The sequence below is a fragment of the Halopenitus persicus genome (assembly GCF_900107205.1).
In the GTDB taxonomy this organism is placed as follows: domain Archaea; phylum Halobacteriota; class Halobacteria; order Halobacteriales; family Haloferacaceae; genus Halopenitus; species Halopenitus persicus.
Genome location: NZ_FNPC01000005.1, coordinates 56,465 through 112,383, shown reverse-complemented (window position 1 = coordinate 112,383; position 55,919 = coordinate 56,465). Strand labels below are relative to the sequence as shown.

At 68.4% G+C, this 55,919-nt stretch carries 57 protein-coding genes (2 of these 57 running past the window's edge); 30 read left to right on the top strand and 27 right to left on the bottom strand.

Annotated elements, in window-relative coordinates:
- The 4 genes from BLV25_RS09800 to BLV25_RS09785 form a co-directional block, all read right to left on the bottom strand.
- Nucleotides 1–2,095, bottom strand: partial view of a DEAD/DEAH box helicase gene (locus tag BLV25_RS09800; RefSeq protein WP_256335701.1) — the 5' portion only. The gene continues 791 nt to the left of window position 1, outside the view; the window shows 2,095 of its 2,886 coding nt (coding positions 1–2,095); the start codon lies at nt 2,093–2,095; the stop codon falls past the left edge of the window.
- Nucleotides 2,096–2,309: 214 nt separating this feature from the next.
- A complete protein-coding gene (locus tag BLV25_RS09795; protein ID WP_092732723.1) occupies nt 2,310–3,098 on the bottom strand; it encodes a metallophosphoesterase in 789 nt (262 codons plus the stop codon).
- Nucleotides 3,099–3,101: 3 nt separating this feature from the next.
- A complete protein-coding gene (locus tag BLV25_RS09790) occupies nt 3,102–4,880 on the bottom strand; it encodes a hypothetical protein (protein WP_092732720.1) in 1,779 nt (592 codons plus the stop codon).
- Nucleotides 4,877–6,247 carry a Single-stranded DNA binding protein gene (locus BLV25_RS09785; RefSeq protein ID WP_081758131.1) on the bottom strand — a complete coding sequence of 457 codons (1,371 nt, stop codon included), beginning with the start codon at nt 6,245–6,247 and terminating at the stop codon, nt 4,877–4,879. The genes BLV25_RS09790 and BLV25_RS09785 overlap by 4 nt, the downstream gene beginning before the upstream one ends.
- A 185-nt stretch (nt 6,248–6,432) precedes the next feature.
- On the opposite strand from BLV25_RS09785, the gene BLV25_RS09780 reads away from it, so the two are divergent.
- Complete coding sequence (locus BLV25_RS09780; protein ID WP_021073334.1) at nt 6,433–7,218, top strand: 2,5-diamino-6-(ribosylamino)-4(3H)-pyrimidinone 5'-phosphate reductase; 786 nt, start codon at nt 6,433–6,435, stop codon at nt 7,216–7,218.
- Between the two features lie 20 nt (nt 7,219–7,238).
- On the opposite strand, the gene BLV25_RS09775 is transcribed toward BLV25_RS09780, so the two are convergent.
- Together BLV25_RS09775 and BLV25_RS09770 are read right to left on the bottom strand one after the other, a co-directional pair.
- Nucleotides 7,239–9,587, bottom strand: coding sequence for an ATP-dependent DNA helicase (locus tag BLV25_RS09775; RefSeq protein ID WP_039401525.1), 2,349 nt, complete (start codon nt 9,585–9,587; stop codon nt 7,239–7,241).
- Between the two features lie 207 nt (nt 9,588–9,794).
- The gene (locus BLV25_RS09770; protein WP_021073331.1) at nt 9,795–10,178 is read right to left on the bottom strand and encodes a DUF5658 family protein; all 384 of its coding nucleotides are present in this window, start codon (nt 10,176–10,178) and stop codon (nt 9,795–9,797) included.
- A gap of 165 nt (nt 10,179–10,343) precedes the next feature.
- Between BLV25_RS09770 and trxA the strand changes: the two genes are divergently transcribed.
- The 3 genes from trxA (at nt 10,344) to moaC (ending at nt 13,006) form a co-directional block, all read left to right on the top strand.
- On the top strand, nt 10,344–10,817 hold the full coding sequence (gene trxA, locus BLV25_RS09765; RefSeq protein WP_092732717.1) for a thioredoxin: 474 nt from the start codon (nt 10,344–10,346) through the stop codon (nt 10,815–10,817).
- An 88-nt stretch (nt 10,818–10,905) separates the two neighbouring features.
- The gene (locus BLV25_RS09760) at nt 10,906–12,393 is read left to right on the top strand and encodes an NAD(P)H-hydrate dehydratase (protein WP_092732714.1); all 1,488 of its coding nucleotides are present in this window, start codon (nt 10,906–10,908) and stop codon (nt 12,391–12,393) included.
- On the top strand, nt 12,386–13,006 hold the full coding sequence (moaC, locus tag BLV25_RS09755; RefSeq protein ID WP_092732711.1) for a cyclic pyranopterin monophosphate synthase MoaC: 621 nt from the start codon (nt 12,386–12,388) through the stop codon (nt 13,004–13,006). The genes BLV25_RS09760 and moaC overlap by 8 nt, the downstream gene beginning before the upstream one ends.
- A gap of 50 nt (nt 13,007–13,056) precedes the next feature.
- On the opposite strand, the gene fdhF is transcribed toward moaC, so the two are convergent.
- The gene (gene fdhF, locus BLV25_RS09750) at nt 13,057–15,177 is read right to left on the bottom strand and encodes a formate dehydrogenase subunit alpha (protein WP_092732708.1); all 2,121 of its coding nucleotides are present in this window, start codon (nt 15,175–15,177) and stop codon (nt 13,057–13,059) included.
- Between the two features lie 228 nt (nt 15,178–15,405).
- Between fdhF and BLV25_RS09745 the strand changes: the two genes are divergently transcribed.
- Nucleotides 15,406–16,128: a hypothetical protein gene (locus BLV25_RS09745; protein ID WP_092732705.1), complete on the top strand. Its 723-nt coding sequence runs from the start codon at nt 15,406–15,408 to the stop codon at nt 16,126–16,128.
- Between the two features lie 76 nt (nt 16,129–16,204).
- Here the strand turns inward: BLV25_RS09745 and BLV25_RS09740 are convergent, their stop codons facing one another.
- Together BLV25_RS09740 and BLV25_RS09735 are read right to left on the bottom strand one after the other, a co-directional pair.
- Nucleotides 16,205–17,380: an inorganic phosphate transporter gene (locus BLV25_RS09740; protein WP_039401533.1), complete on the bottom strand. Its 1,176-nt coding sequence runs from the start codon at nt 17,378–17,380 to the stop codon at nt 16,205–16,207.
- Nucleotides 17,381–17,477: 97 nt separating this feature from the next.
- On the bottom strand, nt 17,478–18,233 hold the full coding sequence (locus tag BLV25_RS09735; protein ID WP_092732703.1) for a hypothetical protein: 756 nt from the start codon (nt 18,231–18,233) through the stop codon (nt 17,478–17,480).
- Between the two features lie 172 nt (nt 18,234–18,405).
- Here BLV25_RS09735 and BLV25_RS16780 point away from each other — a divergent pair, with 172 nt between their 5' ends.
- Nucleotides 18,406–18,621, top strand: a complete 216-nt coding sequence (locus BLV25_RS16780; protein WP_021073620.1) for a hypothetical protein — start codon at nt 18,406–18,408, stop codon at nt 18,619–18,621.
- A gap of 178 nt (nt 18,622–18,799) precedes the next feature.
- Complete coding sequence (hflX, locus tag BLV25_RS09725; RefSeq protein WP_021073621.1) at nt 18,800–20,128, top strand: GTPase HflX; 1,329 nt, start codon at nt 18,800–18,802, stop codon at nt 20,126–20,128.
- Between the two features lie 67 nt (nt 20,129–20,195).
- Here the strand turns inward: hflX and BLV25_RS17405 are convergent, their stop codons facing one another.
- Nucleotides 20,196–20,780 (bottom strand): hypothetical protein, encoded by a 585-nt coding sequence (locus BLV25_RS17405; protein WP_092732700.1) that lies wholly within the window; start codon nt 20,778–20,780, stop codon nt 20,196–20,198.
- 7 nt (nt 20,781–20,787) lie between these two features.
- Nucleotides 20,788–22,410, bottom strand: a complete 1,623-nt coding sequence (locus BLV25_RS09715; RefSeq protein ID WP_092732697.1) for a uracil-xanthine permease family protein — start codon at nt 22,408–22,410, stop codon at nt 20,788–20,790.
- Between the two features lie 204 nt (nt 22,411–22,614).
- Between BLV25_RS09715 and BLV25_RS09710 the strand changes: the two genes are divergently transcribed.
- Together BLV25_RS09710 and BLV25_RS09705 are read left to right on the top strand one after the other, a co-directional pair.
- Nucleotides 22,615–23,181 (top strand): thioredoxin family protein, encoded by a 567-nt coding sequence (locus BLV25_RS09710; RefSeq protein WP_092732694.1) that lies wholly within the window; start codon nt 22,615–22,617, stop codon nt 23,179–23,181.
- Between the two features lie 112 nt (nt 23,182–23,293).
- The gene (locus BLV25_RS09705) at nt 23,294–23,950 is read left to right on the top strand and encodes a lactate utilization protein (protein ID WP_021073625.1); all 657 of its coding nucleotides are present in this window, start codon (nt 23,294–23,296) and stop codon (nt 23,948–23,950) included.
- A gap of 55 nt (nt 23,951–24,005) precedes the next feature.
- Here the strand turns inward: BLV25_RS09705 and BLV25_RS09700 are convergent, their stop codons facing one another.
- Entirely contained in the window at nt 24,006–24,707 is a 702-nt protein-coding gene (locus BLV25_RS09700; protein WP_092732691.1) for a helix-turn-helix domain-containing protein, read from the bottom strand.
- A gap of 90 nt (nt 24,708–24,797) precedes the next feature.
- On the opposite strand from BLV25_RS09700, the gene BLV25_RS09695 reads away from it, so the two are divergent.
- Nucleotides 24,798–25,415, top strand: a complete 618-nt coding sequence (locus BLV25_RS09695; protein WP_092732688.1) for a methyltransferase family protein — start codon at nt 24,798–24,800, stop codon at nt 25,413–25,415.
- A 103-nt stretch (nt 25,416–25,518) separates the two neighbouring features.
- Here the strand turns inward: BLV25_RS09695 and BLV25_RS09690 are convergent, their stop codons facing one another.
- Nucleotides 25,519–25,959, bottom strand: a complete 441-nt coding sequence (locus BLV25_RS09690) for an RNA-binding protein (protein ID WP_092732685.1) — start codon at nt 25,957–25,959, stop codon at nt 25,519–25,521.
- Nucleotides 25,960–25,971: 12 nt separating this feature from the next.
- Complete coding sequence (locus tag BLV25_RS09685; protein ID WP_092732682.1) at nt 25,972–26,199, bottom strand: DUF1918 domain-containing protein; 228 nt, start codon at nt 26,197–26,199, stop codon at nt 25,972–25,974.
- Between the two features lie 189 nt (nt 26,200–26,388).
- Here BLV25_RS09685 and BLV25_RS09680 point away from each other — a divergent pair, with 189 nt between their 5' ends.
- Nucleotides 26,389–26,625, top strand: coding sequence for a DUF7543 family protein (locus tag BLV25_RS09680; protein ID WP_021073630.1), 237 nt, complete (start codon nt 26,389–26,391; stop codon nt 26,623–26,625).
- Nucleotides 26,626–26,659: 34 nt separating this feature from the next.
- Here BLV25_RS09680 and BLV25_RS09675 read toward each other — a convergent pair whose 3' ends face one another.
- A complete protein-coding gene (locus tag BLV25_RS09675) occupies nt 26,660–27,442 on the bottom strand; it encodes a CBS pair associated ParBc domain-containing protein (RefSeq protein WP_021073631.1) in 783 nt (260 codons plus the stop codon).
- 131 nt (nt 27,443–27,573) lie between these two features.
- Between BLV25_RS09675 and BLV25_RS09670 the strand changes: the two genes are divergently transcribed.
- The 8 genes from BLV25_RS09670 to BLV25_RS09640 all read left to right on the top strand — a co-directional run bounded on the left by BLV25_RS09670 (nt 27,574) and on the right by BLV25_RS09640 (nt 34,294).
- Nucleotides 27,574–28,284, top strand: a complete 711-nt coding sequence (locus tag BLV25_RS09670) for a metallophosphoesterase family protein (RefSeq protein WP_021073632.1) — start codon at nt 27,574–27,576, stop codon at nt 28,282–28,284.
- Between the two features lie 79 nt (nt 28,285–28,363).
- On the top strand, nt 28,364–28,822 hold the full coding sequence (locus BLV25_RS09665) for a hypothetical protein (protein ID WP_021073633.1): 459 nt from the start codon (nt 28,364–28,366) through the stop codon (nt 28,820–28,822).
- Nucleotides 28,823–28,949: 127 nt separating this feature from the next.
- Nucleotides 28,950–30,116: an ATP-NAD kinase family protein gene (locus BLV25_RS09660; RefSeq protein WP_092732679.1), complete on the top strand. Its 1,167-nt coding sequence runs from the start codon at nt 28,950–28,952 to the stop codon at nt 30,114–30,116.
- Nucleotides 30,117–30,441: 325 nt separating this feature from the next.
- A complete protein-coding gene (locus BLV25_RS09655) occupies nt 30,442–31,470 on the top strand; it encodes a phosphate signaling complex PhoU family protein (RefSeq protein WP_021073635.1) in 1,029 nt (342 codons plus the stop codon).
- Nucleotides 31,471–31,522: 52 nt separating this feature from the next.
- Complete coding sequence (locus BLV25_RS17400; protein ID WP_021073636.1) at nt 31,523–31,690, top strand: hypothetical protein; 168 nt, start codon at nt 31,523–31,525, stop codon at nt 31,688–31,690.
- A 102-nt stretch (nt 31,691–31,792) separates the two neighbouring features.
- Nucleotides 31,793–32,704, top strand: a complete 912-nt coding sequence (locus BLV25_RS09650) for a 1,4-dihydroxy-2-naphthoyl-CoA synthase (protein ID WP_021073637.1) — start codon at nt 31,793–31,795, stop codon at nt 32,702–32,704.
- A gap of 55 nt (nt 32,705–32,759) precedes the next feature.
- On the top strand, nt 32,760–33,287 hold the full coding sequence (locus BLV25_RS09645; RefSeq protein WP_092732676.1) for a hypothetical protein: 528 nt from the start codon (nt 32,760–32,762) through the stop codon (nt 33,285–33,287).
- Entirely contained in the window at nt 33,287–34,294 is a 1,008-nt protein-coding gene (locus tag BLV25_RS09640) for a tyrosine-type recombinase/integrase (RefSeq protein ID WP_092732673.1), read from the top strand. Before BLV25_RS09645 ends, BLV25_RS09640 begins: the two co-directional genes overlap by 1 nt.
- Nucleotides 34,295–34,525: 231 nt before the next feature.
- On the opposite strand, the gene BLV25_RS16765 is transcribed toward BLV25_RS09640, so the two are convergent.
- A complete protein-coding gene (locus tag BLV25_RS16765; protein ID WP_143114421.1) occupies nt 34,526–35,098 on the bottom strand; it encodes a hypothetical protein in 573 nt (190 codons plus the stop codon).
- A gap of 453 nt (nt 35,099–35,551) precedes the next feature.
- Between BLV25_RS16765 and BLV25_RS16760 the strand changes: the two genes are divergently transcribed.
- From BLV25_RS16760 to BLV25_RS09620, 5 genes are all read left to right on the top strand, one after another.
- Nucleotides 35,552–35,800 carry a hypothetical protein gene (locus BLV25_RS16760; RefSeq protein WP_176819471.1) on the top strand — a complete coding sequence of 83 codons (249 nt, stop codon included), beginning with the start codon at nt 35,552–35,554 and terminating at the stop codon, nt 35,798–35,800.
- A gap of 757 nt (nt 35,801–36,557) precedes the next feature.
- Nucleotides 36,558–37,496, top strand: a complete 939-nt coding sequence (locus BLV25_RS09630) for a 1,4-dihydroxy-2-naphthoate polyprenyltransferase (RefSeq protein WP_092732667.1) — start codon at nt 36,558–36,560, stop codon at nt 37,494–37,496.
- Nucleotides 37,497–37,511: 15 nt separating this feature from the next.
- Nucleotides 37,512–38,669 carry a mandelate racemase/muconate lactonizing enzyme family protein gene (locus BLV25_RS09625; RefSeq protein WP_092732664.1) on the top strand — a complete coding sequence of 386 codons (1,158 nt, stop codon included), beginning with the start codon at nt 37,512–37,514 and terminating at the stop codon, nt 38,667–38,669.
- A 50-nt stretch (nt 38,670–38,719) separates the two neighbouring features.
- Nucleotides 38,720–38,854, top strand: a complete 135-nt coding sequence (locus BLV25_RS17875; protein WP_021073640.1) for a DUF7128 family protein — start codon at nt 38,720–38,722, stop codon at nt 38,852–38,854.
- 172 nt (nt 38,855–39,026) lie between these two features.
- A complete protein-coding gene (locus tag BLV25_RS09620; protein ID WP_092732661.1) occupies nt 39,027–40,538 on the top strand; it encodes an amidase in 1,512 nt (503 codons plus the stop codon).
- Nucleotides 40,539–40,617: 79 nt separating this feature from the next.
- Here the strand turns inward: BLV25_RS09620 and BLV25_RS09615 are convergent, their stop codons facing one another.
- Nucleotides 40,618–41,013, bottom strand: a complete 396-nt coding sequence (locus BLV25_RS09615) for a cyclophilin-like family protein (RefSeq protein ID WP_021073642.1) — start codon at nt 41,011–41,013, stop codon at nt 40,618–40,620.
- Nucleotides 41,014–41,243: 230 nt separating this feature from the next.
- On the opposite strand from BLV25_RS09615, the gene BLV25_RS09610 reads away from it, so the two are divergent.
- A complete protein-coding gene (locus tag BLV25_RS09610; protein ID WP_092732659.1) occupies nt 41,244–42,404 on the top strand; it encodes an MFS transporter in 1,161 nt (386 codons plus the stop codon).
- A 97-nt stretch (nt 42,405–42,501) separates the two neighbouring features.
- Here the strand turns inward: BLV25_RS09610 and BLV25_RS09605 are convergent, their stop codons facing one another.
- The 3 genes from BLV25_RS09605 to BLV25_RS17395 form a co-directional block, all read right to left on the bottom strand.
- On the bottom strand, nt 42,502–43,620 hold the full coding sequence (locus tag BLV25_RS09605; RefSeq protein ID WP_092732656.1) for an AI-2E family transporter: 1,119 nt from the start codon (nt 43,618–43,620) through the stop codon (nt 42,502–42,504).
- A 122-nt stretch (nt 43,621–43,742) separates the two neighbouring features.
- Complete coding sequence (locus tag BLV25_RS09600; protein WP_092733009.1) at nt 43,743–44,174, bottom strand: universal stress protein; 432 nt, start codon at nt 44,172–44,174, stop codon at nt 43,743–43,745.
- A gap of 198 nt (nt 44,175–44,372) precedes the next feature.
- The gene (locus BLV25_RS17395; RefSeq protein WP_021075321.1) at nt 44,373–44,513 is read right to left on the bottom strand and encodes a hypothetical protein; all 141 of its coding nucleotides are present in this window, start codon (nt 44,511–44,513) and stop codon (nt 44,373–44,375) included.
- A gap of 323 nt (nt 44,514–44,836) precedes the next feature.
- Here BLV25_RS17395 and BLV25_RS09595 point away from each other — a divergent pair, with 323 nt between their 5' ends.
- The 3 genes from BLV25_RS09595 to BLV25_RS09585 all read left to right on the top strand — a co-directional run bounded on the left by BLV25_RS09595 (nt 44,837) and on the right by BLV25_RS09585 (nt 47,395).
- Nucleotides 44,837–45,151 carry a hypothetical protein gene (locus BLV25_RS09595; RefSeq protein ID WP_092733006.1) on the top strand — a complete coding sequence of 105 codons (315 nt, stop codon included), beginning with the start codon at nt 44,837–44,839 and terminating at the stop codon, nt 45,149–45,151.
- 117 nt (nt 45,152–45,268) lie between these two features.
- A complete protein-coding gene (locus BLV25_RS09590; protein ID WP_092732653.1) occupies nt 45,269–47,110 on the top strand; it encodes a nitrite/sulfite reductase in 1,842 nt (613 codons plus the stop codon).
- 9 nt (nt 47,111–47,119) lie between these two features.
- Nucleotides 47,120–47,395, top strand: a complete 276-nt coding sequence (locus tag BLV25_RS09585) for a DUF6360 family protein (RefSeq protein WP_021075325.1) — start codon at nt 47,120–47,122, stop codon at nt 47,393–47,395.
- A 96-nt stretch (nt 47,396–47,491) separates the two neighbouring features.
- On the opposite strand, the gene BLV25_RS09580 is transcribed toward BLV25_RS09585, so the two are convergent.
- Nucleotides 47,492–48,685 (bottom strand): MFS transporter, encoded by a 1,194-nt coding sequence (locus BLV25_RS09580; RefSeq protein ID WP_218128624.1) that lies wholly within the window; start codon nt 48,683–48,685, stop codon nt 47,492–47,494.
- Nucleotides 48,686–48,799: 114 nt separating this feature from the next.
- A complete protein-coding gene (locus tag BLV25_RS09575) occupies nt 48,800–49,297 on the bottom strand; it encodes a hypothetical protein (protein ID WP_021075327.1) in 498 nt (165 codons plus the stop codon).
- A gap of 209 nt (nt 49,298–49,506) precedes the next feature.
- Here BLV25_RS09575 and cysS point away from each other — a divergent pair, with 209 nt between their 5' ends.
- Entirely contained in the window at nt 49,507–51,015 is a 1,509-nt protein-coding gene (cysS, locus tag BLV25_RS09570; protein ID WP_092732650.1) for a cysteine--tRNA ligase, read from the top strand.
- 123 nt (nt 51,016–51,138) lie between these two features.
- Complete coding sequence (locus BLV25_RS09565; RefSeq protein WP_021075329.1) at nt 51,139–51,660, top strand: DUF2062 domain-containing protein; 522 nt, start codon at nt 51,139–51,141, stop codon at nt 51,658–51,660.
- A gap of 36 nt (nt 51,661–51,696) precedes the next feature.
- Here BLV25_RS09565 and BLV25_RS09560 read toward each other — a convergent pair whose 3' ends face one another.
- The 5 genes from BLV25_RS09560 to BLV25_RS09540 all read right to left on the bottom strand — a co-directional run.
- Nucleotides 51,697–51,981 (bottom strand): DUF357 domain-containing protein, encoded by a 285-nt coding sequence (locus BLV25_RS09560; protein WP_021075330.1) that lies wholly within the window; start codon nt 51,979–51,981, stop codon nt 51,697–51,699.
- 134 nt (nt 51,982–52,115) lie between these two features.
- Nucleotides 52,116–52,844 carry a hypothetical protein gene (locus BLV25_RS09555; protein WP_143114419.1) on the bottom strand — a complete coding sequence of 243 codons (729 nt, stop codon included), beginning with the start codon at nt 52,842–52,844 and terminating at the stop codon, nt 52,116–52,118.
- A 17-nt stretch (nt 52,845–52,861) separates the two neighbouring features.
- Complete coding sequence (locus tag BLV25_RS09550) at nt 52,862–54,481, bottom strand: hypothetical protein (RefSeq protein WP_092732644.1); 1,620 nt, start codon at nt 54,479–54,481, stop codon at nt 52,862–52,864.
- Nucleotides 54,482–54,594: 113 nt separating this feature from the next.
- Nucleotides 54,595–55,251 carry a ferritin family protein gene (locus BLV25_RS09545; protein ID WP_092732641.1) on the bottom strand — a complete coding sequence of 219 codons (657 nt, stop codon included), beginning with the start codon at nt 55,249–55,251 and terminating at the stop codon, nt 54,595–54,597.
- A gap of 73 nt (nt 55,252–55,324) precedes the next feature.
- A protein-coding gene (locus BLV25_RS09540; protein ID WP_021075334.1) for a sulfurtransferase crosses the window boundary here: on the bottom strand, nt 55,325–55,919 show its 3' portion. Its footprint extends 272 nt past the window's final position; the window shows 595 of its 867 coding nt (coding positions 273–867); the start codon falls outside the window, past its right edge — the gene reads right to left on this strand; its stop codon occupies nt 55,325–55,327.

The following is a 55,919-nucleotide window of genomic DNA, read 5'->3' as shown; positions in this document are numbered from 1 at the left end:
TCACCGTCCCGGGGTCGACCGACGAGGGAACCTCCAGCTCGATCCGGTAGGGGTCGACGTCCATCCCGACCGAGGAGCCGGTCCGCTGGCCGATCAGCGCCGAGAGGAGCCGCGCGAGCGTCTCGTTTATCCGGTGGCCGAACGCCGCGTTGACGACGACCGAGCGACCGAGCCCCTCGACGACGATCCGGTCGTCGGTCGGGACCGGGTGCCCGGCCTCGACGTGGTCGACGATCGGCTCGAGCGCGTCCAGGATCGTCGACTCGTCGGCCGGATACCGTTCCGAGAAGCCCCGGGCGACGGCCGCCGGGGGAGCGCCGTCGGCGAGCCGGTCCGCGGCCTCGGCGCGGATCCGGCCGACCTCGCCCGCCACTGGCTTCGGGACGGGGATCTCCGAGCCCACCCAGGCGGGCACTTCCCCGCCGGGGTCCTCGATCGGCGAGACGTTGACGCGCTCCTCCTCCTCGTCGACGTCGGTGATCCGCCACATCTCGCCGCGCTGGATGAACGTCTCGCCCGGCCCGGCGAAATCAAGCACGAACCGCTCGTCGAGGGTCCCGATCTGCCGCCGCGAGGAGAGGTCGTACACCTCGAAGGTCGCCTCGTCGGGGATCATCGAGAGGTTCGCGTAGAAGTACTGCCAGGAGCCGCCCGACTTCTCGATCGTGTCCGTCCCCTCCTCGAGCCACACGACGCGGTTCCCGTCGAGCTCGCGGACCACCTCCTGGAACGTTTCCTCGTCCAGATCCCGGAACGGATACGCGTTCGTGACGATCCGGTAGGCCCGCCGGGCGTGAACCTCGCCGAGATCCATCACGATCCCGACGATCTGGTTGGCGACCGTGTCGAGGCTCCCGTACTGGATGTTCGCGGGCTCGACCGCGCCGACGGAGCCGCGGTGGGCGATCGCCAGCGCTTCGAGGGCGTCGTCGGCGTCGCTCGTCACGACCGTCCCGCGGGAGACCCGGTCGCTCCGGTGGCCGGCGCGCCCGACGCGCTGGAGCAGCCGGGCCACCTCGCGGGGACTCCCGTACTGGACCACGTGGTCGACGCGCCCGACGTCGATCCCGAGCTCCATCGAGGAGGTACAGATCAGCGCGTCGATGTCGCCCGCCTTGAACCGGTCCTCGACGTCGACCCGGACGTCGCTCGAGAGCGACCCGTGGTGGACCTCGACCGAGACGTCGGTCTCCGACAGCGTCTTGAACCGGGACCCGAGCGCCTCCGCGGTTTGTCGAGTGTTGACGAACACCAACGTCGACCGGTTCGCCGCCACGACGTCGCGGATCGCCCGAACGTGGCTCGCGATCTCCTCGGTCGTCGCCAGCGCGCCGGCGAGGCGTTCGTCCTCCGCGGTGATCGCCGGGCTGACGACCTCGAAATCCACGCGCGTGCCGGCCTCGACCTCGACGACCGCGAACTCCCGATCGCCGGTCCTGCTCGGATCGCGTTTTCCGCAGCCGACGAGGAACCGGCCCACCTCCTCGGGGGACCCAACCGTCGCGGAGAGACCGATCCGCTGGACCGGCCCGGCGAGCTCCCGGAGGCGTTCGAGCCCGATCGTGAGCTGGGCGCCGCGCTTGGCCGAGGCGAGCTCGTGAACCTCGTCGACGACCACGTGTGCCACGTCCGCGAGCGCCTGCCGCATCTTCGAGCCGGTCAGGATCGCTTGGAGGCTTTCCGGCGTCGTGATGAGCACGTCCGGCGGATCGTCGGCCTGTTTCGACCGTTCGTATTGGGTCGTGTCGCCGTGTCGAACGGCGATCTCCAGATCGAGCGCCTCGCCCCACCACTCCAGCCGGTCCATCATATCCCGGTTGAGCGCCCGCAGCGGCGTGATGTACAGCGCCGCGATCCCCTCGATCCCGTGTTCGGATGCTCCGTCGTCGCTCTCCGCGCGCTCGCGAACGATCCGGTCGAAGACCGGCAACATCGCCGTCTCGGTCTTTCCGGTCCCGGTCGGCGCGAGCACGAGCGCGTTCCGTCCCGCCGCGATCGGCGGAATCGCCTTCCGCTGCGGTTCGGTGGGCCTGGTGAATCCCCGCTCCGAGAGCGCCTCCCGGACCGCGGGGCCGAGCCGAGCGAACGCGTCCAGCCCCTCGGCGTCGCCGCCTCGATCCGAATCGCCACCTCGATCCGCATTGCCGTCTCGATCCACATTGCCGTCTCGATCCACATTGCCGTCCCGATCCGCGTCGCTGTCGGCACCGGAGTCGGCGTCAGCACCCTGCTCGTCGCCGGACAACGAGGGATCGGACATCGACCGAGTTACGGGATCGATCCGATTAAACGCGTCGCACGGTCCCCGACTAGACGTCCCGGTACGGACCGAGCCGCGTTCCGTCGAGGAGGTACGCCTCCGCCGATCCGATCGCGTCCGGGAGGAACGGCGAGAGGAACTCGTTCCCCGCGACGTTCACCCAGGTTCCGCCCGAGCGGTCGTTGAACGCGGGGAAGACGACGACGTCGGGGACGGTCCCGGCAGCGTCGACCGCGGTCACTCCAAGCTCCTCGGCGAACGCATCCGTGTGAAGCGATCCGCGGAGCCAGACGCGCTCGACCCGGCTTCCGCCGACCGCGTCCGAGAGCCGAACCTGCGGATGCTCGTGGCCCAGACACACGACGTCCGCAGCGAGCACGTCGGGGTCGGGCCAGGTGTGGCCGTGGACGACCCCGACCGAGTCGCCCACCGGTCCGTCCTCGGACCCGATCCGACCGCCCGCCGGCGGGATCACGTCCAGGCGGTCCGCGAACGCCTCCGCGACCCCGGCGTCGTGGTTGCCGGCCACGAGCGTCATCGGCACGCGGTCGGTCACGGCCGCGACCAGGTCGGCGATCTCCTCGCGTTCGGGTCCCTCGGGTTCGGGGATCCGGTGGGCGAGGTCGCCGAGGACGACCAGCCGGTCGGCGCTCGTCCGGTCGAGCAGCGACAGGACGTGCTCGCGGCGCGCGTCCGCGGCGCTGTCCAGCTCGACGCCGCGCTCGTACCGGAGCCCGGCCTCGATCCCGGCGTGATAGTCGGCGATCACCAGCGCGCGTTCGTCGGGGAGGTCGGCGATCGCCGCGGGCTCGTCCGCGACCGGCTCGACGACGGCCACGGGTCAGATGGCCTTCAGCCGGTCGTCGCTCGGCTCGTAGCACTTGCCGCTCATCAGCGCGTCGTCGATCGCGTCGGCCACCGCGTCGGGGTCCGCGCCGAGCTCCTCGACGACCGCCTCGATGACCGCCTCGCGCGCGGCCCCGTCGCCGTCGTCGAGATCGTCCATCGCCTCGATCGCCGCGCCGGTGAGATCCAGGGCGGCGTCGCCCTCCGACGTGGCCGCCTCCGCATCGTCGGCCGTGCCGTCGCTTTCGACGGTGTCGCCGCCACCCGCCTCGCTAGCCGCGTCGTCATCCGACCCGCCGTCGCCGGTCGATCCGACCGGCTCACCGAGGTCGACGTCGGGCGTCGTCTCCGGCTCGGAGTCATCGTCCGTCGCCGCGGCGGATCCGGGCTCGCCCGACGCGGACAGGTCGTCGGCGCTCGGGACGTCGATGTCCGCCGATCCCGGGTCGTCGACCTCCGTCCCGGTGGAGAAGTCGGTGCCGAACTCGTCCTCGATCTCGGCGCGCTCCTCCTCGTCGAGCTCGTACATCTCGTCGGTCGCCGTCGACTCGGCTGTGGACTCCTCGCCCGCGTCCGCCGCTCCGGCCGCGTCGTCACCGGCGATCGCGGCGTCGACGTCGGCGTCGGCTTCCACGTCTGCGGTCGCGTCCACGTCGCCTGTCGTTCCCGTATCGTCGTCGGCGTCCGCATCGTCGTCGGCGTCCGTATCGTCGGCGTCCGTCCCCTCGACGGCGGCTTCGTCCGCATCGAACTCCCCGAGTCGGCCGGCGGCCTCGTCCGCTTCCGCTGCGGGCGTGGCGTCCGCGTCGTCCGTCGACTCCGCCGTGGCGGTCGCGGGCTCGTCGGGTTCGGCGGCGGTCTCGTCGGGTTCGGCGGCGGTCCCGTCGGATTCGACATCGGATGCCTCTGCCGCCGGTTCGGACGCGGAGTCCGCGGTCGTCTCCGTGGCGTCGTCAGCCACGTTCTCGGCGACCGCGGCGTCGTTCCCGTCGTCCCCCGCGTCGCTCGCGGCGGCCTCGCGGACGGCGGCCGCGTCGATCGAGACGTCGGTTTCGGGGAGCGGTCCCACGTCCGCCGGACCGCCCTCGTCCGGCGCGATCTCGGGGACGCGAACGTCGTCGCGCTCGCCGGCGATCAGCTCGAGCGCGTCGACCGCCATCCGGCGGGTCGCCTCGAGGTACGCCAGGGAGGTGTCGTAGTGGTCGATCGCCCGCGGGACCCCCTCCGCCAGGGCGGCAGGGGCGCCGCCGGCCTCAAGGGCCGTTCGCAGGTCCTCGCCGCGGAGGTCGGACGCGAGCGCCGCCTCGAAGGCCGCCAGACGGTCGAGCGTGGTTTCGGCCGCCCGGACGACCCAGCGGTCGCGGGTGTCGGCGTCGACCTCGTTGAGGCTCTCGGGGCGGACGGAGGTGAACACGCGGTCGGAGTCCTCCGGCTGGAAGGTCCGTGCCTTCCCGGTCAACGCGACGAACGTCGGCGGGTCGGCGCGCTCCAGGAACGCCTGCTCGTCCGGCTGGTACTGGCCGGCGTAGGTGACGAACGCGCCGGAGGGGTCGACGACCCGTCCGCGGCGCGTCTCCTCGTTGACGCGCTCGACCTCGGTCAGGACGCCGACGGCGAACAGGCGGTTGACCCGAGCGCCAAGCGGCGTGAGAACGTAGTTCGGGGCGCGCTCCTCGTCGCTCTCGGAGTACGACAGCGTCGCGTCGTCGAACTCGTTCGCGAAGAGCCGGTACGCGACCTCGCGCGTGCCCGGGCCCGAGTCCGATCCGCTCATCGGCCCACCCCCGGGCTTCCGTCGTGATCCGGTCCAGCGGTGTCCTCCCGAGCCGCCTCCGTGACGCCTTCAGCGCCCCCATCGGTCGCGGCCCGCGACCGGACCGTCGAGAGCACGCTGCGGGCCGTCTCGGCCGGATCGTCGTCCGCGGCCGCGAACTCCTCGGCGTCGAGGTTCGCGCCGTAGTCGTCAACGGAGAGGTTCCCGCGCACGCGGAAGGCGCGGCCGACGAGCTCGTCGGCGATCGACTCCGCGACGACCGACTTGTCCATCGCCTCGCGGGCCGCCTCGCGGGCGTCCTCCAGCCCGCCGCCGTAGACGGCCGCGGTCAGCTCGGTGTCGAGAACGACCGTGGTCGTGGCGGTGCCGTCGTCGAGGATCGCCTTCACCCGGAGGTCGTCCTCGCCCTCGACGTCGCCGTGGCTCCGGCACTGGCCGCTCTGGAGCACGCGGCCGCAGTCGGGACAGCGCTCGATGAACCCCGAGCCGTCGCGCAGGTCGAGCACGGTGCCGACGACCTCGACGTCGAACATCCCGCCGGTGTCGATTGCGTCGGCGATCGACAGCCGCGGGGCGTCCTCGTTGACCGACACGGGGTCGGGCAGCGGCGTGACCGTCGAGAACTCGGTGAGGTTGATCGAGGGGACTCCGCGGAACTCGCGGACGTACACGTCCTCGATCCGGAGATCGGCGCCGGCCTCGACCGCCGATCGGGGATCCCAGTCGGTGAACGGGAGCCGCGCGGTGTCGTCGCCGACGACCCCCTCGAGGATCGGCGTCTCGCCGTCGCGTCCCGAGATGGTCTTCGAGTCGACCTCGAGAACGCGGACCTCGATGTTCCGGCCGCGGTCGCCGGGCTCGAGGTCGATCAGGTTCCGGTCCCCGCCGATCGTGGCGTCGACCGCGACCTCCTCGTCGGCGATCGCGACCGTCGTCGCGTCGCCGAGGTTGAGCTCCGGCTCGCCCTCCCACTCGCGGACGCCGGCGTTGCCGATCGTCACCGAGTCGCCGGGCTCGAACCCGAAGTCCTGCCAGGCGGTGTAGGAGATCGTCCCGGTCCCGTCGGCGATCTCGCCCTCCCGGATCGTGATGTCGTCGCCCTGGTACCGGATCGTTCGCGTCCCCACGGTGAGCACGCGCACGGTGACCGTGACGTTGCCGTGATCGGTCGTGATCTCCGCGAGGTCGACGGTCGACGGGGACGGCGAGGAGCCGCCGCTTCCCCCGCCGTGTTTCCGGCGAACGCTCTGTTTGGCCTCGTCGATCGGCACGCTGTACTCCAGCAGGTTCTCCAGGTCCGCTTTGACCTCCGCTTTGTCGATGCCGAGGGTGGAGGCGAGCTCCTCGGCGTGTGCATCTACGTCCATCGGAACGGGATTCGACGCCACCGCACAAAAGGGTTGCTCGCGGGCGAGCCGACGAAGCGAACCGACTCCGGATGCAAGGACACTGCGGCCTCGGATACACGACACTGCGGCCTCGGATACACGACACTGCGGCCCCGGATGCACGACACCGAAACGACAATGACGCCGCGGGAGGACCCAAGGATATGCACGTCGTCGTCAACGCCGCCCAGAGCGTCGACGGGAAGCTCGCGACGCGCCGGCGCGAACAGCTCCGGATCTCCGGCCCCGAGGACTTCGACCGCGTCGACCGGATCCGCGCGGCGGCCGACGCCGTCCTCGTGGGCGTCGGCACCGTGCTGGCGGACGACCCGCACCTCACTCTCACCGAGGAGGACCGCCGCGTCGGCCGACTGCGGAACGGCCGGCCGGGGAACCCCGCCCGGATCGTCGTCGACTCGCGGGGACGAACGCCGACCGACGCGCGGATCCTCGATGACGCCGCGACGACGTACCTGCTCGTCGGCTCCAACGTCCCCGACGACCGACGCGCCGAACTCGAGGCGACCGGGGCGACGGTGATCGCCGTGGCGGAGAGTGACGGCGCAGTGGGTGGCGGTGCGACGGGGGAAAGTACCGACGCTACGGGCGATGACGGCGAGGCTCCGAATGGCCGCGTCGACCTCGCCGCGGGGCTCGACGTGCTCGCGGAGCGGGGGATCGATCGGATCCTCGTCGAGGGAGGCGGCGAGGTGATCTTCTCGCTGTTCGCGGCCGGGCTGGTCGACGAGCTGTCGGTCTACGTCGGATCGATGGTGATCGGCGGCCGGGACGCGCCGACGCTGGCCGACGGCGACGGCTTCACCGACTCGTTCCCCTCGCTGACGCTCGCCGGAACCGAGCGTCTCGACGACGGGATCGTGCTCTCGTACGACGTCGACTCCGCAGCCGACCGATCCGACGACGCCCCGAACGACGCCTCGGCCAACTGATCGGACGACTCCGTGGCCCCCTACTCGGCGCGCTCGAACCGGTCCAGCGCGACCCCGAGCATATCGGGGCTGACCGGCTGGAACTCCGCGCGTTCGTGCTCGGGGAGGTACTCCCGGACCCCGTTCCAGGAGTCGCGGGCGTAGCGGGCATCGAGGAGCACGCGAACGCCGCGCTCGTCGGCGCCGCGTATCACGCGACCGACGGCCTGTCGAGCCTTCCGGACCGCCGGAACCGTGAGGGCGGTTTCGAAACCGTCGCCGAAGCGCTCGTCGTAGGCGGCCACGACGGCCCTGGTTCGCGGGCGGGCGGTGTTGATTATCGGCACCCCGCAGACGACCGCCGCACGGAGCCGGTCGCCCCGGTAGTCGACGCCCTCGGTGAGCGTGCCCCGGAGGCTCGTCACGAGCACCTTCCCGTCGCCGGCGAAGAAGTCGTCCTTGAGCGACTCGGTCACGTGGTCGCCGGAGGACTCGTCGATCAGGACGGGCTTCTCGAGGCGGTCGTCGAGCTCGCCGGCCATCCACTCGGCCTCGGCGTAGTTCGGCATCCCGACGAGGACGTTTCCGGGGCGGCGGGCGACCTCGAGGGTCGCGTCCAGATGCGCGAGGCGGGTCTCCGTTTCCTCGCCGGGCGCGCCGCGGTTGTCGTGGGTGTACTTCGGCACGTCGACGGCGAGGCTCTCGCGGTTCTCGGGCGGGAACGCGAGCCCGTGGGTGCGCTCGAGCACCGGCCGCCCCGACTCGGCGAGGTGATCCAGGCCGGTCACCTCCCGGAAGACGTCCATCGGCTCGAGCGTCGCGCTCATCAGGACGCCGCCGCCGAACTCGCCGAGCCGCTCGCCGATGGCGCGGCTGGGCAGGCAGTTGAACAGGGCGAACCGCGCGTTGTAGACCCGCCGCCAGTCGTCCGGCGGCTCGGTCTCGTCCCAGGTACGCTCGAGGTCGATCGCCCGGAAGAACGTCTCGTGGTCCTCCCGGTACCACGCGTTCAGCGTTCGCCCGACGCCGGGCGCCGCGCGCTGGGCGTCCTCGCCCTCGAGCTCCCGGAGGATGCGCTCGACGACCGCGCCGACCGCCGGCGCGCGGGCCCACACGCGGTCCCCGTAGCCGTTCGCGTCGGCCCACTCCGTGATCGCGTCGACGCCGGGCGAGTCGGGGTCCCGAAGCGGGAGCTCCGCGTCGTCGAGCCGATCCGGATCGGCGCGCCAGTCCGGCAGCTCGCGGTCGAGGTGTTCGGTGACGCGCCGGTCGAGCTCGCCGCGGAGCGCCTCGTAGAACTCCCGGACCCGTTCGACGTCCTCGATCGCAACGTCACTGTCCGCGAGCTCGCCCCGGACCACGTCGGCCTCGTCGGTGTACTGCCCCTCCTCGTCGAACCGGACCGGCTGGACCACGCGGGTGAGTTCGTCGATCGCGTCCCGGAGGCTCCGGTCCGCGACCCCGTCGCTCACGAGGTCCCGCACGCGCGGTTCGAGCATATGGGCCTCGTCGCAGACGACGAACGTCGACTCGTCGAGCAGCGCGCCGGTGAACGAACCGGTCGTCGTCGGGTCGAAGGCGTGGTAGTAGTTCCCGATCACGACCTCGAGTTCGGGGACGAGCGCGCCCATCACGGAGTGCGGACAGGAGCCGGCTCCCGCCGCCAGCCGGACCAGTTCCGCGGCGTCGACGTGGCCGCGGTCGGTGGCGTCGAAGGGGACGGCCTCGGCGGGCTCGCCGTCCTCCGGGAGGTCCGCGAGGAAGCCGGCGTAGAACGGACAGTACTCGACCCCCTCGTGCTCCTCGGTGTCCGGCCGATAGGGAGTCGGTTCGTCGTCGACCGTGAGAAAGTCGGCGCCGCCCGTCCCGTTCGCCCCGGTCGAGCCGCCCGAGTCCGCGAGCCCGATCTGCTGGCTGCGGGCGGACGCGGCGAGCGACTCCGCGGTCGTCGAACCGCCGTCCCCGACGAGCGACCGCGTCCGATCGCGAAGCCCCTCACAGCGCTCGTAGACGTTCCCGACGTCGATCCCGCCCCGGTTCTCGCGGGCGTACGGACAGACGTCCGCCTTGCCGACGAGGGTGATTCCGGAGACCCGTCGGTGGTCCTCGGGAAGGTTTTCGTTGATCGTTTGCAGGTCCTCCTCGAACTGGCGGAGCTGCTGTTTCACGCTCGTGAGGACGAACACGCGCTCGAACGGGGAGTCCGGGTCCCGGACTCGGTCGATCCCCGCGGTCAACGCGAGCATCGTCTTCCCGGTCCCGCAGGCGCCCTCCAGCGCGAGGAAGCCGCCCTCGTCGGCGGCCTCGATCGCCGCGTCGATCCCCTCGGCCTGTTCGGGGTACGGCTCCGCGTGACCGAACACGTCCGACCAGGGTGGCTGGGAACTCACTGCCACCGGGTAGTTCGGTTTCGCGGTTAAAGGTTCGTTCGTCGGGGCGTCGGAGCATCCCCGTCTCGTCAGCCCGCCGGATCGCGCCGTTCGTCAGCATCGGAGTTTCGTCAGCATCGGAGTTTCGTCAGCATCGGAGTTTCGTCAGCATCGGGATCTCGTCAGCATCGGGATCTCGTCAGCATCGGGATCTCGTCAGCACCCGGGTCACAGCAGGCTTCGGCCGTAGACGATCACCGAGAGGTTGTTGGCGAACACGAACAGCCCGGCCGCGAGCAGGATCCCCAGGAACCCCTCGATCAGCCGCTTGAACGGCCCGCGATAGGCCGGTGGCGTCTCGCGGACCAGCTCCGCGAGCCCGTAGAACAGAACGACGAGCAGCCCGGCTGCGGCCAGATGTACGCCGACGAGCACCCACAGCGGTCGCGAGAGCAGCCACGCCATCACCGGGTTCGACTCGTGCTCGATCCCGACGACTGCGACCGCGTACATCGACGTCAGGAGGTCGACGGTGATCAGTAAGAAGAGGGCCGCACCCGCCCATCCCCAGTACTCGCGAACCCACGGCGTCGGGACGGACCGATCTGCCATACGGTCGACTGGTCGCTGGACCCTGGAAAGGGTTGTCGTCCGGGCCAGTGTTGTCGCGTCGTCGACCGTGGATCGGTTCCCCGTCGTCGGTCCCGTCGTGACGGTCGTGCCCGATCGGCGCATTTCCAGCGGATCCCTTACAACGGCGTAGCACCTATCGCGGGTATGAGCGATCCAGCGGGGGAGTCGACCGGCTCGACCGGCGACGAACTCGAGGCGATCCGGGAGCGAAAGCTGGCGAAACTGCGTGAAAAGGCCGCGGAGGGAACGCTGGGCACCGACGCGGACGAGGGTGACGACGCCGGGAACGGTGCCGGGTCGCCCGACGAACCGATCCACTACGAGGGCGGCTCCTTCGAGGAGGCGCTGGCGGGCCACGACCTCGTGCTGGTCGACTTCCACGCGGACTGGTGTGGCCCCTGCAAGATGCTCGAACCCATCCTCGAGGACGTCGCCGCCACGACCTCCGCGACGGTCCTGAAGGTCGACGCCGACGTTCATCAGGGGTTGACGAGCCAGTACGGGGTTCGAGGGCTCCCGACGTTGCTGCTGTTCCGTGGCGGCGAACCCGTCGAACGCCTCGTCGGCGCCCAGAACGAGGAACGACTTCGGTCGGTGATCGATCGCCACGCTTCCTAGGGACGGTCGCCACGCCGCCTCGGACCGAGGACCGGACCTCCCTCACATCCCGCACGTTTAATCCCGGTCCGGCCGAAGCGGACGATGAATGATCACAGCGGATCGTATGGCGGCGGTCGACGCCAACGCGGCGGCGCTGGGCGTCCCCCGCAAGCAGCTGATGGAGTCGGCCGGCAATGCGATCGCACGCGAGGTCCGGACGGTCGCCGACCCGGGTGCGACCGTCACGCTCGTGTGTGGACGCGGGAACAACGGCGGCGACGCCTTCGTCGCGGCCCGGTTTCTCTCCGACTACGACGTTCGCGTTCGCCTCCTCGGCCGTCCCGAGACGATCAGGACGACGATCGCCAAGGAGAACTGGGACGCGCTCGCGGCGGCGGAGATCGACGCCGAGGCGGTCGTCGATCCCGTCGCCGAGCCGAACCGACTGACCCTCGCGAACGCGGACGTCGTCGTCGACGCGATGCTCGGCACCGGCGTCTCCGGACCCCTCCGGGAGCCCGAGCGGACGGTCGCGAAGCGCATCACCGAGGCGGCTTCGTCCACGGCGTCGGACGCGACCGTGATCGCCGTCGACGTGCCATCCGGCGTCGACGCCGACACCGGCGAGGTCGCGGCGGGACCCGACGGGGAGCACGTCGCGGTCGCGGCCGACCGGATCGTGACGTTCCACGATGCCAAGCCGGGTCTCGAGGAGCTGCGGACGGACGCCACGGTCACGGTCGCCGACATCGGGATCCCGACCGCCGCCGCGCTGTTCACGGGTCCCGGCGACCTCCTGGGGCTGGACCGGGATCCGGAGAGTCACAAGGGCGACCACGGCGAGGTGCTGGTGGTCGGCGGCGGCCCGTACACGGGCGCGCCGACGCTCGCGGCGCGGGCGGCGCTGCGCGCCGGCGCCGACCTCGTCCGCGTCGCATGTCCGGAGTCGGTCGCCCGCGAGGTACAGGGGTTCTCCGAGAACCTGATCGTTCACGGGTTTCCGGGCGCGATCCTCGAGCCCGACCACCTCGACCGGATCCGTGACCTCGCGGCCGGCCGGGACGTCGTCGTGTTCGGTCCCGGTCTCGGCGACGCCGAGCCGACGCTGTCGGCCGTCGAGCGTTTCCTCGAGGACTACGACGGGCGCGCCGTGGTCGACGCGGACGCGCTGCAGGTCGTCCCCGACGTCGAGACCGAGGCCACGCTCGTGTGTACGCCCCACCAGGGCGAGCTGCGGGCTATGGGCGGACCGAGCGCCGAGAACTGGCGCGAGCGCGCCGAGCGCGTTCGCGAGTTCGCGGCCGAGATCGGCCACACGCTGCTCGTGAAGGGGGCCTACGACGTGATCACCGACGGCGAGGATCTCCGGGTGAACAGGACGGGGAATCCGGGGATGACCGTCGGCGGGACCGGCGACGTGCTTGCCGGCGCCGTCGGCGCGGTCGCGTGCACTCAGCGGCCCCTCCAGGCCGCGGCGATCGGCGCGTACGCGAACGGGCGCGCCGGCGACCTGGTCGTCGAGGAGCGGGGATACGGACTGGTCGCGACCGACCTGATCGACCGGATCCCGGAGGCGGTGCGTACCGATGCGTGAGGACGAGTCCGGCTCCGAGGCTGACCCCGGTGCTGAGACCGATTCCAGTGTGGAGGCCGACGCCGGTGCTGAGACCGACTCCAGTCGCGAGGCCGACGTCGGTTCCGACCCCGCTACCGGCTCGGACCCGAGCGACACGGACGAACTCACCCACACCACCGACGACGGCGACGTCCAGATGGTCGACGTGGGGGACAAGCCGGACACCGCCCGCCGGGCGGTGGCCCGCGGCACGATCCGCCTCACGCCGTCGACGATCGAGGCGATCGAGGCCGACGCGATCGGGAAGGGCGACGTGCTCGCGACCGCACGGGTCGGCGCCGTCCAGGCGGTCAAACACACCTGGGAGACGATCCCGATGTGCCACCAGATCCCGATCACGAACGTCGAGACCGACTTCGCCGTCGAGCCCGACCGCGTCGTCCTCACGGTCGCCGTCGAAACGACCGGGAAGACCGGCTGCGAGATGGAGGCGCTCGAGGGCGTCACTACCGGGCTGAACGTCGTCTGGGATATGGTGAAGGCGGCCGAGAAGACCGCCGACGGCACCTATCCCGACACGGGAATCACGGACGTCGAGGTCCTCGAAAAGGAGAAACGCGCGATCGAGTGAACGGTCGGCCGACCGCCCGCGTGCCGATCAGCCGCCGTTGAGCGCGCCGATCAGTCGTCGGCTGGCGCGTCGTCCGCGTCGCCGGCGTCGACGGTGACCTCGATCTCCGCGGCCGCGGCCTTGTACTCGGGGATCTTCGCGCGCTCGTCGAGCACGTCGTTCGTGAGGACGTTGCCGGAGGCGGCCGCGAAGTGCGGCGTCGTCCAGATGACGCCCTCCTTGATGTCCTCGGTGACCTGCGCCTTCACCTCGATCTCGCCGCGGCGCGAGGTGATCCGCACGTAGTCGCCGTCCTCGACGCCGTACCGCTCGGCGTCGTTGGGATGGATGTCGACGAAGTTCTCGGGGTGCTGGCTGTTGAGCCGCGGGGAGCGTCGGCTCATCGTCCCCGTGTTGTAGTGTTCCTCGAGCCGGGCGGTGGTGAGGATCAGCGGGTACTCCTCGTCGGGCGTCTCCTTGGGCGGCTGGTGGCGCACGCCCTCGATCTGGCCGAGGCCGCTCTCGGTGTCGAAGGTGTCCTCGTAGAGGAACGGGTCGCCCTCGTCGCCCTCCTCGTAACAGGGCCAGTGGAGCCCCACCTCGCCGAGGCCGTCGTAGGTCATCCCGTGGTAGATCGGACAGACCTGCCGCAGCTCCTCGAAGACCTCCTCGGGGTCCTCGAAGTCGAAGCCGCCGTCCTCGCCGAACAGGCGCCTGCCGACCTCGGAGACGATCTCGAGGTCGTGTTTCGTGTTCTCGTGGACCTTCTCGACGCCGCGCATCCGCTGGACGCGCCGGTCGGTGTTGGTGACCGTGCCGCCGCGCTCGGCCCACGTCGTCGCCGGGAGGATCACGTCGGCGTACTCGGCGGTCTCGGTCATGAAGATGTCCTGCACGACGGTGAACTCGAGCTGGTCGATCCGCTCCGCGACGCGGTTCGAGTCCGGCTCGGACATTATCGGGTTCTCACCCATGATGTAGAGCCCCTTGATCGAGTCGCCCGCCTCGTGGGAGATCTCGACGTTCGTCAGGCCGGGCTCGTCGGGCACCTCGAAGCCCCAGACCTCCTCGACGCTCTCGCGGGCCTCGTCGTCGTCGACGAGCTGGTAGCCCGGGAGGACGTTCGGCATCGCGCCGACGTCGGAGGTCCCCTGGACGTTGTTCTGTCCGCGCAGCGGGTTGACCCCGGTCCCGGGGCGGCCGACGTTGCCCGTGATCAGCGCGAGGTTGATCTCGTTCTGGACGTTGTCGACGCCGCAGGTGTGCTGGCTCATCCCCATCCCGGTGAAGATGGCGGCGTTGTTCGCCTTCGCGTACTTCTCGGCGGCGAGCTCGATGTCCTCGAGCGGGACGCCGCACTCCTCGGCGGCGGCCTCCTTGTCGAAGTCCTCGAGGGTCTCCCGCAGATGTTCGAAGCCCTCCGTCCGCGACTCGATGAACTCCTCGTCCACCCAGTCGTTCTCGAGGACCGTCTTGAGGACGACGTTCAAGAGCGGAATGTCCGTGCCGGGCTCGAGCTGGAGGTGCATGTGGCGGTCGGTCTCCTCGATCTGGAACGACCGCGTCGTCTTGTTCGCGTGGGGGTCGACCTGGATGACGGTCGCGCCCTCGAGCACCGCCTGGCGGAAGTACTGGCTGTTGGCGATCGGGTGCTGCTCGCCGGGGTTGGCGCCCTGGATCCAGAAGACGTCGGCCGCCTCCTCCAGGTCCGCCATGCTGTTGGTCATCGCGCCCGCGCCGAGGCTGGTCCGCAGCGCGTACACCGTCGAGGCGTGGCACATCCGTGTGCAGTTGTCGACGTTGTTGGTGCCGTATCGGCGGGCGAGCTTCTGGAGGAGGTAGTTCTCCTCGTTCATCGTCTTCGAGGAGCCGAAAAAGCCCATCGCGTCGGGGCCGTACTCCCCGCGGATGCGCTCGAGCTCGTCGACGACGCGACCGTACGCCTCCTCCCAACTCGCCTCGCGGAACTCGCCGTCCTCCTTGATCAGCGGGTCCGTCAGGCGGTCCTCGTGGTCGACGACCTGCGTCGCGGCGCCGCCCTTGATGCAGATCCGGCCCTCGTTGACCGGCGCGTCGCCCCACGGGCGGAACTGAACGTCGCCGGGTTCCTCGCCCTGGTCGACCTGGATCCCGCAGCCCACGCCGCAGTACGGACAGATCGTCTTGACCGGTTCCGATTCCTCACTGGACATGGTGGCATCCCTCCGCGTGTACGTGCATATGTCGTAATCATCGCACTCTCGGGGTATGAGTGTGTTGGTCGATCACGGAAGAGCGGGGGCGAAACGCCAAACGACGGTGGGATAGCGCCGGAATCGGCGGCCGAATCCGCCGAAAACGGTGACCGAGGCACGCCGGAATCGACGGTCGGATCGCGTCGGGAAACGTTCAGGGAGCACGGCGACGAAGCGCCACGTGAGATGACCGACGCCTCGAACGACGTCCACCTCTCGGCCGAAACGGTCGCGGAACTCTCCGCGGCGTATCGGGCGGAGGAACCGATCTACGCGGTCGAGCAGGAACAGCGCGAGACGCTGCCCGAGGCGTTCCGTGCCGGCGAGTTCGGCCGGCGGGACGCGGAGTGGGTGGTCCGGTGGTACTTCCGGCGCCACCTCGGGGCATACCCGGACCGCGAGCGCCGCGCGGTCGAGGAGCGGTTCGAATCCAACCCCTTCGACGACGTGATCGCGGCCATCACTAGCGCCGCCGACCACGTGGCTGACGGCGAGGGAGACGATGCCGGGAAGGACAGCGACGAACGGGACGATGCCGGGAAGGGCAGCGACGAACGGGATGATGCCGGGAGGGGCAATGACGAGCGGGATGGTGACGACGACGTGGCGGATGCGCTCGCGGAACTGGTCGCGCTCGACGGCGTCGACGTCGGCGTCGCCTCGGCGTTCCTCGCGTTCCTCGCCCCGGAGTCGTATCCGGTCGTGAGCGAACGCGAGTGGACGGCGCTGCGGGAGCGCGGCGCGCTCGCGGACCCGTATCCCGATCCGCCCGACGTCGATGCCTACCGTCGCTATCGGTCCGTGTGTCTGGAGATCGCCGCGGATACCGGACACGACCTGCCGTCGGTCACGCACGCGCTCTGGCGACTGGGGACCGATCACGACGGCGATCCCGGTCGCGACGGCTAGCGGAGCGGGACCGAATCACGACGACGAACGGAACGAAATCACGACGACCGGCGAAAGGGAACGCAAGGGGCGGCCGTCACCACGCGTACCGAAAGAGCAGCCAGAACGTCAGGTACGCGCCGCCGGTCGAGAGGACCGGGACGAGGTTCTGCATCAGGATGACGCGGCCGGTGGTGGCCGGGTCGAAGAGGTCGGCCGCGCTGGGGATGTCCGCCGGGCTCTCCTCGCCGAGTGTCGGCGCCTCCTCGCCCGGCTCCTCGGCGGCGAGCGCGCCCACGGATACCGTGGTCTCCTCGTCGCCGCGAATGCCCTCCGACAACGTCGTCGTTCGGGTCGCGCGTCCCCATCCCAGCCCCACGATCGACATCGTCGCGATGATCACGAACGAGGCCGGAATGCCGATCGCCGACAGGCCGATGACGATGCCCGAGGAGACGACCGCGACGACGATCGCCGCCGTCAGCGGCAGGTCGGTGAGGTTGTTGCCGAGCGTGTCGAGCGTGCGGCGCGCGATCGTGAGCGCCCCCAGGGCGACCGCGCCGGACCCGAGCAGGATGAGCAGGTTCATCTCGACGCCGGCCCCGTACAGCGGGGCGATCGCGTTCGCGATGTTGGAGGTGCCCGAGGAGAACGCCATCAGACAGCTGATGGAGACGAGAACGATCGTCCCGACGAACTCGCGCCGCGTGGTGTTCGGTCCGGGACGAGGGACCGGGATCGTCCCCGACCGATCCAGCACGATCAGGGCCCCGTCGCTCGTCGTGATCGCGACCCAGCGGTTGATCGTCGGGTAGACGTACCGGCCGATCATCACCGAGACCCAGAACCCAACGAGGGGCGCGACGATCCACCAGACGGCGATCTCGCCCATCACGGCCCAGTTCAACTCGCCGGTCGCGACGCCCAGCCCGGCGATCGCGCCGACGGCGGTCATCGACGTCGAGGCCGGAACGCCGGTGTAGTTGCCCACGAAGAGCGCCCCGCCGATGAAGAACAGCACCACGATGCTGGTCTCGATGGTGAACACGCCGGCATCGAACAGGAGCTCCCGCCCGAGCGTGTCGACGACGCGCCGTCCGATCGTCCACGCGCCGCCGAAGAAGAAGACCGACATCAACGCGCCGGCGAGGAGCTTCGAGATCGCCCCCGCACCCACCGCGGGGCCGAAGGCGGGGCCGGTCGTCGATCCGCCGATGTTGAACCCGACGAACAGCGCGACGAGGAGGCCGACGGCGATCAGTGGCTCGACCACCATCAGTCGGTTCGCCCCCGTGGAATCGCCGTGTGAGCGTCCTGCTGGTCGTCCGCGCGTCGTTCGGGGTCGTTCGAACCGGCAGGAACGGATCCGATCATTCCCCGCCGTCCCGAGCGTTCGCCGTCGATCCTGCTGCGCCGGACTTCCCGTCCGCGTCGTCGTCCGCCTCGTAGTTCGCCTCCTCGTCGGCGTCGTCCGCGTCGTCCGCATCGTCCGTCCGCTCGTCCGCGTCGACGTTCCAGTCCTCGTCGGCGGCGTCGCTCCCGTCGGCCGGGCCCGCCGCATCCGCGTCGGCCGTCGCGTCGGGAGCCACCGTCTCGTACCGGCCCCGATCCCCCGCGTTCGGCTCTCCTCCGGCGTCCAGCTCGCTCCGGCTCGGACGTCGCTCGATCCGGTCGTTGACCTCCTCGAGCTGCTCGATGATCGAGTCGATCTCCCCGGAGAGCGCCTCCTCGACGTTCTCGGTCACCTCCTTGGTCACCTTCTGCTCGACGCTCTGGGTGACCTCCTCGGTCACTTCCGCGGTCACCTGCTCCCCGACGTCCTCGCTGACCTTTTCGGCGACCGTCCGCTCGACGTTCTCAGAGACGTCCTCGGAGACCTTCTCGCCGACGCTTTCGGTCACCTCCTCGGTGATCGTCTCCTCGATCTGCTCGGTCACCTCCTCGGTCATCCACTCGGGATCGAACCGGGACATCTTCCACCCGACGTGGATCACGTAGGAGACGAGCGCGCCGAGGCCGAACGCGATGCCGACGCCGGTCCCGACGGTAACGATGAGCACGATCGCGAGAAAGAGCAGCACCCCGTAGGCGAAATCGACGGCGAAGTCGATCTGGTTGGGTTTCATATATCGTATCGATGAGGGCCGGGGCCTTTTGCCCGTTGATACCGACCGGCGAACGGCCGCGGCGACTGACCGCGATCGACGGCCGAGACGAACGAACCTGGCGGGCACGGAGACGCCGACGCGGCCGCCGAGCGAAGCGGCTTTGCACCGCGGGGGAAAACGACGGTTCGAGATGGACCCCGATCCCCGCGACGCGAACGACCGGACGTCCCCGACGGGCGGCTCGAGAACGCTTCGGTTGCTGCTGGGCAACGCGGTCGGGATGGTCGCGTTCGTCGCCGTCCTGCTGTGGAACGGGGACCTCAGGCTCGCGCTCCTCGCGGGCGTCCTCGTCGCGGTGCTGGCGGCGATCGGCAGCGACGTCCTCATCGAGGCCTGGGACTTGTGACTCATGAACCACCCCTCCCTGCTCCCTCGCTTACCCGGCGGCGTCCACGATCGAACGCGGGTTTCGAACTCGACGGCGGGTGCCTCCAGCCGGAGTTTAAATACGTCGAGGCCGTAGACGGGACCGAAACAGTGCAGGGAGCACACCACGCCGCGTCCGCCGTCCGCGATCGCGACCGATGAGCGGCGAGCCATCGGCGACCGGCGGCACCGGCAAACGTGCCGTCGTCGCCAAACGCGTCGACTCCGGAGCCGGCGACCTCTCCGAGATCGAACGGCTCGCGAACGCCGTCGATTACGAGGTGGTCGGCCGGCTCACGCAGACGCGCGAGGAGGACGCGGCCTACATGTTCGGCGAGGGGAAGGTCGAGGAGCTGGCGGCGTTGGTCGACGAGACCGACGCCGACTGCGTGATCGTCGACAACGACCTCGGGCCGTATCAGACGTTCAACATCGGCGGGAAGCTGCCAGAGGACGTCGCGGTCATCGATCGGTTCACGCTCATCCTCGAGATCTTCGGCGAGCGCGCACGGACCCGGAAGGCCCAGCTCCAAGTGGAGCTCGCGGAGCTGCGCTACGAGCTCCCGCGGGCCGAGGCGAAGGCCAGCCTCGCCAAGCGCGACGAGCGACCCGGATTCATGGGACTCGGCGAGTACGACGAGAGCGTCGAGCGGGACATCAAACGCCGCATCTCGGACATCCGCGACGAGCTGGCGTCGATCGCCGAGAAGGAGCAGACCCGCCGCGAGGAGCGCCGGGCCTCCGGGTTCGACCTGGTCGCGCTGGCGGGCTACACCAACGCCGGCAAGTCCACGTTGATGCGGCGGCTCGCGGCCGACCTCGACGTCGAGGAGAACGTCGACCGACACCCGGACCTGGAGACGACCGCCGAATCGGAGGACATGCTGTTCACCACGCTCGGAACGACCACGCGGCGGGCGCAGCTGGACACACGGGACGTCCTGCTCACCGACACCGTCGGATTCATCTCGGATCTCCCCCACTGGCTGGTGGAGTCGTTCGAGTCGACGCTGGATTCGGTCTACCGGGCCGACCTCGTCCTGCTGGTCGTCGACGCCAGCGAGCCGGTCCGGGAGATGCGCGAGAAGCTCGTCACCTGCCACGACACGCTCCGCGAGCGCAACGAGGCGCCGATCGTGACCGTCTTCAACAAGGTCGACCGCCTCGACGAGGACGCGATCGCCGAGAAGCGCGCCGCGCTCTCGGGGCTGGCGCCGAACCCCGTCGTCGTCTCCGCTCGCGAGGGCGACGGGATCGCGGCCCTCCGCGATCGCATCGAGGACGAACTTCCGGACTGGAAGCGCGAGCGACTGCTGCTCCCGATGACCGACGACACGATGAGCGTCGTCTCCTGGATCCACGACCACGGCCACGTCGAGGAGGAGTCCTACGGGGACGACCACGTCACCGTCGCGTTCGCGGCCAAACCCGAGATCGTGTCACAGGCTCGCGCGAAGGCGGCCGAACTCTCTCCGATGGACGCGTGAGAGGGTCCGGGCGCGCACCGATGGACGCGTGAGACGTTCGGTCACCGGGCGAGCGGACCGAAACCGGTCAGTTCGGGCCGCCCCGTGGACCGGATTCGTCATCGCTGATCCCGTCATCGGGCGACCGCTCCGAACGAATTCCCGCGAGCGACGCGTCGACCGCGGCCAGGAATTCCTCGGGGTCGGCCGGGTACACGGTAACCGGTTTCGGTCGACCGTGGGTGTGGATCCGGACGCGCCCGCGCCGCCGCCACGTGACCGCGAGGCTGCCGGCGCCGGCGAGGACGAAGGCCGCCGCACCGAGCCGATGCCGCGGGATCGAGACCAGTCCGAACGCGACGATCCCGACCCCCAAAAGCAGCGTGAACCAGTCGACGCTCCGGTAGGTGAGTTCCTCGACGACGGTGAGGGGCACCGCGCGACCGTCGGCGTCACCGTCTCCGGAATCACCGGTCCGGGCGTCACCGTCACCGTCGTCGCCGTGTTCGTCGCTGTCATCGCCGTCGATGTCGTCGCGAATGACGATCCGCCGGTCGGTCACGGAAAGGCTACCGCCGAATCGGTCCGTCCCGCGGTAGCGAACGCGGTCACCGCCGGTCACGTCGTCGGCGAGCACGACGCGGCCGCCGCCGTCCGCGTCCGCGGCGACCATGTGAATTTCACTCCGTGTAGCGCTCGAGGGCGGTCTGGAACTCGTGTTCCTCCTCGGAGATCGCCTCCCACTGGTCGAGCCCGCGCTCCTCGCGAGTGCCCGGGATCGTGTTGTCGAGCAGCAGGGCGACGATGCCGCCGACGGCCATCCCCGTCGAGCCGATCACGAAGACCGTGTCGGCGACGATCTGCGCGCCGAGGACCGGGCCGAGGACCGCGACCTGGCGCATCCCCTCGCGGAAGGCCGGGACGCTCTCGAGCCCGCCGAAGTACGCGGGGATCGCGAGCCCCGCGAACAGCGCGAGGCCGATCGTGAAGACGTTCCGCTGGGCGTCGAGGTCGACGTACTTGAGGTTCGAGAGGCCCACCGCCGCGATCTGGCCGAACATCGCGATGAACAGGCCGCCGATGATCGGGTCGGGGATCGTCACGATGAGCTGGCTGAACGGACCGAAGAAGCCGACGACGAGCATCACGACCGCGCCGACCTGCACGACGTGGCGGGAGGCCACGCCGGTGATGCCGATCGCGCCGATGTTCTCGGAGTAGGACGTCGAGCCGTTGCCCGTCCCCATGATCCCCGCGAAGACGTTGCCGATGCCCTCCATCCCGATGCCGTGGTCGATCCGTTTCCGCGACGGGGCGCCGACGCCGGCGAGCCGGGCCACCGCGAAGTAGTCGCCGTAGCTCTCGATCATCGAGGCGACGACGCCCGCGAACATCCCGACGATGTAGGCGGGCGTGAACAGCGGCAGCCCCCACTGGAAGGGGGTGATCGACAGGACGAGCGGCGCCTCGAGCGCCGACGACGGCGCGACGTAGCCGACCTGTTCGGGGCCGTAGATCCCCGCCAGCGAGAGCGCCACGGCGACCAGATACGCCGTCACGACGCCCAGCAGGACGGGGAACAGCCGCGCGTAGCGGCTGTAGGCGTCGAGGTACTGTGAGAAGCCGACGATGCAGACGAGCGTGAGCCCGAGCAGCCACCAGTTCTGTCCGGGGGTCACGATCTGCGGGGTGCTGAACAGCGAGAGGCCGATGAGCGCGATCACCGGGGCGACGACCACCGGCGAGAGGTAGCGCTTGAGACGGCCCATCAGTCCCGAGTAGCCGATCAGGACCTGTATCGTTGCCGCGGCGATGATCGCGCCCTGCAGCTCCCGTATCGCCAGATCGAAGGGGCCGCCGACGGCGCCGACGATCGTGAGCGCCGGCGCCAGCAGCGCGAAGGAGGCCCCCTGCACGAGCGGGTAGCGGTTCCCGATCGTCGTCTGGAGGAGCGTGGCGACGCCCGAGACGACGAAGAACGTCCCGATGAGCGTCGTCGCCTGCGCCTCGCTCGGCCCCATCGCGTCGATGAGCACCAGCGGGACGGCGATGTTCGCGCCGACCATCGTCAGGTAATGCTGGATGCCGAGGAGGAACGACTCCCCCGCGGGCGGTTTGTCCTCGATCCCGTACTCCACGAAGGAGGCGGCCTCGCGCTCGCTCGCCCGCCCTCCCTCGGGGGTGGCACTGGTTCCGCCGTCCGTCGCGGCGGCGCCACCCGAGGTGGCGTCACCGTCCAGCGTGGCGTCACCGTCCGTCGTCGCGTCACCGTCCGTCGTCGCGTCAGTTGGTTCGGTGCTCATATGTTGATCGTATGCTCCCGGTATCGTCCCGCCCACGATCACCGGGCAACCTGCACGTTGGTGTCGTCACGACCATTATAAAGACGACGACTCGGGAAACGGCGATCGACGACCGCCGGTGCCGTCCGAGTCGATCTCGACGCCGAACGGATCACACGCCGCTGGGACCCGATTCCTTATCGGCCTCGCGAACCAACCAGGCGTATGGTCGCGATGGAATCAGACTCCGAGCTGGAGCGTGGCGACGCGGCGCCCGCGTTCGACCTTCCGAGCGCCGACGGCGACCGATACGCGCTCGAGGACTTCGACGTCGAGGCGCTGCTGGTCGTGTTCACGTGTAACCACTGTCCGTACGCCCAGGCGAAGTTCGAGTCGTTGAACGCGATCGCCGCCGACTACGACGACGTCGCGGTCGTGGGGATCAACCCGAACGACGACGAGGAGTATCCCGACGACTCCCTGGACCGAATGCGGGAACTCGTCGCCGACGGCACGATCGCCTACGACGCGTACCTTCGGGACGCGGACGCGTCGGTCGCGGACGCCTACGGCGCGGTCTGTACCCCCGACCCCTTCCTGTTCCGGCGTGACGAGTCGGACGACACCTGGCGGCTGGCGTACCACGGCCGACTCGACGACGCGCTCAATCCGGACGAGGAGCCCACCGAGTCGTACGTCAGGCCGGCGATCGAGTCGGTCCTCGCGGGCGAGGACGTCTCGATCCCGGACCGTCCCTCGCGCGGCTGCTCGATCAAGTGGCCCGAGGAGTAGCACGAGCGGTCCGCGGGAGGAGACAGCCGATCGCCGGTAACACCGTCGTCACCAGCTGATCCGGGCGTCCGCGCGTCGTTAAGTGGGTGGCGACGCTACCAACCACCACCCGATGTCACAAACCAAGGCCGACTACATCGACGACGCCGCGATCGACGCGACGCTCGACGAACAGCCCGACGAGGAGACGCTCTCCGAGGCGGTCTCGAACCTGGAGACGAACGGGTTCGAGGTCGTCGTGGTCGACTCCGCCGACGAGGCCCTCGAGACGCTCCAGGAACGAATTCCGGCCGGCGCGTCGGTGATGAACGGTCACTCGACGACGCTCGAGGAGATCGGATTTATGGAGTACCTCGCCGAGGGCGACCACGACTGGGAGAGCCTGCCGGAGGAGATCCAGAGCATCGACGACGACGCCGAGCGACAGACCGCTCGTCGGGAGGCGCAGACGGCCGACTACTTCCTCGGCGGCATCAACGCGGTCGCCGCCAGCGGCGAGCTGGTCGCGGCCGACCAGTCCGGCAGCCGCATCGGCGCCTATCCCTTCGCCGCCGGGAACGTGCTCATCGTCAGCGGCGTGAACAAGGTCGTCCCGACGCTCGACGACGCGCTCGACCGGCTCGAGTCGGTCGCGTACCCCCTCGAGAACGAGCGCGCCAACGACGCCTACGGCGTCGATTCCGCGATCGCGAAACAGCTGATCTTCCGCCGGGAGATGGCGGAGGGACGGACGACCGTCGTGCTGGTGCGGGAAGCGCTGGGCTACTGATCGCGCCGGCACCGAGCCGTCGTCAACGCTGCCGGCACTCGCGTGCGACGTTTGACTACCGATTCACGAGGCGTCCCATCACGGTCGCCTCTGCCTTTCTGAGGTGTTCGGCGGCCGTGCCGGTCGAGACGCCGAGCTCGTCGGCGACGTCGGACACCGCTCCGGCCCGCGGCGAGTCGTAGTAGCCGTGTTCGACCGCAGCCGCGACGGCCGCACGCTGTCGCTTCGTGAGCGCCGCCGCCTGCTCCGCGGACACCGCCGCGTCAGGCTCCATAAGTCCCGCCGTCGCGGGATCCGCGTATCGCTCGTAGGGCCCGACTGACCGGACGGTCGCGGACAGTCCCTCGGGAAGGTCCTCGACCGCGGCCGCGACGTCCGCCGCGGTACCCACCAGCGTCAGGTCCGTCGTGCCGTCGGGGTTGAAGCGGATCGGCGGGACGACGACGAGGGTGCCCCGCGCGAACGCCGCGATGTAGCTCTCGTCGGCCGGCGTCGCCTCGTCACGGACGCAGCAGTGGAACACGCCGTTCGTGGCCGGGGTGAGGGCGTAGTCGATCGTCGACTCGCGGGCCTCGAGCTTCGCACGAAACGGCTCCGGATCGCCGACGACTCGAAAGACGAAGGCGTTCGTCCCGTCGAGCACCGCGTTCCAGTACCGGAGTTCGGCGCGCTCGATCCGGTCGTGGGCCATCTCGAAGGCGTGCATCGGATGACGCGTTCCCGGGTCGTGGCGGATCCGAACGCGGGCGTATCGCATCTCGGCCCCGGGTTTTCGGTACGGATATAAATAAGTCCCGCAGCAGTGAGGCAGCAGCCTCGCCCGTCCGGCACGTCATCGTTCGACCGTATGACGCCGACGGAACTCGCGTTCGGGGCCGGTCTCGTGTCGGCCTGCGGCGTGTACGTGATCGTGCTCGGGACGCTGCTGACCGACCGGGAGTGGTGGCCGCCCGGCGACCGCACGCCGGCGTACTACTGCCACTGGACGCTCGTGGCGGTCTTCGACGCGTCGTTCGTCGCCACCGCGGTCCTCGAGTGGGGGACGTGGGGACTCCCCCGCGCCGTGACGGTCGCGGGCGGCGTGCTCGCGCTCTGCGGGACCGCGGTCTTCGTGTGGGGCGCGCGAACGATGCGCTCGGCGGAGACGATGGGCGTCACCGGCGATCTCTACACCGGCGGTCCGTACGCGTACACGCGCAACCCACAGTACGTCGGGATGGTCGTCGGCGTGACGGGGTTCGCCGTGGTCGCGGACGCGGCGCTGGTCGCGGTGCTCGCCGCAGTGCACGTCGGGTGGGTGCTGCTCCTGCCGCGGGCGGAGGAGCCGCACCTGCGCGCGTCGTTCGGCGAGGCGTACGACCGGTACGTCGAACGCGTCCCGCGATTCCTCGGCGTGCGATCGGTCCGACGAGCGATACAGGGCGGCCAGACGGGGCAGCGAGGCCGGAGCGATGCGGAACGGTGAGGTCGGAACCAGACGGAACGGCGAGGCTGGAACGGTGATCGCTCGGGGAGGATGAGGGCCGGCCGGAACCGGTGACGGCCGACCGATTCTGACCGGGTTCCGTTCAGTTCACGTCGCTTCGGTGCCGTGCAAGCAGTTCGCGGGCGTTCTCGACCGCCGTCTCCTGCTTGGCCGGGTATGCCTCGACCTTCGCGCGGAGGGTGATCCCGTCGCCGAGCCGGACGTCGCCGCGGAACGCCGCCTGTTTGTCGAGCCGGAGGAACAGCGAACAGTTCTCGTCGACGCGCTCGTCGAGCTCGTCGATCACCCGGTCGAGGTGCTCGAGGTCGCCGAGCCGGTCGAGGACGTGTCGCATCTCGTCGGCCGTCTCGACCCGGGCGGACAGGACCACGATCCGGTCGCCGTGGTGGCCGACGTTCTCGACGCGGTCGATCGCCGCGTCCTCGGGGAGGAACGTCTCCAGCGCCGCGGTGACGCGTTTCTCGTCCTCGGTGGCGTAACAGAACGTTCGGAGTTCGACGTAATGCAGCGGGACCCGGGCCATCGTGGCGTCGCGTTACTCCTCGTCGGCGTCCGCGGCAGCGTCGTCGGCGTCGACGGCCTCCTCGTCGGCCGCCTCGAGCGCGTCCGCCGGGACGCCGGTCTCCTGGCCGTCCTCGAAGCTCACCGTGTAGGTGGCGTCGCCGAACATCGTGTCCATCTTCTGGGTGATCGTGCCGACCTCGCCGTCGTACTCGCTGTGTTTGTCGCTCAGCACGACGACGTCGTCCTTCTCGAAGCTCATACGACCACGTAAAAAGGGCGCGCCTAAAAGGACGTGGATCCGTGGTCGCTCCCGCCCTCCGCGATCCGGTTTTGGATCGCCGGGCGGTTGGATCCCATCGCGACCGCATTCCCGAGTGATCCCGCGACCACATTCCCGAGTGATCCCACGATCGCGTCCCTTTAGCGCCTGCCGGCCGGTCACTCGGGTATGAGCTGGCGCGTTCGCCGCGACCGGGACGGCATCACCGAGTGGGAACGATCCGACGGCCTGGCGTCGATCCGCAAACGCGAGCGCGCCGACGGGGCAGGCTACGTCGTCCGGATCGACCGGCTCGAGCAGGCGCCGGAGGGTCGGACCTACCGCCGCGAGTCGGTCGCCGATGCGGCCGCCGCCGACGCGCTCGTCGACGAGTGGCAGGAGACGTTCGAACGGTCGGCGGAGTAGGCCGATTCCGCGGGCAGCACCGCCGACGGGGCCCTCACTGCAGCCGCTTCGTCGCCTCGACGAGCGGATGGCGCGCGTAGTCGACGACCTCGATGTCCGACAACGAGTCGAGCCCCTCCTTGCGGGCGGTCTCGGCCATCCCGAGCTCGACCGGCTCGTCGAGGACGACGACGTAGGCGTCCATCTCCGTCAGCCCGATCTCCTCGGCGGCCATCACGCGGTGGTGGCCGTCGGCGAGGTAGAGGTCGCCGTCGTTGTCGATGACCACGAGCGGTTCGGCGAGCCCGTTCTCCAGCTCGTACTCGCGCCCCTCGAGCTCGTCGGCGTACACGCGCGCCTGCGTCGGCGTCAGCCGGTCGAGCCGCACGGTCCGGCGCTCCTCCTCGACGCTCACCCCGTGGATCTGTTCGAGGGTCCGCATCAGCTTCCCCACCTTCTGGGGCGTGGCCCGCTCGATCTGCGACCGGACGACGTCCGTGTTCGAGATGATGCCGACGAGGTTGCCGGCGTCGTCGACGACCGGGAGCTTCTGGATCCCCGACCGAAGGATCACCCGCGCGACGTCGGTGATCTTCATGTCGGGATGGGAGACCACCAGGTCCTCGGACATCACGGTGAATATCTGCGCGTCCTCGTCGGCCAGCAGGAGGTCCCGCGCCGAGACGAACCCCTGCACCGTCCGCCCCTGGGTGACGGGAAAGCCGTTGTGGCCGTCCGAATCGATGATCCGTTGTGCGACCTCGGCGACCGTGTCGTCGGGCGCGACGGTCTTGACCTCGCGCGTCATGTACTCCCCGACGGTGGGCTTGCCGCTCATCGTCGGCCGTATGGGCGGCGTCCTTAAAAGGGTGCGCCGACGCGGCCGAGACGGCGGTGCGCGAAAAACGGAGACCGCGGATGAGTGACCACCCGTTTGCTTTTAAGCCCGACCGGGATCGATCCGAACGTATGCGAGTCGGACTGATCGCCGACGTGCACGCCAACCTCCCGGCGCTGGAGGCGGTGTGGTCGGACATGCCCGCGGTCGACGCGGTCGTCTGCGCCGGAGACGTCGTCGGGTACAATCCCTGGCCGGCCGAGTGCGTCGAGCGGGTCCGGGAGATCGCCGACGCCGTCGTCGTCGGCAACCACGACCGCACGGTCGATCGCCCGCACGAGTACGCGGCCAATCGGATGGCCGAGGCCGGCCTCGAACACGCCAAGCGTGAGCTGACGGACGCACAGCGCGAGTGGCTCGCCGACCGACCGCGGTCGGTGACGGTCGCCGACGGCGACCTGCTCGTGGTCCACGACCACCCCACCATCCAGGATAAGTACGTCTACCCGTCCGAGTTCCCGGCCCTGCGCCGCCACCTGGATGACTACCGCGGGCTCGTTCTCGGGCACACGCACGTGCAACATCGGGAGACCGTGGACGGGAGGGCCATCGTCAATCCCGGCAGCGTCGGCCAGCCCCGGGACGGGGATCCCCGAGCCGCCTACGCGGTCCTCGAGACCGACCCGAACGTGGACGGGTCGAACTCGAGGGACGAATCAGCCCCCGAGCCGATGACGGTCGACCTGCACCGCGTCGAGTACGACGTCGACCGCGTCGTCGACCGGATCGCGGACGTCGGGCTCCCCGAGCGGACCGGAAGCCGACTCCGGAAGGGGGAGTGAGTGGATGTGAGTGATCGCCCCACGTACCCCCCGGCCGAAAACCCGAAATATTCACGGACGGGCTCCGAAACGATCGTCCGTGAACGTGGTTGCCCTCCTCCCGATCGTCGCCGGAATCGCCGCGGTCGTCATCGGCGTGACGCGTCGGCTGTCGCTGCTCCTGATCGAACTCGACGGCGCGACCCTCGCGCCCCGGCTGCTGGCGCTGACCACCCTCGGCGGCCGATTCGTCTCGTTCCTCGCCGTGTACGGTCTCGTCCTCGGGACGGCGTATCTGGTCGGTCGGCGGGACGAACCTCGGCGGGACGAAACCCGGAAGGACGAAATCGGGACCACCCTCCGAACCAACCACGTCCTCCCCGCCGGCGGCGTCGCCGCGCTCGCACACCTTCTCACGGCCGGCGCGATCCTGCTGGTCGTCGAGCTGGCGCAATCGTGGATCGTCACCGTGGCGGTGCTCGTCGGGTCGAGCGTCGGCGTCGGCGTGCAGATCGCGATCGTCGCGGTCGCCGGTCTGGCCCTCGGAGCCCGTCGATAACGGATCCCCGAAGTCTCGTCGGTGACGCGACCCCGGGATTCCGTCGGTGACGGGGCTTCATAGTTCCCTCGGCGACGGGATGACGCGACTCCGGGTCCTTTAGGACCGCGGCGGCCCCACCTCCGGTATGCACATCGGCGTCGTGGTGAACCCAATCGCGGGGATGGGCGGTCGCGTCGGGCTGAAGGGAACCGACGACAAGGTCGCGGAGGCGCGCGAACGCGGCGCGGAACCGCGGTCGCCGGACCGCGCCCGCCGGATGCTGAAGCGACTCGCCGAGCACGACGCGTCGATCCGGATCTCGACCGCCGGGGAGCCGATGGGCGCGTCGCTCGTTCGGGAGGCGGGATTCGATCCCGAGGTGGTGTACGAGCCGGACGCGGCGCCGCTGGCGGACGTCGGCGACGGAACGGCCGCCGACGGAGACGACGCTGACGATAGCGACGAGGACGACGACGCTGCCGCGTCCGGCGACGACCGGTACGCGAACGCGTCGACGAGCGCCGCCGACACGACCGCGGCGGTCGAGGCGTTCGCGGCGGCCGGGGTCGACCTCGTCCTCTTCGTGGGCGGCGACGGGACGGCCGCCGACGTCGCGGCCGCCCTCGAGGAAACGGGGACGCCGATGCTCGGCGTGCCGGCCGGCGTCAAGGTCTACTCGTCGGTGTTCGCGGTCTCGCCGGAGGACGCCGCCGACGTCGCGGTCACCTTCGACCGCACCGAGCGCCGGGAGGTGATGGACATCGACGAGGACGAGTACCGCGAGGGCGAGGTGTCCCCGGAGCTGCGGGCGGTCGCGTCCGTGCCGGTCGCCGACGCGCTCCAGTCGTCCAAACAGCTCGGGGGCGGCACGGTCGAGGCGCTGGCGGAGGGCGTTGCCCGCGACGTCGAGCCCGGTGTGACCTACGTGCTCGGCCCGGGGTCGACCGTCGGCGCGATCAAGGCGGAGCTCGGCTTCGATCCCACGCCCATCGGCGTCGACGTCTGGCGCGACGGCGAGGTGCTCGTCCGCGACGCGACCGAGTCGGAGATCCTCGAGGCGCTCGGCGAGGAGAACGTCATCGTCGTCTCGCCGATCGGCGGCCAGGGGTTCGTCTTCGGGCGCGGCAACCCGCAGCTGTCGCCGGCGGTGATCCGGGAATGTGACGTCTCGATCGTCGCCTCCCGGAGCAAGCTCGACGAGCTGTCAGTCCTCCGGGTCGACACCGACGATCCGGAACTCGACGCGGAGCTTCGCGGCTGGACCCGGGTCCGGATCGGCGCCTTCGAGACGCGGATGGTCGAGATCGTCTGAGGTCACGCCGCCTCAAGCGCATCGATCCGGGTTCCTCCCGGTCCGGATCCACCCTGGTTCGGATCCACCCTGGCCTGGTTCCATCCTGGACTGGATCCATCCTGACCGGTTCTATCCTGGACTGGATCCATCCTGGCCGGTTCCATCCTGGCCCGGATCCGTTCCAGCTCCATTTAAATACCGGTCCGATTTCGTCCGGGAACCGCTCGGACCGCTCCGATCCACATCATCGCGTCCCGAACGTCGAATTATCCCTTGTATTTTTCGAGGCGTGTATAATTGTCATAGGGATAGGGTTAAGGTCGCTGACGCGATACCGGTGGGTATGGAAACGCGGAAGGTTCAGCGGCTCGGTCCCTCGACGCTTGCGATGACGCTGCCGGCCGAATGGGCGAGCGAACACGACGTCGACAAGGGCGACGAGGTCTCGATCCGGATGGGCGGCACGGGGACGCTGACGGTGCTTCCCGAGTCGGCCAACACCGAGGAGTCGGAGGCGACGATCTACGCGGACGACCTCGACTCGGGGGCGGTCGAGCGGGCCATCGTGGCCCAGTACGTGCTCGGGCGGCGGGTGATCCACGTCGAGAGCGACGGCCCGCTCGGCAGCGACCACATCAACGCGGTCTACCGCGCGGAGACGCAGCTGATGGGCCTTGGCGTCATCGAGGAGACGCCCGAGAGCATCGCGATCCGCTGTTCGGTCGACCCCGAGGACTTCACCCTGAACAACCTGCTGCAGCGGCTCGAGAACACCGGCTCGACGATGCGCGGCGAGGCGATCAAGGCGCTGGCCCACGGGGACACCGACCTCGCCCAGCGCGCGCTCAACCGGGAGCGACAGGCGAACAAGATCTTCGTGTTGCTGCTCCGGCTGATCTTCACGTCCTACCAGAACCCGACCCTGACCCAGGCCGTCGGGCTCGACTCGGGGTTCCCGCTCATCGGCTACCGGTCGGTCGCGAAGAACCTGGAGCTCACCGCCGACAACGCCGAGGACATCGCGGAGATCGCCTTGGAGACCGACGGCGAGTCGCTCGCCGTCGAGCAGTCCACGATGCGTCGGATCCGGGAGTTCACCGACCAGGTCGACGAGCTCACCGAGCTTGCGGTCCGGTCGGTCGTCGAACGGGATTACGACCTCACCGTCGAGTGCCGGCGCCTGTTCCGGGACATCAGCGACCGCGAGTCGGAGATCCTCGACGACCTCTCGGAGATGGACAACGAGGACCTGCTTCGGGTCCGAGAGGTGCTCGTCAGCCTCCAGCACACCGCCGAGTACGCGATGCGGAACGCCGAGATCGCCGCCAACCTCGCCCTCAACGAGGAGTCCGAGCACGTCAAGATCGAGTAGCGGAACGTCCGCTCGACGCGGGTCTTATAAGGCGTCGCGGCGGATCGACGATATGAGCGAGGACCTTCCGGAGGCCGTCGAGCGCTTCCTCGACGCGACCGACACGGCGATCGCGGAGTACGACCAGGGCTACGCCGACGCCGACGCGACGCTGTCGGTGGTTCGCGATCACGTCGAAACGCTCCGCGAGGCGGCCGCGGACGGCGAGGACGGACGGTAGTCCCGCCCACCCGAGCCCCGGCGGTGCAGCCGGTTCCGCCACCGTGACCGACGCCGCCGCGCGACTCGTCGCTTTTTATACGGCGCCGCGCCGATCGACCGTATGGTTTCGCCGATCTTCGATCCGGACGCCTGGGAGCCGGTGACCGACGAGTTCGAGGACATCACGTATCACCGCGGCGTGGACGTGCCAGCGGTTCGGATCGCCTTCGACCGGCCCGCCGTCAGGAACGCGTTCCGGCCGGGGACGGTCGACGAGCTATACGCGGCCCTCGACCACGCGCGCAAGCAGGCCGACGTCGGCTGCGTGCTCCTGACCGGGAACGGGCCCTCCCCGAAGGACGGCGGGTGGGCCTTCTGTGCGGGCGGCGACCAGTCGGTTCGGGGCGGGTCCGGGTACGAGTACCGCGACGACGACGAGGCGGCCGCCGAGGAGGACGAACTCGTCCGGGAGGCGAAGGCCGGCCGGCTGCACATCCTCGAGGTGCAGCGGCTCATCCGCTTTATGCCCAAACCGGTCGTCGCCGTCGTTCCGGGCTGGGCCGTCGGCGGCGGCCACTCCCTGCACGTGGTCTGTGACCTCACGCTCGCCAGCGAGGCGGAGGCGAAGTTCCTCCAGACCGACCCCGACGTCGCCTCCTTCGACGGCGGCTTCGGCTCGGCGTACCTCGCCAAGCAGATCGGCCAGAAGAAGGCGCGCGAGGTCTTCTTCCGCGGGAAGACCTACTCCGCCGACGAGGCCGAGGAGATGGGGATGGTCAACGAGGTCGTCCCGCACGAGGATCTCGAGACGGTCGCGCTGGAGTGGGCCGACGAGATGACCCGGAAGAGCCCGACCGCGATGCGGATGCTGAAGTACGCGTTCAACATGGCCGACGACGGGCTCGTCGGCCAGCAGGTCTTCGCCGGGGAGGCGACCCGGCTCGCGTACATGACCGCGGAGGCGCAGGAGGGCCGCGACGCGTTCCTGGAGGGGCGCGAGCCCGAGTTTCGGGAGTATCCCTGGCACTATTAAATCTTGTATTAACAACGCAAACACTATACGTCGGTAGGCGAGTTGTCAAAGAGAGATGGCAGAGAAGACTACTGTGGCGTTTCGTGTTGATGAGTCGGTCAAATCAAAATGGGAAGATGCCGCCACAAGACCGGAGTACGATAGTCTTAGCCACCTAATTCGGCTTTCTGTTCAAAAGGAGATTACAGACACAGAGACAGCACACACGGATACACAGACGATAACAGAGGTAGCAGAGGATAGTGAGGTGCTACAGTCCTTAACCCGGATTGAGAGGGTAGTAGAAGACGTACAAGATGAAGTCGAAGCCGTGGGGAGAGAAAGCCGCGCCGGAGAACTCTACGACCTCGAACAAGTCCTACTCGAAGTGCTACCAACAGCACCCGAATCCTATCACCCCGGAGAGGGAGAATCGGCCAGTATTGAGGATGCGAGCGCAAAGCCTCACGATATAGCCGGGAAAATTGGTGCTGATACAAGTGACGTATCCGATGCACTCGAACGTTTAGCGAACAACACGGGACAAGTCCGTAGTGTGACACACAAACCGTCCGGTGATACCTATTATTGGAGTATCGAATAATGGACAGTAAAACACTTGTGAGTGAGTTTCGATCACGACAGGAAACCAAAAAGAGCGAGGCTACAGCCAAAAGTTACGGACAGGCACTCACAGAACTATCAAAATGGCTTCTGAACCCTGGTAGAGAGTTGTACGACTCGAACGAACGGGATAGGGATAGCAAGGAGTTGTGGGAGGCTACGACCGCCGACCTACGGATTCACCTTCGGCATCTATTGAGTAATGGGGGATATGCTGGTGGAACCGTTAATAATCGAGTTATTGCTATTAATGTTTTCTATCAAGAACTTGAAAAGATGGCAGAGGAAGGCTATTCGATTCCGAGCGTAGAAAATCCAGCAGAGGATTTGGATGTGTCCGGTTGGTCGCAACTCAAGAATGGGACTAAAAAAGAACAGGAATTGAAAGAATTACACTATCTACTTCCTGAAGAAGTCAAGTCTCTACGCGAAAATGTAACATCCCCCACGCTGAGGAACGAACTTATAATAAGATTATTATATCAGACGGGGCTTCGGCGGGCAGAACTTGCAGAAACCCGAGTTGAGGATATTGATACGGATTCTCGGACTATTAACGTCCGGGCAACAAAGACTCATCTTAATCGAACGGTTCGGTATCAACCTAACCTTGACACACTACTATCCCGATGGCTAAATGTGAATAGACCCGCACTTGCAACAGCAGGAAGTGAATACTTGTTCCCTACCAGCCACTCCGAGCGTATTTATCCTGAATATATTAATCAGATAGTCAAAGATGCCGCCGACGCAGCCGATCTACAAGATGACGTATTCACGGATGCGGGTGGACGAACTCACGTTAAAATAACAGCTCATACTCTCCGTCATAGTTACGCTGTACAATCACTCAAGAACGGGATGGACACCCGAACGCTTCAGAAATTAATGGGCCACGCACAAATAGAAACAACTGAAAAGTATCTCCGTCTCTCGAAAGACGACGTTCTTGAAGCTGCGAGACATTACGGAGCCGGTTCGGAGTGATTTTGCCGTCCGACTCCGGGGTTAAGGTGTAGCGACCACCGAAGAACGGAACTACATCCTGCTCGCTTCGCAGGAGCAAAACTGATCTTGGCTGCGATGACGGGAGACGACAACGTGAGTATGACCACACACCCCTGACGGGGTTCTAAGCGACTTCCGATACAGACGGTCCATCCCTCGGAATGACGAGGAAAACCCACCTCACCATACGGAGGGTTGTTGTGATGGCTTCTACACTCTCTGAACGGGTTGGCGACTGTCGCTTTTCTTTCTGAAGGCATACCAACCGAGGGGAAAGAGAATCGTGAGTAGAACTATCATAGCCACATCAATATAATACGGAGTGAACGGGTTGATGAAATCCGCCAGCATAATAGATAAAACACCCCCAATAGAGAGCGCATAGAGACATTCTACGACCATTTTTTGCTTCTCAAATTCACCATAACTGTAGTCGTGATAGAGTAATATCCCGATGGCTACTGCTGGGAATCCGTATAGTGACAACACAACGATACTCCCGCCGAGTATCCCGACCATCCCCGCGAAGGCACAAATTACGCCTACAAGAGAGAGAATTGGGAGTGCGATTCGTGTTAGAGTTGACGGGGACGAAGGTGATTCTGCCCGTTCTTCTGTCCGAATTGTGATATAGTAGAACACCACCCCAAACATTCCGATTATGCTAACAAGAAGGAACCACGGAGTAGCATACTTATTTCGGTCGTGAGCATCAATTGTGACAACACTTGCCATTATGAGCATCAGGATTCCGATGAACGGGAGTAGGTCAGATAACGCCACACCGCAAAGTCACAAACAATCTATTAGTAACTTGTGACCATTTGAGATATATCTGAAAAAGCTCTTAACAGACTTATAGGCTCTATAAATGATCCTAAGATACTCTCCAAACTTTCTGTTCCCCGATACTCATACTCCCTGATAATCGGCGCTACAGGAAACACCAAATTGGAGTTGAAATTGGTATAATTCTAAGGTGAGGTGACGTAAGTACGCCTCACGCCCGCGCCCCCGTGTGCTAACCGCTGGAAGGTACATAGCGTACACACTCGCGCGTTCGGATACACATCCTGCTCGCTCCGCAAGGCTCCGCAGGAGCAAAACTAATCTTAGCTGCGATGAGGGGTGACGGCTACCACCGCATAGACTTAATGTTATGTTCTTTAAGGCTTTAGAGCTAAGTATATTGGCTATAAAGAAATATCTGTGTCTAAAAGCACTCCCCAAATCGGCTTGCCGGAGGACTTGGTAGAGGAACCTATCGGAGTATCTAATAACGAAACCACGCTACGAGAGGCGGCTACCGACCTTGCTGTTGCTCACCGGGAGTTAGATGAATACCGGAACGGCGCACTCACGCTCGCACAGACACTCAAAGAACTACAGAGAACCGCCGAAGCCGAAGGGAACCACGAACTCGCCACTACAGCCCGCAACCTGAAAGAATCCGCTATCGCCGTCACGGAGCGAATCGAAGGCTGAGAGCGACCACCACACAAAGGGTCGCTAACGTACATCTACACTCTCCCCCCTTTGTAGGGGTTGACGACCAATTGACGGCGCTTTTCAACGTAGTTACCTCACCCAAATCCTAATCCTCTACACCGATACGCCAACCCCCTTAGGTTGGTCACGAGTCGTTGCCACCCGTAGCCTTTGTTCGGCTACAGTCGTGGCTCACCGTGGGTGTAAGGAACCGGGCTATTGGCCTACGTGGCCGGGATGTACGCCTCATCGGAGACATACACCCATATCTGCGGTCGTCCGTGCTTCGGTAGTCGCGTTCGAGTACGCCGACTAACCGCTAACTTCCTCACTCTTATGAAAGGTCAGGGGTTTATATAGGAGGGGGTGGGGTTTATATGCTCGAAAAGTTAGACTGGTGATTGAAGGCTTGAGACGGTGAAACAGAAAAAGCGAGAAGGGGCAATATTCCCCTATATATTCCTCGGGCCTATAGGTGAAATTTGATTAAACAGTTTCAAATCTCTCTAAAGTGTCTATAATGATTGTTATGGCTTTCCCTCTCGCGCAGTTTGGCTGACGTGTTTGTTTGCGTTGTTTGTACTCACTATCTGTGTTTCCCTGGCACTACTGAGGGTCGTCGCCCGAACGCCGACGCCGAGAACTCTCGCCCGAACGCCAACGCCGAGGACTCTCGCCCCAACGCCGAGGATCGTCGACGGCAACGCGATCGGGGATGGCAACCTTCAGGGCGGCCGGCGGCCAACGCCCGACAATGAGTTCCACGGAGGTCTCGCGGACGAAGGCGTGGGTCCTCGCCGCGCGGCCGCAGACGCTGCCGGTGGCGGCCGCGCCGGTGCTCGTCGGGGTCGGGCTGGCCCTCCACGACGGCGTCTTCGCGCCGCTGCCGGCGTTCGCCGCGTTCGTCGGGGCCGCGCTTATCCAGATCGGCACGAACTTCGCGAACGACTACTACGACGCCGTCAAGGGGGCCGACACCGCCGACCGGGAGGGGTTCACCCGGGTGACCGCGTCGGGGATCATCGAGCCGCCGGCCGTCAAGCGGGCGATGTGGGTCACGTTCGCGCTGGCGGTCGTCGTGGGGGTCTACCTCGTCTCCGTCGGCGGCGTCGCGATCCTTCTGGTCGGGCTCGCGTCGATCGCCGCCGGGATCGCCTACACCGGCGGCCCGTATCCGCTGGGGTACCACGGGCTCGGCGACCCCTTCGTCTTCGTCTTCTTCGGGGTCGTCGCCGTGACGGGGACCTACTACGTCCAGGCCGCGGCGGTGGTGGCGTCGGCGTTTCCGACCGAACTCGTCGCCGCGGGGCTGTCGGTCGACGCCCTGATCGCGAGCCTCCCGATCGCCGCCATCGCGACGAACGTCCTCGTGGTCAACAACGTTCGCGACCGCGAGGAGGACGCCCGAACCGGCAAGCGGACGCTCGCGGTGCGGTTCGGCTACCGGTTCTCCCGGCTGCAGTTCATCGCGCTGACCGCGCTCGCGTACGTCGTCCCCGTCTGGTTCGCGGTCGGACCAACCGGATACGGGCTCACGGCCCTCGCCCCGCTCGCCACCCTCCCGCGTGCCGCGTCGATCGTGGCCACGATCCGCACCGAGACGTCCGGCGAGGCGCTCAATCCCGCCCTCGAGCGGACCGGCAAGTGGCTCGCCGCCTACGCCGCCCTGTTCGGGCTCGGGCTGGCGGTGTGACCGGAGGAACCACGGATGCGCCTGACTCACCTGACGCTCGAACTCGACAGCCCGCTTCGGACCGCCAGCGCCGAGATCCTCGAGCGGGAGGGCTGGCTCGTCGGTCTCGACCCCGACGCCGACGACGTCCCCGCGCGCGGCGTCGGCGAGGCGATGCCCCTGCCGGGCTGGACGGAGTCGGTCGCGGCGTGTGCGGACGCGCTCACGAACGCGGACGACGGGAGAGCCTCCGACGCCGGGAGCGATTCCGAAATTGAGGGCGGTCCGGAACCCGACTCCGAGAGCGGTCCGGAACCCGACTCCGAGAGCGGTCCGGAAGCCAAGTCCGGCATCCGGATCCCGGACGCGGACACCCCCGCCGCACGCCACGGGATCACGCTGGCGCGGGCTGACGCGGTCGCACGGGCGGACGACCGACGGCTCGCCGACCGCCTCGCCGAGGCGGCCGGGTTCCCGACGCCGGGGGCGGCGGCGAGCGTGCCGGTCAACGCCACCGTGGGCGAGGGGTCGGCCGCAGCGGCCGAGCGGGCGGCCCGCCGGGCGGTCGAGGACGGCTACCGGACGCTGAAGCTGAAGGCCGGCTCGCGACCGCTCGCGGACGATCTGGACCGGGTGCGCGCGGTCCGGCGCGAGGTCGGCCCTGCCGTCGAGATCCGCGTGGACGCCAACGGCGCCTGGGACCGCGCGACCGCCCGGCGGGCGCTCGACGCGATGGCCGATATCGGCGTGAGCTACGTCGAACAGCCCCTTCCGGCGGCCGACCTGAAGGGGCACGTCGCGCTCCGGGACGAGCTCCCGGTCGACGTGGCGCTCGACGAGTCCGTCCGCGAGTTCGGCGTCGATCGGGTGCTGGAGTCCGGCGCCGCGGACGTGGTCATTTATAAACCGATGGTCCTCGGCGGCGTCGACCGGACGGTCGAGGCGGCCCGCCGGGCCCGGGACGCTGGCGTCGAGCCGATCGTCACGACGACGATCGACGGCGCGATCGCGCGCACCGCCGCGGTTCACGCGGCGGCCGCGATCCCCGAGGTTCGGCCCTGCGGGCTCGCGACCGGGTCGCTGCTCCGAACCGACCTCACGCCCGATCCCGCGCCGGTCGAACGCGGCACGATCGACGTTCCCGAGGGATCGGGGATCGCCGGCGACGCGTTCGACGACCGCGTGTTCGAGTGACGGCCCCCGGCGGGGCAACCTAAAAGTCGCTCCTCCACTAACCGTGGGGTATGGTTACGACCACCGAACGGGACGGCGCGACGTGGTTCGCGTGCGAGGTGTGCGGAATGCTCTTCGACGACCGCGAGGACGCGACCCAGCACGAACGGTCCTGTGAGGGGGAGGATCCGACGTATCTGCAGTAGTCGGGTCGGGAGGACCACGGTCCGCCGGCGGGTGGCCGAGCGCGTGCGCTTGCCGGCGGGTGGCCACGCCCACTGACGCTCGGCCACGTCCGCCGGCGCTCGAGCGAGTGTCCGCACTCGCCGGCATCCCGCCAAATTATATGTCGTGTGGTGTCGTACCAGTGGTCGAACCGTGAGCGACCTTCGTCCACCCACCACCGACGAGATCGAACGCTACGCCGCAGCCCACCATATGGACCTCTCCGAGGAGGAGATCGAGGAGCTGGCGGCGGTCATCCCCGACCTGCTCGGCGCCTACGAGCGGATCGACGAGCTGTCCGCCTCGGACCCGCCGGTTCGGTATCCGGACCGGGAATCCGGGTCCGAACCGACCGCTGACGAGGACCCGCTGAACGCGGTGATTCGGACGTGTACCGTCGAGGGGTCGGGCTCGGGGGTTCTGGAGGAGTACGACGTCGGACTGAAGGACAACGTCTCGCTGGCCGGCGTCGAGATGACCTTTGGTTCCGACGTGATGTCGGGCTACGTGCCGGAGATCGACGCGACGATCGTCACCCGAATGCTCGACGAGGGCGCCCGGATCACGAGCAAACTGAACATGGAGAACCTCGCGTTCTCCGGCAGCGGCGAGATGTCCGCGTACGGCCACGTGTTGAACCCCCACGACCGGGACCACCTCGCCGGCGGCTCCTCGAGCGGCTCCGCGGCCGCGGTCGCGGACGGCACCGTCGACGTCTCGATCGGCGGCGACCAGGCCGGGTCGATCCGCATCCCGGCCGCCTGGTGCGGCGTCGTCGGTCACAAGCCGACCCACGGGCTGGTGCCGTACACCGGGATCCTCGGACTCGGCCGCTCGTTCGACCACACGGGGCCGCTCGCGCGGAGCGTCCGCGACTGTGCGCGCGTCCTCGAGGCGATCGCCGGGAAGGATCCGCTCGACCCCCGACAGGGAGCCGTCCCGACGCAGGCGTACGCCGACGCGGTCGCGTCCGACCCGGACCCGTCCGATCTCACCGTCGGCGTGCTCGAGGAGGGGTTCGGCCACGAGCAAAGCGAGCCGGGCGTCGACGGGACGGTCGAGGAAGCCCTCGACGACCTCGCGGACGCGGGCGCGACCGTCACCGAGGTCTCGGTCCCGATGCATCTCGACGGGCTCCCGATCTGGAACGGGATCGCCAACGAGGGCACGACCGCGACGATCAACGGCGAGGGAATCGGCCACTTCGGGAACGGCTACTACGACACCGACCTGATGGCGGCCTTCGCCGAGGCCCGCCGGGAGAACGCGGACCGGTATCCGCCGACGATCAAGCTGGTCGCCACGCTCGGCGAATACCTCGCCGAGGAGTACCACAGCCACTACTACGCGAAGGCCCAGAACCTCTCGTTGGACCTGGCGAGCGCATACGACGAGACGCTGGCGGACGTGGACGTCCTCGCGATGCCGACGACGCCACAGACGGCCCACGAGCGGATCCCCGATCCCAGCCGGCTGCAGATCCTCGAACGCGCGGTGAACATGCTCCCCAACACCGCGCCGTTCGACGTCACCGGCCATCCCGCGATCTCGATTCCCGCGGGCACCAGCGACGGCCTGCCGGTCGGGCTGATGTTCGTCGGCGAGCGGTTCGACGACGCGACCGTCCTGCAGGCCGGGCGCGCCCTCGAGCAGCGGGTGGAGTGACCACGGCCGCTTCCCGCCAGGGGTCCGTCTCGTGGAAACCAACTCCGTCAGTGCGTGCCCCAGCCGGATTCCGCCCCGGTCAGGACCGCTCCCCGTTCTGCGCCGTTGCGGCCGAGACTCGTAGTCGTGCGGGTCCGTCGACCGACTCCAGCGGATCGACGTCCGTGACGCGCCCGATCACGGCCACCGGCGACGCGGCCCGGGGCCGGCCGTCGGTGCTGGCCGGCGTCGGACCCCAGAACAGACAGATCGCCGGCCCGGACGGCCAGTAGGCGATCGTTCCGGGCTCCACGACGGTCCGCGTCTCCGCGACCGGCGCGTCGACGTCGGTTCCGACGTACAGCTCGTCGCCCCAGCGCGCCGCGTTGCCGACGATCGGCAGCGCCTCGGCGATCGCGGCCCGCGTCTCGGGGTTCGCGTCGGCCCATTCGGCCGGCAGCGCGTGGTCGTCGACGTGAACGGTGAGATCGCTCATTGGTATCGTTCCGAGCGGCGCCGAGAAACGCTTTTGGGCCGGACGGGTAGCGACTGAACCAGTGTCGGCGGCGACCCGCCGATCGTCGCGCCGGGATCGAAGCTCCGATATCGTCGGCCGCCGAATCCCCCGACAGTGCGAGACGCCGTGCGGCGATCACGGAGTAAGCGCGTCCGACCCCGGCGACCGGCGATTCCACCGGTGCTCCGACTCCAGGAGGGTAAGACACCGTGAACTGGCGGTACCGGCACACGGTGTTGGGGCTGTGTATGGTCGCCTTCTTCGTGACCTACTTCGCCCGGCTGGCGATCAGCCCGGTGGTCCCGCTGGTCGTCTCCGAGTTCGCGATCTCCAACACCGCGATCGGGCTGGCGCTGTCGGGGATGTGGCTGGCCTACGGACTCTCACAGTTCCCGAGCGGGATCCTCGCCGACCGAGTCGGCGAGCGGCGCGTCATCCTCGTCGCGGTGGGCGGAACCACCGCGTTGAGCGTCCTTCTGGCGCTCGCGCCGGCGTTTCCGGTGTTCGTCCTCGCGGCGGTCCTGCTCGGGCTGTTCGCCGGACTGCACTACGCGGTCGCGACGACGCTGCTCTCGCGGACCTTCGAGGACGTCGGGACCGCGGTCGGGATCCACTCCGCAGCCGGCCCCCTGGCGGGACTCGTCGCGCCGGTCGTGGCGGCCTGGATCGGCGTCCGGTACGGCTGGCGGCCCGCGATCGCCGTCGCCGCGGCGGTCGGCCTGCCGGTGTTGCTGGCCGTTTATTGGCGGGTGCGGCCGACCGAGCCGCGCCGCCCCGACCAGCGGATGCGGGAGCGCCTCCGGCTCGACCCCCTCGCGGAGATCCTCACTCGACCGGGAATCGTCGTCCCGCTGCTGGTCGCGATGGCCGGCACCTACGTGGTGCTTGGACTGATGTCGTTTCTGCCGACGTTCCTCGTCGAGTTCCGAGGGTACACGACCGCGACCGCGGGCGCGATCTTCTCGGCGTTCTTCCTGATGCGGGCGAGCGCGCAGGTCACGATCGGCCGGCTCTCGGACCGCGTCGGCCGCGACGCCGCGATCGCCCTCGCGATGGGAACGGGCTGTCTCGGAACGATCTCCTTCGTCCTCGGGCCCGGAACCGCCGGCGTCGCCGGCGGCGTCCTCCTCGCGGGATTCGGGTCGAGCTTCTTCTCGGCGGTCGACTCGCGGTTCATGGACGTCCTCGGCGACGCCGAGCGCGGCGCCGGCTTCGGCCTCGTTCGGACCGCCTACACCGTGGTCGGGTCCGCGGGATCGGTCGGGGTCGGGCTGGCGGCCGACCTGTTCGGCTGGGGCGTCTCGCTGTCGATCCTCGCCGGGCTGTTCGGGATCGCGCTCGTGATCGTCCTGGTGGGACACGTTCGGTGACCGTTCCGGTCGCGTCGCGTCCCCTCACGAAGCCGGTCGAAGCGTTGCGGGTGGAAGGACGCCGGATACGACGGACGTCGGTCGAAGCCGGCGCCGATCAGAAGTCGTCGAGGCGGTATTGGTCCGGGGCGAGGGTCGGTCCCTCGAGGTCCGGTTCGTGGGCGGGGTCGGCGCCGAGCAGTCGCGGCAGCGCGGTGTACGCGAAGGTGAGCGCGAGCACGAGGATGATCGGCCCGAGGAAGAGGCCGTGGAACCCGAAGACCACCGGCCCGAAGATGTACGCGAGCATCAACAGCCCGACGTGGGTCGTCTCCCCGCTGAAGTAGGGACGCAGGACGAGGTCGGGGATCGTGTCGACGACCACGACCGCAACGAGGAGGAAGCCGACGACGTACGCGATCGGTCCCACGTCGCCGGCCAGCACCGAGGGAGCGGCCATCACGGCGGCGATCGGGAGGTAGACGATCTTCATTCCGACCACGGGGATCAGGCTGGCCACGCCGGTGAGCGCGCCCGCGAGCGCGGGGTAGGGGACCTGCACCGAGGACGGAACGAACACGTTGTATCCCATGTACGCCGTGACGGCGATGAGCGAGATGGCGATGACGTTGAGCAGGTTCCCGAAGAGGACGGACTCCAGCTCGTCGTCGGCGGCCTCGAAGTACTCGCGGACGATCGCGTCGTCGTCGAAGGCGACCAGCCACTCGTGGGCCTTCCCGCCGTCGATGAGCAGGTAGTAGGTGACGACCACGACGATGAGCAGGTTCAACAGGAAGCTCGAGAGGGTCGACGTCAGGAAGCCGGCGTGGTCGAGCGCGAAGTCGATCAGGGGGTCGAACCCGCCGGACTGATACAGATCGACGATCGCGTCGAAGGTCAACTCGGGCGGCGTGGTCTCGGCGTCGATCCAGCCCACGTTCCCGGCCGCGGCCTCCATCACGGCGTACTGCTGCACGAACTGTCGGACCTCGATGACGAGGAGCACGACGGTGTAACTGATGAGCAACAGGAGCGGCACGCCGACGACCGACAGCGCCAGCACCGCCCGAACGCGCTTCGGGAGCCGGAGTCGACCGAGGCTCCGGTAGAACCGGCGCGTCGAGTAGTAGATGAAGACCGCGACCGTGAGGGCGGCGGCGAACCGGTGGGCGATGTAGCCGACGATGACGGCGACGACCAGACCGAAGAGGGCGATGACGAACCGGTTTTCGTCCATACTCCGGGCTTTCCACGGGAGGGTTTATATGTTGTCCCCACACGACGGGACCGGGTCCCTCGGCCGCCGGTCGATCCCGCTCCCCGGCCGCCGGTCGATCCCGCTCCCCTGCCGTCGGCCGATCACACACCCCGGCCGCCGGTCGGCACCGTCGTCACCTGCACCGGCGCGGCGCGGATCACGCGTTCGGTGACGCTGCCCAGGTGGACGATCCGGTCGAGGCCGGTCCGTCCGTGGGTTCCCATCACGACGAGATCGACCCCGTAGTCGTCGATCGCCGCCAGGATCTCCTCGTGTGGGGTCCCGCGCCGGAGGTGTTTCTCGACCGCGACGCCCGACGCGGCGGCGACCTCGCCGACGCGGTCGAGCGCGTCCTCGGCGTCGCGCTCGGCCGCCTCCACCGGCATATCGTACTCGTCGAGGACGTATCGCTCGTCGATCACGAACAGCGCGTGGACGTCCGCATCGAACCGGTCGCCCAATCGCACTCCGGTCTCGACCGCCGAATGCGATCCGTCGCTGCCGTCCGTGGGAATGAGGATGGAGTCGTACATCGATCCGTGCGACGTCATCACGCGCCAGGGACATCAATCCGATCGCCGATCCGGTCGTCGGTCGCGTTCGATCCGGTCGTCGGTCGCGTCCGGTTCGGTCTTGGGTCGCGTCCGGTTCGGTCCCGGGTCGCGTCCGGTTCGGTCCCGGGTCGCGTCCGGTTCGGTCCCGGGTCGCGTCCGATCCCGGCCGACTGCGGGCTAGTCGGCCGAATCCGGATCGTCCTCGGCGTCCCGCTCCTCCTCGGCACGGCGCTCACTCAGCGTCTCCCAGATTTCGGTGCACCCGGCACCGACCGGGACGGACTCGAGATGCTCGTCGTCGTGGTCCTGCTCGCTCATTCCGGTCGATCCTCCCGCGTATCCGGATCGAACAGCTCCGGCGCCACGTCGGCGGAGGTATGTTCGATCGGCGTCGTCCGTGTCATCGTTCGACCGAAGGCGCCCCGGCGACATAAGCGACCCCGCCCGCCCAATCGCTACCGGGGCTCGGGAATGCCGGACGTCCTTGCGGCTACCCCGGCGCCCCTCGTCGGGGCGGATCCGGGCTCCGAGGCGACCGATCGGCCGATGTGGGAGGGTACCTCCCGAACGACGCCGTCCGAGACCGGGACGAGGGTTACACCGGCCGGTGGCCGTTTCCGACGGCGGACCGAACGACCGGTATGGCGCTTTCAGTACGGACGCTCGACGACGGCGCGTGGGTCTCGGTCGCGGACGAACGGCGAACCGGCGCGAGCGAACTCTGGCGCGTGACGGGCGTGTGTGGGTGTCCGATCGCCGAGTTCGTCGTCGAGGGAGTCACCGACGTCGCGGTGGACGGACGAACCGTCGCGGCGGAGACGTACGGCCGATGCATCACCTGCGGCCGGTCGACGACGACCGGTCCGATCCCGGTTGGACGCGTGCTGGAAGGTCGCTACGAGCCGATCGACCGGAACGCCGTTCGACGGCCCGTCGGTGCATCGTCGACCGTCTGACCGGTACCCGCCGTCCGGCTCACAGCGATCGGAAAGGCTCACCGGTACCCGGTGGCTCCGGGGAGGATTGACGCCGAGGGACGCTTTAGGGGAGTGCCGGCCCCAGACCGGATCGAGATGCCAACGGACGTCGAACGGTGGAAATCGGAGACGTACGGGAACGAGATACGGGAACACCTCCTGGAGTTCGCGGAGCAGGGCTGGGAGTCGATCCCGGAGGACGAACGCGACGCCTGGTTCGAGCGGTTCAAGTGGTGGGGACTGTACCACCAGCGGGCCGGCCAGGAGAGCTACTTCATGATGCGGATCGGCACGCCGAACGGCGTGCTCGAGCCGGGACAGCTGCACGTCGTCGCGGACATCGCGGACGAGTACGCGCGCGGTCCCGCCGAGAACCCCGAGTTCGGCGCCGCCTACTGCGACTGGACGACCCGGCAGTCGATCCAGCTCCACTGGATCCGCCTCGAGGACGTCCCGGAGATCTTCGAGCGGCTGGAGGCCAACGGCCTGTCGACCCAGCAGGCCTGTGGCGACTCCTGGCGGAACGTCGTGGGGTGTCCCGTCGCCGGCAAGGACCGCCACGAGTTCGTGGACGCGCTTCCGGTCGCGATGGACCTCCACGAGACGTTTAAAGGGAACGACGATCACACGAACCTGCCGCGGAAGTGGAAGGTCAGCGTCACCGGCTGCCGTGAGGGCTGCGGCCAGGGCGACATCAACGACCTGGCGTTCGAGCCCGCCGAGAAGGACGGTCGCCGGGGGTTCAACGTCCGCGTCGGCGGCGGGCTGGCGCGCAACGAGCCGCGGCTCGCGCGCGACATCGACGTCTTCGTCGAGCCCGACGCGGTGGAGGCGGTGGCAGGCGGCCTCTCGGCGCTCTTCCGCGAATACGGCGACCGCGAGGACCGCTACGCCGCGCGCAGCAAGTTCCTCGTCGACGAGTGGGGCGCCGACGAGGTTCGCCGCGTCCTGCAGGCGGAGTTCGTCGACCGGGAGCTCGAGACGGCCGGCGAGGACCTCCGCGAGGAGTACACCTACAACGCCGGCCGGGTCGGGAGCGGGACGGACGACCGCCCCGCCGGGGGACACGACGACCATCCCGCTGACGGACACGGTGACCGCCCCGCCGGGGGACACAACGACCACGTCGGCGTCCACGAACAGGCCGACGGGAACTACTACGTCGGGGTGAACGTCCTCGTCGGGCGGATGGGCGTCGAGGACGTCCGGGAGCTCGCCGACCTGGCCGCCGAGTACGGCTCCGGGGAGGTCCGACTCACCCAGCGACAGAACGTGCTCGTGACGGACGTCCCGGAGTCGGAACTCGACGCGCTGCTGGCGGAGCCGCTGCTCGAGGACTACTCGCCCGACCCGAACCCGTTCATGCGGGGCTCGATCGCGTGTACGGGCACCGAGTTCTGCTCGCTGTCGATCGTCGAGACGAAGAACCGACAGGTCCGGTACGCCCGCTGGCTCGCCGAGAACGTCGACCTCCCCGCGGACGTCTCGGAGTTCCACGTCCACCTGTCCGGCTGTACCGCCTCCTGCGCGCAGCCGCAGATCGCCGACGTCAGCCTCCGCGGGATGAAGACCCGAAAGGACGGCGAGCCGGTCGAGGCGCTCGACATCGGCCTCGGCGGCGGGCTGGGCGCGGACCCTCGCTTCGCGGAGTGGGTCGAACAGCGCGTCCCGGCCGACGAGGTGCCCGGCGCGATCGCGACCCTGATCGATCGGTTCCGCGAGCGGCGCGAGGACGGCGAGGGGTTCCGCGCGTTCATCGAACGGACGGAATCGGAGGGAGACCTCGAGACGCTCATCGAGCCGTCGGAGACGAGCTACGAGGACCCGTACATGCACAACACGAAGACGACGTGGTATCCCTACGCCGACGAGGACGGAATGGACGCCAGCCCCGCGCCGGCTCGCGCCGACGGGACGCCGCTTGCCGGCGACGACTGACCCACGCCGATGCCCGACAGACTCATCCGGGTGAACGCGTACACGACCCTCGACCTGCTCGAGGCGACTGCCGCCGGTCACGACTTCGAGGAGTCGGCGTTCGCGGTGCTCAACGTGACGGTTCCGTCCGAGAATCCCGACCACGTCACGGTCGAGCTGGAGCTGGACAACGACGACCTGACCGAGCTGCCCGCCCACGCCGACCGGGTGGCGCTCTCGCCGGACCAGGCCCGCGAACTGGCCGCCGACCTGGAGTCGTACGCCGATCGCGTCGACGAGGAGTGAGCGGAGCCGGATCTCCCCCGGTCGGCACCCGGTCGCGCATCGCGGTTGACGGTCCCGATCGCGTTCAGTCGGCGTCCGTCGTGGCCCCGACCACGCTCACTCGGCGGCGGTTCCGGCCGCGATGACCCACAGCGCGAGGACGGCGAGCGCGAGCGTCAACGCGATCGCCGCCGCGTACCCGTCGGTATAGGTGATCAGCGCGGTCCCGACCGGCGGCATCGCGAGCGCGCCGATGCCCGGCGGGACGTTGAACACGCCGATGATCGCGGTGTCCTTCTCCGGGGAGTAGACCGCCATCAACAGCGGGACGTACAGCGTCGCGCAGCCGCCCAGGCCGAGACCGATCAGACCGATCCCGACGGCGAGGGTCGGGATCGAGGGCACCAACAGCGACGCGAGCCCGCCGATCACGCAGGCCAGCGACGTGAGAAAGGCCAGCCGGGACCCGACCCGGTCGGCGACGTATCCGCCGCCGATGCGGGAGGCGATGCTGACGCCGCCGATCAGGCCGAAGGCCGCCGAGGCCGTCGCTCCGGCCAGCCCGCGGGCGGCGAACAGATCGATCGCGTAGGCGGCCAGCAGCTGATACCAGCCGAACGACAGCCCGATCCCGACGAAGAGGAGCCGGAAGGTCCGCATTCCGGCGAGTTCCCGGACCCAGTCGACGAGCTCGGCGAGCGTGGCCGTGGACGTCTCGGCCCACTCCGGTCGCCGACAGACGGCGCCGGTGACCCCGAACCCGACCGCGGTCGCCCCCAGGAGATACAGAAAGCCGTGCCGGACCCCGACCGTCGAGAACGCGTGTTCCCACAGCGGCGGGAGAACGGTCAATCCGAGCCCGTTGCCGACGAAGATCAGCCCCGTGGCGGCTCCGCGGCGCTTTTCGAACCACCGAGGCACGATCGAGGCGATCAGGACGAAGGCCGTCCCGCCGGCCAGGCCCATCGCCGCGAAGACGACCAGCAGGCCGAGGTAGGAGTCGACGACGAACAGCGACGGGGCGAGCAGGCCGGTCACCGCGGCGCAGCCGAGCAGGACCCCGCGGGCCGGGAGCCGGGCGGCGACGACGCCCATCACGCCGGCCCCGATGAAGAAGGTGAAAAGCATCGCCGAGAAGACCGTCGAGAGCGCGACCGGGTCGATCCCGAACGCAGCGCTGACGGGATCACGGAAGACGCCGTACGACAGCGGCGTCCCGAAGGTGAACACCATCCCGATCGCGCCGGCGACCGCCACGATCCAGCTTCGGCGGCCGTCGGGAGCCGCCGACCGGTCGCTGCCTCTGGTCACGTCGAGGGCTACCCAACGGGCCGGCGAAAGGATTGTGGTCGGGGGGCCTTCTGCCGGCTCCCCACTCCAGCGTCGGCGTCCTTCCCGAATCTCACGCGGCGTCCTCCTCGAACCTCACTCGGCGAACGACCGCGCGTACAGGACCGCGACCGGAACGGCGTAGATGACGTGGCCGATCCCGGAGATGATCGTGGCCGGAATCCCGACGTTCGGGAACGGCGGCGCGTTCGGGAAGCCGACGGCCCCGAGCCACAACGGCATCACGACGACGGCGAGGGCGACGGTCGTGACGATCCCGTACGCGACCGCCAGTCCGAGCGCCCCGCCGGTGGATCGGGCAGTTTCGCGAAGCGGTTCCGCCTGGACGAGCGCGACGTATGTGAGCCCCAACACGACGCCGTGGAACTGGTGAATCGCCCAGCCGGCGAGCAGCGCCGGCCCCTCGATCCCGTACATGGCCGGGATCACGACCTCCAGAAGCGGCGGGGGCATGACGTACATCATCAGGAGTCCGAACGGGATGCTTCCGATGAATCCGCCGACGGCGCCGGCGACCCACTGTTTCGAGGTGACGTTCACGGAGACGTCGGCCGATCGGGTTTCGGTTGCCATGTGTGTTCACACCATCGACGTCACGACGAATAAGTGTAATCTGAGGGAAGGGTTACCGGGTTACCTCGAGCACACTCGGTTCGTCCGGCCGACTTGGCCACCCCAGTCGACTCGGTTCGTCCGGTCGACACGCCCTCCCGATCCGAACGCGATCGATCCGATCGACCTGATCGACGCGTTGAAAGGCTCGCCACCGAAACCACGGCGTGATGACCCTCTCCGTGACGGACACCCTGCGGGACGAGCGCGTGGAGTTCACGGTCGACGGCGACGAGGTAACGCTGTACGTCTGCGGGCTGACCGTCTCGGACGACCCGCACCTCGGCCACGCCCGGCTGTGGGTCCACGCGGACGTCCTTCACCGATGGCTCGAGCACCTCGGGTACGACGTCCGCCACGTGGAGAACGTCACCGACGTCAACGAGAAGATCGCCGCCCGCGTCGGCGAGCGCGAGGCGTGGACCGCGGAACGCGACGTCGCCGAGACGTTCACCGCCGAGATCTTCGAGAGCATGCGCGGGCTCAACCTGCGCCGCGCCGAGGTGTACCCCCGCGTCTCCGGACACGTGCCCGAGATCATCGACCTCGTCGAGTCGCTCGTGGCGGCCGGTTACGCCTACGAGTCGAACGGGTCGGTCTACTTCGACGTCACCGCCTTCGAGGACTACGGCGCGCTCTCGAACCAGGAGATCGCGGAGCTGGAGGCACAGGGCGAGCCCGACGAGCGGGCCGAGAAGCGACACCCGGCCGACTTCGCCCTCTGGAAGGCCGGCGGCGTGAGCGAGGCCGCGGTCAGGGAGCATCGGAAACACGACCACGAGGGCGATCTCCCCGAGGGGGAGACCTGGGAGTCGCCCTGGGGCGAGGGACGCCCCGGCTGGCACGTCGAATGTTCCGCGATGTCGATGACGCATCTCGGCGACACCCTCGACGTCCACATGGGCGGCCGGGATCTCGTCTTCCCCCATCACGAAAACGAGATCGCCCAGTCGGAGGCCGCGACCGGCGAGACGTTCGCCCGCTACTGGCTCCACGCGGGACTGCTCTCGATGGAGGGCGAGAAGATGTCCTCGTCGATCGGCAACTTCTGGACCGTTCCGGACGCCCTCGAGGAACTGGGCGTCAACGTCCTCCGGACGTTCTACGCCGGCGCGGCCTACCGGTCCGAGCAGGCGCTCACCGACGAGACGATCGCGGAGGCCGAGGAGCGCTGGGACCGGCTCTCGCGCACCCACGACCGCGCGGTCGCCGCTCTCGATTCGGTCGACGCGCACGCGAAGGCGTCCGACGAGGCGCTCCGGTCGGCGGTCGAGACGACGCGGGCCGACTTCACGGCGGCGATGAACGACGACCTCAACGTCCGGGAGGCGACGGCCGCCCTGCTCGAGCTCACGGACGCGGTCAACCGCCACCTCGACGCCGCCGAGGACACGTCCGATGGCGTCGCGTACGACTACCGCGGCCTCCGCCGGGCGGTCGAAACGTTCGAGGATCTGGGGGAAGCCGTTCTGGGGCTTCGGTTCGACGCGGCCGGTGCCGACGCGGGGGACGGCGACGTCGAGCTGGCGGGAGAACTCGTCGAGCTCGTCCTCGAGCTCCGCGAGGCGGCCCGCGAGGCCGGCGAGTACGAGCGGGCTGACGAGCTGCGCGACGCGCTCGAGGACGTCGGCGTCACGGTCGAGGACGGCCCCGAGGGGCCAACCTACCGGTTCGAGTGATCCCGGACCGCCGCGCCAAGTCGCGTCACTTCTCCGTCTCGCACGACGTCGGTCTCCCACCGAGTGACCCCCGAACCGCCGACAACTACTTTCTCGCCGGCGTCCTATCGGGGTCGAACGCGAATGCTCTCGATCCGATCCCGAACGGGCGCGTGGACGCGGCGGATCCGGTCGGGGCTCCACGACGCGTTCGCCGAGACGCACACGCCGCGGGAGATCGCCGGCAGCTTCTCGTTCGGGGTGTTCGTCACGATGTTGCCCACCCTCGGCGTCGGCCTCCTCGTGTTCGCGCTCCTGGCGTGGCTCGTCGACGGCGCGAGCAAGCTCGCGTTCCTCGCGTCGGCGCTGCTCATCAACCCGCTCGTGAAATCCGGCGTCTACGCCGTCAGCTTCGCGATCGGCGTCCTGCTGCTCGGCCCGGTCGAGGGCGTCTCGATCGGGCTGACGGGGCTGCCCTCGCTCTCGTTCGCCGCCAGCCGCGAGATCGCGATCCGGCTGCTCGTCGGGAACGTGATCCTCTCGGTCGCGACGATCGTGCCGAGCTACGTGGTCTGTTACCGGCTCGTCGAGGCCTACCGCGCACGGGAGATCGAGATCGTCGAGGAGATCGAATCCGTCGTGGCGCCCGAGGACGAGCCGGCGTGAGTCGCGGCGGAACCCCACTCCCGTACGAACGGCTTCTCAGGTCGTGAACAGCTCCGTTCCCTCCGGGACCGCGAACAGTCCCATCCGGACGCCGGCGTCGAGCCAGCCGTAGCCGTACGAGAAGGACGCGAGCGCGTTGACCGGGTCGTCGTCGGCACGGAAATGCCGGCCGTCTCGGAGGTACGATTCCGCCATCTCGCGGCAGTCAGTCGCCGCCTCGCCCAGCGGCGATCCGGCAGGGGCGACCGTCTCCGCTGCCGCCAGCGCGTCAGCGAGCATTCGCTCGTAGCGATCGGTTTTCTCCTCGAGGTCGGCGGACATATCGACCGATCGGCGGCGCGGTCACAAAGGCGTGCCGCACGCGCAGCGTGTGGGACGGACGGGTTTCCGGTCGCCCGTCGGGATGGCGGTCACCGGCTTCCGGCGAGGAGGGTCGCTCACGCCGCCCGTTCACCTCATCCGTCGCGCCCGACGACGACGTCGTCCACGATGACGGCGTCGCCCCGCTGGGACCGCACGGTCAGCGCGGCGACCGCGTCGATCGGGGACCGGAACGACTGGGTCATCCGGATGAGCTCGCTGTCCCCCACGTCGGCGAGGGCGGCGTCGAATCGCTCCGCCTCGAAGTCGACGGCGTCGAAGGTTATCTGGTACCAGTTCCCCGGCCGGACCGCGCTCGACAGCAGGTCGCTCGCGGCGCCGGAGTCGGTCTCGGGGTTCACGACGACCGTCAGCCCGTTGGTGCCGGTCCGGACCTCCGCGCCGAACCCGACGCGACCGTCCGGTCCCCGAAACTCGAAGCGGACGTCGTTAACCTCCTCCTCGACCCGCCACCAAATGGAGTACCGGTCGACCGTGGTCTCGGGGATGGGAAGCTCGATCTCCTGAGCCTCGGAGCGCATCCGGACCGCGCCGCCCCCCCGAGCTGCCTCGTCGGTGGACTCGATCGCGTCGACGTCGCCGGTCCAGTCGCCGACGCCGTCGTCGAAGGTCGCGCTGAACGCGCGTTCGGGCGGCGACTGCTCGGTCGGCGGTCGCTCCGTCTCCGTGTCGGCGTCGGCGTCTCCCTGATCGGCGCCGAGGTCCTCGGCCTCGAGCGCCGAGCAACCGGCCAGTCCGACGACTGACGGCACGGCTCCCGCCAGCACGAATCGCCGTCGGGTCGGCGTCGGTCGGTCGGACATCGTGTAGCCTCCGATCCTCACTCGGTCCGACGGAGGCGAGCGCCGATCAGGACGAACGCGAGCAGCGCGGTCACGACGGTGAAGCCGGGGATCGACCCGGACGTCTCGTTCGCTCCGTCGCCGCCGTTCGACCCGGACCCGTCCGACGTGCCCGCGTCGTCGTTCGCTCCCGAATCGGACTCCCCGTCGTCCGACGACCCGTCCGCAGCGCCGGATCCGTCCTCGGTCGTCGAGGACGCTCCGGCGTCCGACCCGCCGTCGGACGCATCCGAGACGTCCTCGGTCAGGGCCGCCGAATCGTCCGGGGTGGACTGCGTGGACGCACCGCCGTCGGTGCTCGCGGAGCCGCCGCCCGAGCCCACGCTGAACGTCTCCGTGTGTTGGTCGCCCTGCGAGTCAGTGACGATGACGCGCACCTGCGTCTCGCCGTCCGCGGCCGACAGCTGGTGGTCGATGTCGACCCGGCTGGTGGTCTCGTCGCCGCCGTAGACGCGCGTGATGTCGATGATCTCCTCCGTCTCCGGATCCACGGACTCCATCGTCACGCTGCCGATCTCCCCGCGGTCGATGCGGCCGACGACCGAAACCGTACCGTTCTCGACGGTCGTGCGCTCGGAATCGATCGTGACGCGTGGGTCGATCGCGCGGTCGTACACGATGGTGTACTCGCGCTCGACGGTGTTTCCGGCCGTGTCGGTCGCCGTGATGGTGATGTCGTTTTCGCCCTCGTTGAGCGAGACGACCTGATTGATCTCGGCCGAGAGCCGGTCGCGGTTCGGCTCGGCGTGCGTCGACTGGAGCACCTGCGTCGTCGACCCGGTCGGCCCCTCGAGCTCGACGCGGTCGAGCTTCACGTTGTCCGAGACGGTCCCCTGCACGCGGACCTCGTCGGTTCCCGTTCGCTCGGGAACCGTCAGGTCCATCGTCGGCTGCTGGGTGTCGTCCACGTAGAGGACGAACTCGTGGACGCGTTTGTTCCCGGCTTCGTCGGTGTACGTGGCTTCGATCTGGTTCTCCCCGTCGCCGAGGAAGACCTCCTGTGAGAAGGACCCGTCAGGGTTGGTTATCTGATAGGACTCGCGGCTCGTCTCGCCCTGTCCCGCGAACGTGTAGTCGTATCGGCGCTCGATCTCGATCGTCTCCACGCCGAACTCGTCGACGATGTCCGCCGACAGCGTCGTCCGGGCGTTGCTAACGGTCGTGCTCTCCGGCGGCGAGGAGAGGTCGGGCGTCGCGAACGGTGACGTGTACTCCAGGTACGGGCTGGTGCTGTCCTTGTGCACCGTCGCCTCGTAGGTGCTCGTCCCGCCGGCGTTGACGACTATCCGGAGGGTGTTCTCGCCGTCGTCCATCTCGAGGTTCATCGACTCCGAGAACGACTGGGATCCCGGCTCGAAGGACTTCTCAATTTTCCCGTTGACGCGGACCTCCACGAGCTCGATCGCCGTGTCCGCCTCGATCGAGACGTCGACCGTGGGATGTTGGTCGACCCGAACGGTGTCGCCCGACGCGAGATCCGTCCCGCTCACGGTGACGGACGTGTTCTGTACCTCCCCGACGACCACTCCGGCCGCACCCACGATTGCTATCACGAGGACGATCCCCCAGATCGCCCCACGAACCGAACGTCGTGTCATACGACGATATGACGCCGTCGGCCACTTAACGGTTCGTGGTTTTTGAACCGACGGGTCGGCGTCGGACGTCGGACTTCCGGCCGGCGGATCAGCAGACCGGCTTCGACCGGCGATCAGCAGACCGGCTTCGGATCCACGCCGAGCGACTCGAGGGTCTCGACGTGTTCCTCGTAGGCGACGCGGACGACCTTAGCGGCCGCTTCGGTCGCGGCTTCCCAGTCCGCTTCGTCCGCACAGACGGTCTCGAGCAGCTCGAGCGCGCGCTCGCGCTGGCCGTCGAGATCGCCGCGGAGATCGCGGAAGACGCCGGCCGTTTGCGGGTCGGCGTCGCCGACGAAGTAGCCCACGTACTGGGACTTCGACTCGTCGGCGACGAGGATCCGGCCCAGCAACGCGCCCGCCCGCTCGACCGTCCCGTCGATCGACCGGAGATGAGCGGGAATCGCGAGATCGTGGGCCTCCTCGGCGCCGACGGCGCCGGGATCGCTTACCTTCTCCCCGTCGAGCTCTTCGCGGACGCGCTCGGCGTGCGCCCGCTCGTCCGCGGCGATCGACTCGAAGACCTCGCGGGCGTCCGCGTTGGACTCGTCGTCGGCCCACGCCGAGAACGTCTCGGCCGCGGCCCGCTCCGCTTCCGCGGCCGCCTCGAGGACGCGGTCGGCCTCGAGCTCGCCCTCGGTGGCGGCGTACAGCGCCTTCGAGGAGCCGAGCCTGGAGAGTTCGGTCGCGAGATCGGACTGGACGGTCTCGAGCACGTCGGCTGCGGTCATGGAGAAAAATACGGTCGCGGACCGACTTAACGTGTCCCGTTGTCGGTTCGTCTCAGGGCGCTTCCGTCGACGCTCACTCGCCGTCGCCGGTCTCGATCGGCGCGTCGACGAGGTTGCCCCACTCGGTCCAGGAGCCGTCGTAGTTGACGGTGTCCTCGTAGCCGAGCAGCTCGTGGAGTGCGAACCACGCGACCGAGGAGCGCTCGCCGATGCGGCAGTAGGCGATCGTCGTCTCGTCGCCGTCGATGTCCTCGGCGGCGTACAGCTCCTCGAGCTCCTCGCGGGTCTTGAACGTGCCGTCGTCGTTGGTCACGGCCGCCCACGAGATGTTCTTCGCGCCGGGGACGTGGCCGCCGCGCTGGGCGGTCTCCTGGAGTCCCGGCGGCGCGAGGATCTCGCCGCGGTACTCCTCGGGCGAGCGGACGTCGACAAGCGGGATCCCGCGGTCGATCGCCTTCTCGACGTCGTCGCGGTACGCGCGGATCGTCTCGTAGGGGCCGCCGGCCTCGTAGTCCGTCTCCGGATGGCTCGGGACCTCGTCGGTGGTCGGATAGTCGTTCTCGATCCAGTACTCGCGGCCGCCGTCGAGCAGCTTGACGTCGTCGTGGCCCCAGTACTTGAACTGCCAGTAGGCGTAGGCGGCGAACCAGTTGGAGTTGTCGCCGTAG

Coding starts and splice junctions, on each gene's coding strand:
- cysS (WP_092732650.1), top strand. CDS start 49,507: ATGACCCTCTCCGTGACGGACACCCTGCGGGACGAGCGCGTGGAGTTC.
- BLV25_RS09695 (WP_092732688.1), top strand. CDS start 24,798: ATGACGCCGACGGAACTCGCGTTCGGGGCCGGTCTCGTGTCGGCCTGC.
- BLV25_RS09605 (WP_092732656.1), bottom strand. CDS start 43,620: ATGGACGAAAACCGGTTCGTCATCGCCCTCTTCGGTCTGGTCGTCGCC.
- BLV25_RS09680 (WP_021073630.1), top strand. CDS start 26,389: ATGAGCTGGCGCGTTCGCCGCGACCGGGACGGCATCACCGAGTGGGAA.
- BLV25_RS09600 (WP_092733009.1), bottom strand. CDS start 44,174: ATGTACGACTCCATCCTCATTCCCACGGACGGCAGCGACGGATCGCAT.
- BLV25_RS09670 (WP_021073632.1), top strand. CDS start 27,574: ATGCGAGTCGGACTGATCGCCGACGTGCACGCCAACCTCCCGGCGCTG.
- BLV25_RS09785 (WP_081758131.1), bottom strand. CDS start 6,247: ATGGACGTAGATGCACACGCCGAGGAGCTCGCCTCCACCCTCGGCATC.
- BLV25_RS09745 (WP_092732705.1), top strand. CDS start 15,406: ATGACCGACGCCTCGAACGACGTCCACCTCTCGGCCGAAACGGTCGCG.
- BLV25_RS17405 (WP_092732700.1), bottom strand. CDS start 20,780: ATGGTCGCCGCGGACGCGGACGGCGGCGGCCGCGTCGTGCTCGCCGAC.
- BLV25_RS09630 (WP_092732667.1), top strand. CDS start 36,558: ATGAGTTCCACGGAGGTCTCGCGGACGAAGGCGTGGGTCCTCGCCGCG.
- fdhF (WP_092732708.1), bottom strand. CDS start 15,177: ATGTCCAGTGAGGAATCGGAACCGGTCAAGACGATCTGTCCGTACTGC.
- BLV25_RS09625 (WP_092732664.1), top strand. CDS start 37,512: ATGCGCCTGACTCACCTGACGCTCGAACTCGACAGCCCGCTTCGGACC.
- BLV25_RS09790 (WP_092732720.1), bottom strand. CDS start 4,880: ATGAGCGGATCGGACTCGGGCCCGGGCACGCGCGAGGTCGCGTACCGG.
- BLV25_RS09650 (WP_021073637.1), top strand. CDS start 31,793: ATGGTTTCGCCGATCTTCGATCCGGACGCCTGGGAGCCGGTGACCGAC.
- BLV25_RS09575 (WP_021075327.1), bottom strand. CDS start 49,297: ATGGCAACCGAAACCCGATCGGCCGACGTCTCCGTGAACGTCACCTCG.
- BLV25_RS09780 (WP_021073334.1), top strand. CDS start 6,433: ATGCACGTCGTCGTCAACGCCGCCCAGAGCGTCGACGGGAAGCTCGCG.
- BLV25_RS09705 (WP_021073625.1), top strand. CDS start 23,294: ATGTCACAAACCAAGGCCGACTACATCGACGACGCCGCGATCGACGCG.
- BLV25_RS17395 (WP_021075321.1), bottom strand. CDS start 44,513: ATGAGCGAGCAGGACCACGACGACGAGCATCTCGAGTCCGTCCCGGTC.
- BLV25_RS09690 (WP_092732685.1), bottom strand. CDS start 25,959: ATGGCCCGGGTCCCGCTGCATTACGTCGAACTCCGAACGTTCTGTTAC.
- moaC (WP_092732711.1), top strand. CDS start 12,386: ATGCGTGAGGACGAGTCCGGCTCCGAGGCTGACCCCGGTGCTGAGACC.
- BLV25_RS09590 (WP_092732653.1), top strand. CDS start 45,269: ATGCCAACGGACGTCGAACGGTGGAAATCGGAGACGTACGGGAACGAG.
- trxA (WP_092732717.1), top strand. CDS start 10,344: ATGAGCGATCCAGCGGGGGAGTCGACCGGCTCGACCGGCGACGAACTC.
- BLV25_RS09770 (WP_021073331.1), bottom strand. CDS start 10,178: ATGGCAGATCGGTCCGTCCCGACGCCGTGGGTTCGCGAGTACTGGGGA.
- BLV25_RS09710 (WP_092732694.1), top strand. CDS start 22,615: ATGGTCGCGATGGAATCAGACTCCGAGCTGGAGCGTGGCGACGCGGCG.
- BLV25_RS09655 (WP_021073635.1), top strand. CDS start 30,442: ATGGAAACGCGGAAGGTTCAGCGGCTCGGTCCCTCGACGCTTGCGATG.
- BLV25_RS09550 (WP_092732644.1), bottom strand. CDS start 54,481: ATGACACGACGTTCGGTTCGTGGGGCGATCTGGGGGATCGTCCTCGTG.
- BLV25_RS09595 (WP_092733006.1), top strand. CDS start 44,837: ATGGCGCTTTCAGTACGGACGCTCGACGACGGCGCGTGGGTCTCGGTC.
- BLV25_RS16780 (WP_021073620.1), top strand. CDS start 18,406: ATGGACCCCGATCCCCGCGACGCGAACGACCGGACGTCCCCGACGGGC.
- BLV25_RS09675 (WP_021073631.1), bottom strand. CDS start 27,442: ATGAGCGGCAAGCCCACCGTCGGGGAGTACATGACGCGCGAGGTCAAG.
- BLV25_RS09735 (WP_092732703.1), bottom strand. CDS start 18,233: ATGAAACCCAACCAGATCGACTTCGCCGTCGATTTCGCCTACGGGGTG.
- BLV25_RS09640 (WP_092732673.1), top strand. CDS start 33,287: ATGGACAGTAAAACACTTGTGAGTGAGTTTCGATCACGACAGGAAACC.
- BLV25_RS09555 (WP_143114419.1), bottom strand. CDS start 52,844: ATGTCCGACCGACCGACGCCGACCCGACGGCGATTCGTGCTGGCGGGA.
- BLV25_RS17875 (WP_021073640.1), top strand. CDS start 38,720: ATGGTTACGACCACCGAACGGGACGGCGCGACGTGGTTCGCGTGCGAG.
- BLV25_RS09615 (WP_021073642.1), bottom strand. CDS start 41,013: ATGAGCGATCTCACCGTTCACGTCGACGACCACGCGCTGCCGGCCGAA.
- BLV25_RS09760 (WP_092732714.1), top strand. CDS start 10,906: ATGATCACAGCGGATCGTATGGCGGCGGTCGACGCCAACGCGGCGGCG.
- BLV25_RS17400 (WP_021073636.1), top strand. CDS start 31,523: ATGAGCGAGGACCTTCCGGAGGCCGTCGAGCGCTTCCTCGACGCGACC.
- BLV25_RS09545 (WP_092732641.1), bottom strand. CDS start 55,251: ATGACCGCAGCCGACGTGCTCGAGACCGTCCAGTCCGATCTCGCGACC.
- BLV25_RS09685 (WP_092732682.1), bottom strand. CDS start 26,199: ATGAGCTTCGAGAAGGACGACGTCGTCGTGCTGAGCGACAAACACAGC.
- BLV25_RS09715 (WP_092732697.1), bottom strand. CDS start 22,410: ATGAGCACCGAACCAACTGACGCGACGACGGACGGTGACGCGACGACG.
- BLV25_RS09585 (WP_021075325.1), top strand. CDS start 47,120: ATGCCCGACAGACTCATCCGGGTGAACGCGTACACGACCCTCGACCTG.
- BLV25_RS09660 (WP_092732679.1), top strand. CDS start 28,950: ATGCACATCGGCGTCGTGGTGAACCCAATCGCGGGGATGGGCGGTCGC.
- BLV25_RS09560 (WP_021075330.1), bottom strand. CDS start 51,981: ATGTCCGCCGACCTCGAGGAGAAAACCGATCGCTACGAGCGAATGCTC.
- hflX (WP_021073621.1), top strand. CDS start 18,800: ATGAGCGGCGAGCCATCGGCGACCGGCGGCACCGGCAAACGTGCCGTC.
- BLV25_RS09700 (WP_092732691.1), bottom strand. CDS start 24,707: ATGCGATACGCCCGCGTTCGGATCCGCCACGACCCGGGAACGCGTCAT.
- BLV25_RS09645 (WP_092732676.1), top strand. CDS start 32,760: ATGGCAGAGAAGACTACTGTGGCGTTTCGTGTTGATGAGTCGGTCAAA.
- BLV25_RS09565 (WP_021075329.1), top strand. CDS start 51,139: ATGCTCTCGATCCGATCCCGAACGGGCGCGTGGACGCGGCGGATCCGG.